A 41,423-nucleotide genomic window follows, 5' to 3' on the forward strand; every position below is an offset into this window, starting at 1 on the left:
GGGTTACTACGGCGCCCGTTCCCGTGTTTACCGCGTAGCGGTACAAGCGGTAACCAAAGCTGGTCAGTATGCCTACCGTGACCGTCGCCAGAAAAAGCGTCAATTCCGTCAGCTGTGGATTGCGCGTATCAACGCTGCTGCCCGTCAGAACGGTCTGTCTTACAGCCGTCTGATCAACGGTCTGAAGAAGGCTTCTATCGAGATCGATCGCAAGATCCTGTCCGATATCGCCGTTCACGACAAGCTGGCTTTCACCGCCCTGGTTGAAAAAGCTAAAGCAGCTCTGGTCTAATCCAGCTCTGTTATAAAAAATAAAGGAGGCTCAGGCCTCCTTTTTTGTATCTGTCATTCACGGTTTTACATCACGTTTTTCTTTCTCCCGTCCACGTTTTGTCCACTGTTTTACACGCGCTACAGTTTTCTCCATACAAAGTGACATGTGGGAGATCACTAGTTCTATAAATGGATTGTATGCCAACAAACTATGTCTTTATTCTACTATTTCAAGAGTGACGGTAAATCGATGAGACTCGCTTGATATAACAAAATGATTTGTAGGGAGAAAAGCCCACCTTAACTATGGTCAGCGAAGGGGCTTTTTTTGTATTATTCCCCTCTTGACCTTATTTAGCCTAAAGGCTCCTGTAACGGGAGTGGTGACGAGGAAGACATGCAACAGCTTGAAGAAGTAGTCGGCCAAGCCAGAGCCGAAATTGAGGGCGTGAGCGATATCGCGACCCTCGACGAAATCCGGGTCAAATATCTGGGTAAAAAGGGCTTTTTTACCGAGCAGATGAAGGGCCTGGGTGCCTTGTCTGCCGAAGAGCGTCCCGCCGCGGGCGCCGTGATCAACCAGGCCAAACAGCAGGTTCAGGATGTGCTGAACGAGCGTCGTGAAGCGCTCGAAGTCGCCGTGCTGAACCAGAAGCTGGCTGCCGAGACTATCGACGTCAGCCTGCCGGGTCGCCGCATCGAGAATGGCGGTCTGCACCCGGTAACCCGCACCATCGAGCGCATCGAGCGCCTGTTTGGCGAGATGGGCTTCAAGGTTGCCCGTGGTCCCGAGATTGAAGATGGCTTCCACAACTTCGATGCGCTGAATATTCCGGCTCATCACCCGGCGCGTACCGATCACGATACCTTCTACTTCAATCCTGATCTGATGCTGCGTACCCACACCTCCGGTGTGCAGATCCGCACCATGGAGCATCAGCAGCCGCCGATCCGCATCATTGCGCCGGGTCGCGTCTATCGTAACGACTACGACATGACCCACACCCCGATGTTCCATCAGGTTGAAGGTCTGCTGGTTGACGAGCATGCCAGCTTTACCGAGCTGAAGGGCATTCTGCACGACTTCCTGCGCAACTACTTCGAGGAAGATCTGACCATTCGCTTCCGTCCTTCCTATTTCCCGTTCACCGAGCCGAGCGCCGAAGTCGACGTGATGGGCAAGAACGGCAAGTGGCTGGAAGTGCTGGGCTGCGGCATGGTGCACCCGAACGTGCTGCGTTCGGTCGGCATCGATCCGGAAAAATACTCCGGCTTTGCCTTCGGCATGGGCGTTGAGCGCCTGACCATGCTGCGTTACGGGGTCAACGACCTGCGTGCCTTCTTCGAAAACGACCTGCGCTTCCTCAAGCAGTTCAAGTAAGGGCGAGAGAACATGAAATTCAGTAAATCCTGGGTGATGGAGTGGGTCCGCACCGAGTTGAGTGACAATGAACTGGCCGAGCAGATCACCATGGCCGGTCTGGAAGTGGACGCCGTGGAAGCGGTGGCTGGCCAGTTCAACAATGTGGTCGTGGGTGAAGTGGTCGAATGCGCCCAGCATCCTGACGCCGACAAGCTGCGGGTGACCAAGGTCAACGTGGGTGAAGCCGAGCTGCTGGACATCGTCTGCGGCGCGCCAAACTGCCGTCAGGGCCTGAAAGTGTGCGTAGCCAAAGTAGGGGCGACCCTGCCGGGTGATTTCACCATCAAGAAAGCCAAGCTGCGTGGCCAGCCTTCTCACGGCATGCTTTGCTCTTTCAGCGAGCTGGGTATCGACGTTGAAGCCGATGGCATCATCGAGCTGCCGGCTGATGCCCCCATCGGTACCGATATTCGCGACTACCTCAATCTGAACGACGTCTCCATCGACGTGGATCTGACTCCGAACCGTGCCGATTGCCTCGGTATCGCCGGTCTGGCCCGTGAAATTGGCGTGCTCAACAGCGTCGACGTGGTCGAGCCGACCTGGGCACCGGTTGTGGCCACCATTGATGCAACTTTCCCGATCCGGGTTGAAGCAACAGCCGATTGCCCCCGTTATCTGGGCCGCGTCATCAAGGGGCTGAACTTGCAGGCCCAGAGCCCGCTCTGGATGCAAGAGAAGCTGCGCCGTGGCGGCATTCGTTCCATCGACGCCATCGTCGACATCACCAACTACCTGCTGCTGGAATACGGTCAGCCGATGCACGCCTTCGATCTGGCTACCCTGGAAGGGGAACTGGTGGTGCGTCGTGCCCACGCCGATGAGCCGATGACCCTGCTCGATGGCAACGAAGTGAAGCTCAAAGAGACCACCTTGGTGATTGCTGATGCCAAAGGCCCTGCCTGCATGGCCGGGATCTTCGGCGGCAACCGCACCGGTGTATCCGAGACCACCACCGACATCCTGCTGGAGTGCGCCTTCTTCGCGCCGCTCTCCATCACCGGCCGTGCCCGTGCTTACGGTCTGCACACCGACTCTTCCCATCGCTTCGAGCGCGGGGTTGATCCGGAGCTGCAAGCCAAGGTGATGGACAGAGCTACCCGTCTGCTGCTGGATATCTGCGGCGGCGAAGCGGGTCCGGTCATCGAGGTCAAATCCGATGCCCATCTGCCGAAAGCGGCACCCATCAAGCTGCGTCGCAGCAAGCTTGACAAGGTGATCGGTATCAGCGTGGCTGACGCTCAGGTGGTCGAGATCCTGACTCGCCTTGGCATGCAGGTGACTGTGGATGCTGACGGTTGGACTGCGCTGGCACCCTCCTGGCGTTTCGATATCGCCATCGAGGAAGACCTCATCGAGGAAGTGGCTCGCATCTACGGCTACAACAACATCCCGAACCTGAAACCGGCCGCCTCTCTGGCGATGGTTGAGCAGGCAGAAGGGCAGGTGACCTTGAAGCGCGTGCGCGACCTGCTGGTTGATCGCGGTTTCCAGGAAGCGATCACCTACAGCTTCGTTGATCCCAAGACCCAGCAAACCCTGTTCCCGCAGAGCGATGCCATCGTGCTGCCCAACCCGATCTCGGTCGAGATGTCCGCCATGCGTGTCTCTCTGTTCCCGGGTCTGGTGCAAGCCGTTGTTTACAACCAGAACCGTCAGCAGCCGCGCGTGCGTCTGTTCGAACAGGGTCTGCGTTTCATCAAGGATGAAAGCGCCGAGAATGGCATCCGTCAGGAGCCGATGCTGGCCGGTATCATCACTGGCAACCAGAGCGACGAGCACTGGGATATCAAAACCCGCGCAGCAGACTTCTTTGATTTGAAAGGGGATCTGGAAGCGGTGCTCGACTTGACCGCCGAAGGGGCCACCTTTAGCTTCGAGCGCACCGAGCACAGCGCCCTGCACCCGGGCCAGAGCGCAGCCATCCTGCGCAATGGCGAGATCATCGGCCACATCGGCGTGATCCACCCGAGCCTCGAGAAGAAGCTGGGCCTCAAGAGCCGCGCGGTGATGTTTGAGCTGGAGCTGGACAAGCTGACCCCGGCCAAGGTGCCTGTGGCAGCCGAAGTTTCCAAGTTCCCGGCGAACCGTCGCGACATCGCCGTGGTGGTCGATCGTCAGGTTCTGGCAGGTGATGTGCTTGCGGTAATTAAAAAAGTTGGCGGAAATCAGGTAGTTGGAATAAACTTGTTTGACGTATACCAGGGTGCTGGTATGGCAGAGGACAAGAAGAGCCTGGCCATCAGTCTTGTATTGCAAGATACCCAGCGCACCCTGGAGGAGAAAGAGATTGCCGAGACCGTAGACAATGTCGTGCGGGCCCTTGGTGAAGAGTTGAATGCATCCTTGAGGGATTGATCTATGGCGCTTACCAAAGCCGACATTGCAGAGCACCTGTTCACCCAGCTCGGGATGAGCAAGCGTGAAGCCAAAGATATGGTGGAAGCCTTCTTTGAGGAAATCCGACAGGCGCTTGAGCGTGGTGAACAAGTCAAGATTTCAGGCTTCGGTAACTTTGACCTTCGTGAGAAGAATCAGCGTCCCGGACGTAACCCCAAGACGGGCGAGGATATTCCTATCAGCGCCCGCCGCGTGGTGACCTTCCGGCCTGGCCAGAAGCTCAAGGCCAGGGTAGAAAATGTTGAACCCAACGAGTGATAAAAAGCCAGGCAGATGCCTGGCTTTTGTTTTCAGATGACCAAATTCCCCGTTTTTCTTCTGGGTGCCGTACTGGCACTGCCATTGCACGCCAAGCCTTTGCAGACCACAGTGCTGCCGTTGGCGCCGGCGACCCAGGCTTATGTAAATTCACTGAGTCAGCTTTCGCTCTGCTATCCTGCGACGCTTCCTCCACCATACCTGATGGCCGAGGGGGGACTGCTCAAGGATCGTCTCGCCCGGTTGCAGGAGCTGTTCCCGATTCCGCTGGTGCTCAAAGAGTTGCCCGATTGGCAGACATTGCGCAATGGGCTCGCAGAGGGTGACTGCGACATCATTCCCTATGTCGGAACCCGCAAGAAGGCCGTGGAGGGCATGCGGTTAAGCCGTCCGATGATGGAGACCGATGCCGCCATCCTCTACAAGGGTGAAAATCTCAAACAGGCCCGCTTTCTGGTCTACTCGGTGGCAGACTCTGCCCGCCTGCTGCACGAGCTCTATCCCCAGGCACGCATTATTTCCCTAAAAAGCGGAGAGAAGGTCTACGACGCGCTGCAGAGTGGCAAGGGGGATGCCTATCTGGGGGACTATCTGCAACTGCGCTATCTGATGCGCGAGTTTCCGGCCGATGGGTTGCGCCTGCGCCGCCTGTTTGGTGAGGATCGGATCATCAGCTATCGCCTGATGATGCGCGATCAGCCGGAGTTGGCCAATCTGGTGGACACCCTGATCCGTCATATGCCCGCCGGTACTATCTATACCGATCTGGCTCGCTATCTCGATCAGGGGTCGCTATATGTCAACCAGCCCCACTTCAGCGATACCGAGCAGGCCTGGTTATCCGGCCGCGGTCGCACCATTCGCCTGGTGGTCAATCCCGAGTTGATGCCCTATAGCGGCGTCAATGATCTGGGGGAGGCGAAAGGGTGGAGCGCGGATGTGCTGCGCTGGGTCACCCAGGAGACCGGCCTGAAATACAAGCTGGTGCCTGCCGCCAGCAAGGCGGAGGCCGTAGAAAAGCTGCGCCGTGGTGAGGCGGATATGATGGCCGGCTTGCCGGAATCCCCGGCATTGACGGATCAGTTCATTTTCAGTCGGACGATCTCCACCAACCGGTTTGCCTTGATCAGCAAGCGCAAGCTGGCTGCCGATCGCATCACCCAACTCAAGCGGCAGCGTATTCTGGTGCCGGAATCCCTCTACGATCCCTCCTTGCTCGCCCTGCTCGGTGATCAGGAGTGGGTTCGCACCGACGGCCTCGAGCAGGGGCTTGCAGCGCTCAAACAGGGCAAGGCTGACGCCATGCTGAGCGAGCTTTATCAGCTGCAATATCCCCAGCGTACCAACTTGCTGGAAGGGCTCGATATCGAGGAGCTGGAAGATCGCTTCAGTCTTGGCTTTGCCATCAACAAGAGTCAGACCGAACTGGCCGGGGTGATGGATCGCAACCTGATGGCCCTGACCAGCACCCAGATCGACGAACTTAACCAGCGCTGGCGCCGCTTGCTCGTCGTGCAGCAGCCCGGCGTGAGCTACGCCGCCTGGTTTGGCTCCATCGCCATGGCACTGCTGATCAGCGGTATCGTCATCGGCGGGATCTGGCGTTCCCGCCAGCAACTGGCACGGGAAGTGGCCCAGCGTCACGCCGCCGAGAAGGCGCTGGCCATCGAGAGCGAGCTGCGGGAAACCATGTTTCAGGCGTTGCCGGTACCCGTCTATCTGCGCAACAGCCAGGGCAAGGTGATCAAATCCAATAAACAGGGGCGACGTCTGGCCCTGCGCTATTCACAACAATTGATGCTGCCGCCGGTGCAACCTCAGAAGAGTGAAGGGGAGTTGGTGCTGGGGGATCAGGTCTTCGCCTATGCCCAGCATCCGCTGCGGCTGGACAAGCAGGCTCCCGCCACCGATCTCATCGCCCTGTCGGATATCAGTGTGTTGCGTGAGCAGGCCCGTTTTCTGCGTCAGGCAGAGCGCCGCCTGCGCGCCCTGACCAACACCGTTCCCGGCGTGGTGCTGCAGTTTATGTTCGAGCGGGGACGGGTAGGGGGGATCGAGTTTATCAGCCGGGGCTGTTACGAGCTGCTGGGGCTGGCGAGCCAGCAGATCCGTCGTGAGCCCAAACGGGTGCTCATTATGCTGGAGCGCGAGGATCGCCGTCGGGTACGCCGTGAGATGTTCGCCATGTTGCAGGCGGGCAAACCCTTCGCGTTCACCATGCGCTATCACCATCCGACCAAGGGTCTGCGCTGGTTGCAGCTCTATGGCCGTGGCCGCAGTCAGCCGCATGGTTGGCGAATTTATGCGGTGATGCAGGATGCCACTGCCCGGGTCGAGCAGGATCAAGCATTGCAGCACTCCCATGAACAGGCGCAGCAGGCGGTGCAGGCCAAGGGCCGTTTCCTGGCGGCGATTAGCCACGAGATCCGTACACCGATGAACGCCATGCTCGGCTTGCTTGAGTGGCTGGCCAGCACCCCTTTGTCGAGAGAACAGGATTCGGCGCTGGCGCGGGTGCGTCAGGCGGGGGATGAGCTGCTCGGCCTGCTCAACGATGTACTCGACTTTAGTCGCAACGAAAACAGCAAACTCTCCCTCTCGCCCCAGCCCACCGATTTCGCCGAGCTGTGCGAGCACGTGGCGGCGGTGCACTGGAGCAAGGCCAGATCCAAACGGCTGCAATTACGATTGCGGCTTGACCCCGCCTTGCCAGCCTTGCTGACTCTCGATCCCCATCGGGTACGGCAAGTGCTCCACAATCTGCTCTCCAATGCCATCAAGTTCAGCCTGCGTGGGGAAGTGGTGCTGTGGGTCGAGGTAGTCGCATCGACCTTGCGCTTCGGGGTCGATGATGAAGGGCCGGGGATCACCGCCAAGATGCGTCCTACTCTCTTTATGCCATTCGAACAGTTTGCTGTTGAAGGGCAGTTGCGGGCGCCGGGCACCGGCCTTGGTCTGGCGATCTGCAAGCAGCTGCTCGAGCAGATGGGCGGGTTGATCGATGTCGAGGGACGCCCGGGCGGTGGTAGCCGCTTCTTCTGCGAGTTGCCGTTGCAACAGGTTCAGCAAGATATCGATTGGCAGCCAAGAGTACGCCAGTTATCCCTCTCACTGCCTCACGATGAGGTTTTGGGGGTCACGCCCTGGTTGTCCAGGCTCGGTATTCATGTTGCCAGTCGTGCGGTTGATCTGCTGCAGGCCGAGAGAGACGAGGATAGTCTGTATCACTGGTCATGGCAGGGGGAGTCCTGGGTGCCGGGCACCATGATCAGCCTGTTCCAGCCACGGATGACATCAGAGCAACCTGTGGGTGAGATGCAGCCCGGGCTTGGTATGCGGGTACTGCTTGTTGAGGATCACGATGTCAACCGGGAGCTGATCTGTATGCAACTGGGGCAACTCGGTGCAAGCGTAGTCAGTGCCGCCAATGGGCAGCTAGCGCTGGAGATGCTGGTGAAGCACCAGGTGGATCTTGTGTTGACAGACCTGCAGATGCCGGTGATGAACGGGGCCGAACTGTGCAGGCAATTGCGCAAATCCGCGCGTTGGGCCCGTCTTCCGGTCTATGTGATCACCGCAGATCTCAGTGAGCAAGCGGCAAGGGAGCTGCAATCCTGCGGTTGCGATGGTCATCTGGACAAGCCGGTCGCCCTCAAGGTGCTGGCGACCTTGCTGCGCCATATTGGCAAAGAGGGGAGCAATGCTGTCGCCCCGACGCCGGTTGCCTCGTTGCTGACCGATGAACTGGCTGCCCTTTATCTGAAGGCTACCCGTGATGATTTGGCCGAACTTGAACGCTGCAGCACAGAAGAAGATGAAGTTGGCGTGAATGCTGCTTTACACAAGCTGAAGGGGGCCGCCAGAATGGTAGGAGCCACGGCGCTGGTGACGGTGATTGACGAGTGGCAACAAGCCCCCCATCCAGCTCTCCAGAGCAGTTTGAACCGGGCGTTGGATGAGTTCAGCCAGCATTTCTCGAAAAGGACCCAAGATGATCATTACTGATGAAGAACTGCTGGCGTTGCTCGACTCGGAAGAGCACGAGGCGGCAGATTTTTGCCCTGTCTTGCTGTATGCGCTTGATCGGGCCTCCCATGAGCTGGCAAAGAGCACGACACTCCCCTCCTATGTCACTTTGCAGCGCACCCAACCGGACGCCTGCTGGCAGTGGGAAGGGTTGTTTGCGGCAGGAGCCATTGCCCTTTACGATCCTGCCGCTCACCAGCAGGCGGACTATTTCCCCGAGTTGCAGCATCATCAGGGAATTTATGCCATTGGTGAAGATTGGCTGGGAGGACTTGCCGCCAGTTACCGTGACTGGAACAACTGGCTGGCGGCCAAGCGGGTACTGCTGCTAGAAGATCACCCGTTTCAGGGGATGCAGTTACAGCAGGCTATCGCCGAACTGGGGCTCTCCTGCCAGTGGGTGCAGGATGAAACTGCCTGTCTTGCTGCGTTGGAGGCTGGCGACATCAGTCTGCTGGTGTGTGATCTCAGTCTGGTGGAGCAGGATGCCATCAGCCTGCTGATGAGCCAGCCGCAAATTCAGCGCAGCGGGTTGCCGATCATTCTCTTGTCGGCGCACGAGCAGACATTGATCGACGGTGCCCGCCGTCTGCTGCACGATGCCGGTTTCAATGTGTTGGCTGCACTGGCCAAGCCACTCGATGGCAACGAGTTGCTCAGGTTGCTGCGCGGACTCTATCTGGGGCCTCTGCGTCAGCGTCGGCTGAGTGGCCAACGTCGAACAATTCGTCGTTGGCAGGGGGAAGTGCAGGGGCAACTTGGGCTGCTCTCCAGCCCCGCGACTCCTCATCCGGTCTGGCTGGCGGTAACGGGTTTACCCAGCCGCTGGGAGGCACTTAAAGAGTGGTTGACGGATCAGTCACGTAGCCCCACAGAGCTGACATTATTGATCCATCGTCGGGATCACCTGTTGAGCAATGGAGAGCGGTTTGCGCTGGTACTGCAAGCGAGTCTGGCGGGGAGCAAGCTGGCGTTGCTGCTCGATAACAGCCAGCATTTGCCATTCGATCTGCTGGAGCGTTTGCCGTTGAGCGCTTTGCTGCTGGGGCAGGCGCTTTTACCCGAAATAGAGTCATTGGCCATGGACTCCCTGCTGGGACGCTTTATGGCCCGAGTCAGAGAGCTGGGGATCGCCGTCTATCTCGATGATCCTTACAATCTGCTCGACGCCGAGGTGTGGCGGGAGCAGGGTATTGCGGGGCGCTGGTAACCCGTGCCCCGTTATCTCTGCTGGCCCATCCATCGGGAGCGTCTCTGCAAGGGGCTGGCAGGCTGGCCCCATCCGGCTTCGCGGTCGGTACTGCCACTGACGATGCAGGTCGCCGACCAACCTTGTCTGCTACGAGAGCTGCAGGGGGTGGATCCTGACCGTATGCTGGCCGCCTATGATGCGCTCAGTGAGGAGAGCATCTACTTGCGTTTTATGCGCCCCAAACGGAGGCCACCGCCGGAGCAGGTGGCCCAGTTTCTCAATTACCATCCCGAACACCAGATCTCGCTGTTGCTGACCGATCTTGCCGGTGAGCCGCTGGCTCAGGCTCAGTCCATCCGGCGTCGACTCCATCCGGAGCGTGCCGAATTTTCCTGCATCGTGGCAGATCATTTCCAGCACAAGGGAGCGGGACGGCGCATTCTGCTGGCGCTGGCACTGCTGGCCCGAGCTGAGGGGATCTGTGAGTGGACCGCGGAGGTGCTGGCCCAGAATCGTCCCATGCTCACTTTGCTCAAGCGCCTTGGTCTGCCGCTGACCCTGGTAACCGGGCGGGAGATGGTTTTTGTCAGGCTCGATCTGACCGTGCTGGATGAGTGGTTGCCCGCACAGCCACGCCAAGCTTTTAAGACCAAGGGCGAATAGTGGCGCTTTTTTCCCTGTGCTAAGGTCACACTATTATGCGGGGATAGACGGAGCAGCTTATGGCGCAGTCATACAAACATATCGTGATCCTGACCGGAGCGGGGATCTCTGCCGAATCCGGCATCAAGACTTTTCGTGCCTGCGACGGTTTGTGGGAAGAGCACAAGGTCGAGGACGTGGCGACCCCCGAGGGTTATGCCCGTGATCCCGATCTGGTGCTGCGCTTTTACAACTCCCGCCGCAAACAGCTGCAACAGCCCCAGGTTCACCCCAATCCGGCCCACTATGCGTTGGCTCGTCTCGAGCGGCTTTTGCCCGGCACGGTCACCCTGGTGACCCAGAACATCGACAATCTGCACGAGAGTGCTGGCAGCAAGAACCTTATCCATATGCACGGCGAGCTGCTCAAGGCCCGCTGCCCCGAGTCCGGTCAGGTGATCGAGTGGCGCGGTGATCTCCATCAGGACGAGCTCTGCTCCTGTTGCCAGTTCCCCCAGCCGATGCGTCCTCATGTGGTCTGGTTTGGCGAAATGCCGCTCGGGCTGGATCGCATCTACAGCGCGCTTGCCCGGTGCGATCTCTTTATCTCCATCGGCACCTCTGGCGCCGTCTATCCGGCCGCCGGGTTTGTCCATGAGGCGGGCCTCAACGGGGCGCACACCATAGAGCTCAATCTCGAGCCGAGCGAGGTGGGTAGCCAGTTTGACGAAAAACGCTATGGCCCAGCCTCCCTGCTGGTGCCTGCCTATGTCGATGAGTTGCTGGAGGCGTGCGGCATTCATCAACCGAGGCAAGTCGAGGGGCACAACTGGATGGAGATGCGCGGTCCCTGAGCTAGTGTGCGACGGGACAGTTGCAATGGTTCGGTGAAATCGCCACACTGGCAACCATTTAAAAAATGGGACGCAGTTGGCGCAAATTACCATGACCGCAGTAAAGCAATGGATCGCTTTTTTTCTCCTGATGCTGGCCAGTGCCAGTGCATCGGCCTCCATCCCCCTGATGACCCTGGTACTGCCAGATGGCCAGCAGGTGACTCTCGATGAGTCGGCCCTCTCCGCCTTGCCACAGACCGAATTCACCACCACTACCCCCTGGACTCAGGGTGCCCACCACTATCGCGGACCGACCCTGTCAGCCGTGCTGGCGGCGCAAGGGATCCCGGATGCCCGCAAGATCGCCGTCTCGGCCCTCAACGGCTATCAGCAGGTGGTGGATCTGGCACTGTTCGACGGCGTGCCGCTGACCCTGGTGCGCCAGGAGGACGGCAAACCGCTGACCCGGCGCAACAAGGGGCCGCTCTGGCTGCTCATCCCGTTCACCACCTATCCCAAGCTGGACGTGCCTGCCATTCACAACTGCATGGTGTGGCAGGTGACCCGCATCGAGATCGTCGATTGATGGGGCTATCCCGCCAAAATCTGCTGTTGGTTGCGGTGTCGCTGCTGTTTCTGCTCTCGTCGGGCAGCAGCCTCTATCTGCAGTATCGGCAAGAGCAGCTGGTCGATACCTTCTACCGCAATGTCCACTGGAACATCAGCCAGGTGATGCTCGAATCCCAGCGTTTCCTCTACGACCTGCAGCTCTATCGGGCTGGCAGACTGTCGATGGAGACCCTGAGCCTCGATTACGATCTGCTGTGGAACCGGCTCGACATCTTCCTCATCAGCAGCGAGACCGCCGAGATGCGCCAGCGGCACGGACTCGGCAAGGTGCTGGCCACCCTGTTCGAGCAGATCAAGCAGCTCGAACCCCAGATGGAGGCTGGTGCGCTGCGCGAGGGGGCTGAGCTTGCCCGCTTGCAGGAGACGATCGTCAGCCAGACCCGTCTCATCGAACAGATAGGGGATCAGATCCTCTCCGGCCAGGAGCGGGAGCATTCGGTCAGCCAGATCCGCAACAGTCTGTTCTGGCTGCAGATCTGGCAACTGATCCTGCTGCTGACTGGCGGCGCTCTGGTCGCAGCCCTCATTCGCGCCAATCTGGCGAACCGCCGGCTTGCCCTGCTCGATCCCCTGACCCAGCTTGGCAACCGCCGTGCCCTGCAGGAGCAGCTCTCTCGCGCTCTGCATGCTGATGATGTGAGCGCTTTGGTGGTGCTCGATCTCAAGCGCTTCAAGCAGGTCAATGATCTGCTGGGTTATCAGGTCGGTGATCGGCTGTTGCAGATGGTGGCCAACAAGCTGCAACAGGCCCATGGCAGTCACGCTTACCGGCTTGGTGGTGACGAATTTGCCGTGGTGCTGACCAAGGCGAATGATGCGCTGGAAACCGCCATTCATGAGCTGGTGGATCTGCTCCATTTCGAGTTCGTGACCCGGGAGTGCAGCTTCGATCTGGCCTGTCGGCTCGGGGTCGCCAAGGCGCAGCAACAGGATGCCGCCCGGCTGCTGGATCAGGCCATCCTGGCCCTCAACCAGGCCAAGCGTAGCCAGGAGGGGGCGATCAGTTGGTTTGAGCCTGCCATGCTGCAGCAGCTGCAGTTGAGTCAGCAGCAGCTTCATCAGCTGCGAGAGTGGCTGGCGGGGCGCGAGCCTGCACCGCTGCAAGTGGCATTGCAGGCGCTGACGGACGGACAGGGCAACGAGATGTGGCAATTGGCGCTTGAGTGGGGTGAGCAGGGAGTGCCCTGCCACATGCGCTGGCTGCAGGAGTGCGGTGTGCTTGGGCCCGTGTTGGCCCGTGTGCTGCAAACACACGAGGCGCAGTATGCCGATGGTCGGGCACTGCTGGTCCCGCTCGACAACCAGGCCCAGCTTACTCATCTACTGGCCTATCTGCCGGAGGCTTCCCGTACGCCGCTGGTGTTGCTGGTACCGACGCTGCAGCCGGATGGTGCCTTGCTGGCGGGATTGCGCCAGCAGGGTTGCACTCTGGCGCTCAGAGAGATTGGCAGTACCACCTCGGCGCAGCTGGCAGCCGGCTGGCCTGTCCGCTACTGGCTGCCGCAGGGTGATGAAGATGGCGAGTTGCTGCAACCGCTGGCCCGACTATTGGGGCTGGTGCCACTGCAAGTGCTTGCGGCCAGGGAGACCAGGTCGCTGGCCTGAGGGCTAAAAGCGGTATTGCATCGGCAAGAGACAAAATGAAACAAGGCGACCTCGGGGTCGCCTTGTTCGTTTATTGCCCCTGAACGTCAGGGGCGAGGGGCGCAGGATTGTCTGATCACCAGGTCCGGGTCGACGGTGATCAGGGGGTTCTCCACCGCTTCGCCGTTGATGCGAGCCAACAGGCGGGTGACGGCGAGGCGCCCCAGCTCCTCTTTGGGCTGATTGACGGTGGTGAGCGGCGGCGACATAAATTCTGCCAGTGCCACATTGTCATAGCCAACGATGGAGATATCCCGCGGGATCACCAGCCCCGCCTGATGGGCGGCACTGATGGCCCCCATCGCCATCATGTCGTTGCAGACAAAGAGGGCGGTGGGACGCTCTGGCAATGCCAGCAGACGGGTCATCGCCTGATGGCCGCTGGCGCAGTCAAAATCCCCCTCCTGGATCCACTCTTGATTGAGCGTGAGACCTGCCTCCTGCAACGCCTGCTCGAAGCCAGCCTGGCGCTGGTTGGCGGGGGCGCGGCTGTGGGGGCCGGTGATGCAGCCGATGGCGGTATGGCCCAGCTCAATCAGATGGCGGGTTGCGAGATAACCGCCGTGAAAGGAGTTGTCGGCGATAAGGTCTACATCCTCACTGACCAGCCCCCAATCCATCACCACCACCGGCAGGCTCTTGAGCCAGTCGAGCTGATTGAACACCTCTTGTTGGCCTTCGCTACACATGATCAGCAGGCCATCGACCCGCTTGCGCAGCATCATCTTGAGGTAGGAGAGAGCGGTTTCTGCCTGCCCCTCGGTGTTGCCCAGCATCAGGTTGTAGCCCTGCTCGAAGCAGTAACGCTCCACCCCGCGCACCACCTCGGCAAAGAAGGGGTTGCTGGAGGTGGTGACCAGCATGCCGATACTGTTGGTCTCCTTCACCTTGAGGCTGCGGGCCACCAGACTCGGGGCATAGTTGAGATCGCGCATGGCGGCGAAGACCCGTGCGCGGGTCTCCTCAGCCACGAAACGGGTCTCGTTGATGACATGGGAAACGGTGGTGGTGGAGACCCCCGCCAGCGCCGCCACCTCCTTGATATTGGCCATCAGTGTCCCTGCGCAGTCTGCTCAAGCAGGAAGGAGTCGACCTCCTGTTTGCTCGGGATGGAGCTCTGGGCACCGAAGCGGGTGACGGAGAGCGCCGCCGCCCCGTGGGCAAAGCGCACCGCGCTGTGGAAATCAGCACCGGCCAGTTCCGCCGCCAACAGGGCGCCGTTGAAGGTATCGCCCGCGGCTGTGGTATCCACCGCCTTGACCCGAAAGCCCGGGATCAGCTGTTGCTGCTGTGCGTTGCTGCAATAGACCCCCTGCGACCCCAGGGTGATCATCACATCCGCAATCCCCATCTGGTGGAAGCGGGCTGCCGCCTCGCGGGCACTCGCTTCATCGGTGACTTTCACGCCGGTCAACAGCTCGGCCTCGGTCTGGTTGGGGGTGATAAGATCCACCAGCGCCAGCAGTTCGCTCGAGAGCGGACGGGCAGGGGCGGGGTTGAGCACCACCCGGGTGCCGTGGGCGCGGGCCAGCCGTGCAGCTTCATGGACGCTCTCGAGCGGCACTTCCAGCTGCAACAGCAGGGTGTGGGCGTCGGCGATCATGGCTTCGTGGTTTTTCACCACGGCAGGGGTGATAGCACCGTTGGCTTCGGCGGAGATACCGATGCTGTTCTCCCCCTCATCGCTCACATAGATGATGGCGATACCGGTCGGGAGCTCGGGATCGAGCTCGACGGCACTGACGTCGATGCCATCTTTGGCAAAACCGCTCTTCATCTGCTGGCCGATGGCGTCATCACCGATGCGGGCGATAAAGGAGACGGGGGCGCCAAGGCGTGCGGCAGCAACCGCCTGATTAGCCCCCTTGCCACCGGGTACCACCTGATAGCTGTGACCGGTCAGGGTTTCACCCGGGCGAGGAAAGTGGGGAACGCGCAGCACATGGTCTGCATTGACACTGCCCAGAACGACGAGACGATTCATGTTGACTACTCCTGATGCATCTTGGCTTGAACACTGTGATGGCGTGAGCTCAAGCCGGGAGGCACCTAAACGAGAGGGAAAAGGGGAGGCGAGCCTCCCCCTTGTGATTTATTTGCTGACCACTTGCAGCGGTACCGGAATGGATTTCTCGACCGGCTGACCTTTCAGCACCTTGTCGGCAGTCTCGACACCGATGGCACCGATCAGGGCAGGCTGCTGGGCCACGGTGGCGGCCAGTTTACCCTTGGCTACGGCGGCTTTGCCATCGTCAGTGCCGTCGAAGCCGACGATCATCACCTCTTTACCGGCAGCCTGCACGGCGCGGATGGCACCCAGCGCCATCTCGTCGTTCTGGGCGAACACAGCTTGAACGGTCGGGTGGGCCGCCAGCAGGTTTTCCATGACGTTCAGACCCTTGGTGCGGTCAAAGTCGGCAGGCTGGGAAGCCAGCACCTGCAGCTTGTTGGCCGCCACGGCCAGGGCAAAACCTTCGCCACGGTCGCGGGCGGCGGAGGTACCGGCAATCCCTTCCAGCTGGATCACCTTGGCACCGGTGCCCAGTTTCTCGGTGATAAAGTCACCGGCCAGCTTGCCGCCCGCCACGTTGTCGGAGGCAATGTGGGCCTTGACCTCACCCTGCGCAGCGCCGCGGTCCAGGGTCAGCACCGGAATGCTGGCGCGGTTGGCCAGACGGATAGCGTTGCCGACCGCTTCAGAGTCGGTGGGGTTGATCAGGATGGCGCCGACCTTGCGCACGGTGAGATCTTCCATGTTGGAGAGCTCTTTGGCCGGGTCATTCTGGGAGTCCAGTACCACCAGCTCGTAGCCAAGCTCTTTGGCTTTGGCTTCGGCACCCTCTTTCATGGTGACGAAGAAGGGGTTGTTGAGGGTGGAGACCACCATGGCCAGGGTTTGATCGGCGGCCTGGGCGGTGCCCAGCACGGACATGATGGCGGCAGCGAGCAGGGTATTGAGCTTTTTCATCATTTCATTCCTTGTGTGTGGCTTGTCTTATCAACGATTGCTTTTGTTATCGATCATCACGGCAAGCAAGATCACGCTGGCCTTGGCGATCATCTGGTAATAGGAGGATACGTCGAGCAGGTTGAGGGCGTTATTCAGGAAGCCGATGATCAGCGCACCTATCAGGGTGCCCATGATGCGGCCCTTGCCGCCCATCAGGCTGGTACCACCCAGCACCACAGCGGCGATGGCATCCAGCTCGTAACCCATGCCGGCGGTCGGCTGGGCAGAGGAGAGACGGGAGGTGACGATAAGCCCTGCCAGTGCCGAGAGCGCGCCGCACAGACCATACACCGCCAGCTTCACCCGATCCACATTGATGCCGGAGAGGCGGGTAGCCGATTCGTTGCCGCCCAGGGCGTAGATGTAGCGACCGAGACGGGTGTGGTTGAGCATGAACCAGGCGAGCAGGAAGACGATGGCCATCAGCCAGATGGGCACCGGCAGACCGAACAGGTAACCGGTACCAAGCCAGGCGAAGTGATCGGCGCCGTCACTGAAACCGGTGGAGATGGGACGACCCTCGGTATAGACCATGGTGATGCCGCGCAGAGCGGTCATGGTGACCAGGGTGGCGATAAATGCCTGTACTTTGCCCTTGGCAATGATGAGGCCGCTGACGCCGCCCAGCAGGGCACCGGCACCCAGGGTGAGGGGCACCACCAGCCAGATCGGTAGCTCCATGGCGACCATGGTCGCGGCCAGCGCACCGCACAGGGCCAGCACAGAGCCGACCGACAGATCGATACCGGCGGTAAGGATAACCAGCGTCATACCGACCGCCATGATGGCGTTGACCGAGGTCTGGCGCAGGATGTTGAGCAGGTTGTCGGCGGTGAAGAAGTTGGGGCTCAGAAAGGAGACCACACCAATCAGAACCAGCAGCGCGACCAGGGATTTGTTCTCGATCCACCACGCCTTGCTCATGACGCCACGGCGGGAAAGGGTTTGGGTTGTCATTGGGATGCCTCTTGCTCTGCTTGCCACTGTTTACCGACTGCCGCCGCCATCAGCTTCTCCTGATTGGCATCGCGGGTGTTGAATTCTGCGCTGATGCGCCCTTCGTGCATCACCATGATGCGATCACTCATGCCGAGCACTTCCGGCATCTCTGAGGAGACCAGAATGATGCTCATCCCCTCCTTCTTGAACTGGTTGATCAGCTGATAAATTTCCTTTTTCGCCCCCACATCGACGCCGCGAGTCGGCTCGTCGAGGATCAGTACCTTGGGCCGGGTCAGCAGCCCTTTGGCGATGGCCACCTTCTGCTGGTTGCCGCCGGAGAGCAGCTTTATCAGCTGATCCTGACTCGGGGTCTTGATGTTGAACAGACGCACATAGTCGCTCACCGCCTGCCGCTCGGCCTTGCCGTCGATCTTGCCGTTGCTGATGAACTCGTCGAGGGCGCACAGACTCATGTTTTCGCGCACCGACAGCTCCAGCACCAGCCCATCCCCCTTGCGATCTTCGGAGATATAGGCGATGCCTGCGGTCAGCCCATCGGCCGGGCTTTTGGGCACCAGAGCATGACCGTCCACTGCCACTTCACCGGCGCTGATGGGGCTGGCGCCATAGATCAGCTTCATCAGCTCGGTACGACCGGAACCCATCAGGCCGCTAAAACCCAGAATTTCCCCCTGACGCAGGGAGAAACTCACCCCGCGCACGCCGGGACCGGCCAGATCTTTTACCTGCAGGCTGACGGGGCCAAGCTCGCGCTCAAGACGCGGGTACTGCTCTTCCAGTCGGCGGCCCACCATCATCTCGATGATCTTGTCTTCATCCAGATCGCTCACCGCCTTCTCGCCGATCCACTTGCCATCGCGCAGCACGGTGACCCGATCGCAGATCTCGAAGATCTCCTTGAGGCGGTGGGAGATATAGACAATGCCGCAACCCTGCTCACGCAGCTCGCGGATAACCTTGAACAGCTGATCGGTCTCGGTATCGGTCAGCGCATCGGTGGGTTCATCCATGATGATGACGCTGGCATCGAACGACAGCGCCTTGGCGATCTCCACCATCTGCTGTTCGCCGATGGAGAGATCCCCGAGTCGGGTATCCGGCCCGTGTTTGACGCCAAGTCGTGCCAGCAGGCCGCTTGCCCGCTCGCGCAGTTGTTTGTGGTCGATGCTGCCAAAACGGGTACGGGGTTCACGACCGAGGAAGATGTTGGCGGCAATCGACAACTCCGGCAGCAGGTTCAGCTCCTGATGGATGATGCTGATCCCCTGATCCTGAGAGTCGCGGGGGCCCTTGAAGTGGACCGGCTGGCCGCGATAGCTGACGCTGCCCGCATCGGCCTGATAGATACCGGTCAGCACCTTCATCAGGGTGGATTTGCCGGCGCCATTTTCACCGAGCAGGGCCATCACCTGGCCCGGATAGACCCGCAGACCCGCTTCGTCGAGGGCGCGTACACCGGGGAAGGTCTTGACGATCCCAGTCAGCTCCAGAATGGGTGAGAGGGGGGAGGTTGTGCTCATTTGCAGCTTCCTTGAAGAGGCCTTCTTTGAAGAATGTCAGAACGCCACACCGGCGCAGAGGATCAGGTTGGCGTAGGGAGTCACCTCGCCGCTGCGCACGATTGCCTTGCTCTGGCGGGAGCGGGTTTTGAACTCCTCGTGCAGGCAGTATTCGATGGCGATGGGTTTGCCCTGGGCGGCTGCGTGCGCTTCAAGCTGATCGACCAGTGCCTGATGGGCGGCGGGGCTGATCTGCTTGATCTCGCTTGCCATGATCACCTTCTCCACCACCAGATCGGTGAGCAGGGCGGTCAGTACGGTTTCAAGGCTGGGTGTGCCCGCCATCAGCGCCAGATCGATCCGCTCCGGACCTGCCGGAATGGGCAAGCCTGCATCGCAGACGGTGATCTCGTCGGTGTGGCCCATCTGTGCCACCAGAGCACTCAGGGGAGCATTGAGCAGTACGCCTCGTTTCATACAGCACCTCATCAGGCCTTGGCCCGTCAATCTGTGAACCGCTAGGCAACCGGTTACGCAACCGGTTGCGTCATGGCGCAAAGATAGGCTTTTTACTAAGGAAGGGCCACGGCAAAACCACGGAAATGTGAAAACGATCTCAAAGGCGGGAGAAGAAGTACAGGGGAGGAGGCAGGAAGGGTGTCAGCAGAGCCCTGACACCCTTGTTATTTATCGAGCTATTGATTTTATGGTTAGTTGGCCAGTGCCTTGGCGACCGCCGGACGGCTCAGCATGCGTTGATAATGATCGGCCACTTTGGGGAATTCACTGATCTCGACCCCATCGCTTTTCAGCCAGCCCGCGACCACGAACAGATAGATGTCCGCCACGCTGAACTGCTCGCCGAGTACCCAGGGACCGGCGAGATAGTGCTGCTCAATCTGGGCAAAGCCATCGCGCATATTGCTGGCGACTTTCTGCTGCATGGCGGCAATGGCTTGCTCGTCATCGGCCCAGCGGCTGCCACGGCGACCGTGGGCATGGGAGACATGCACAGTGGAGGCGAGGAAGCTGTTGACCTCCTGCATGCGGGCCAGCAGGAACGGGTTGTCCAGCGGCGCCAGTTTGGCATCGGGGAAGCGCTGTGCCACATAGTACAGCAGGGCCGGGGTCTCGGTCAGGGTGCCCTGCTCGGTGACAAGGGCAGGCACCCGCCCTTTGGGGTTGATGGCAAGATACGAAGGATCACGCTGCTCCCCTGCGGCGAGGTTGACGAGACGGGGTTGAAACAGGGCATTCGCTTCCAGCAGGGCAATCTGCACGGCCATGGCACAAGTGCCGGGAGCGAAATAGAGGGTCAGATCGGACATGAATACTCCTGATTGGCTCAGGCCACCCGCGATATCGGCGAAAAGCGTGTTTTCCGTGATATCTCGAGGGGTCATGAAAAAAGAGAGGGGGCAACGTTTGCCCCCAACCAATCTACACCCCTAAGGGGCGATGAAAAAGCGCAGAATTAATCGGTTTGTTTGCCCATTTCATAAATTCCTCGGCTAAGGGCGCAAATCAGATGGTGTTGAACTTGATGGGATAGTTGATACCTGAGGATGGGTGGTTGGTACTGAAAGGACTGGGGCACAGTAGCGTCCTTGGTTGTTCTCCCGCTCTTGCACGATCTGATCGTCATCAGATATTCTAATTTTTGGGTCGTTACAATGAATCCTATCTAACAAGATTGATCTTCATTTAGATCATCAAACAGAAAACGACCTTTTTAGATAACTTTTTGATGACTGCAATCGTTTGCGTTTGATACCATGTTCTTCTACAAACTTTCCACTGCTGTCATGGTAGCTGTAATGTTTTATCATGCTTTAATCCGGTTATAAAATAGCATGTAGGGAGTTGAAAATATATATGCAGTAGCCATGTTGTTTACTAAGAGAAGGGGAGTGAAACTCAGCGAAATTGAGAGTTTTAAGGAAAGGTAGGAAGTAGGTTAAGGAAAATAAAGAGGTGATCAATGGATGATGACAAGGGAAAGTCAAGCAATATCAAAAATAAAACCAAACTGATATCGGGTTTTGTAGCTTTGGCAGTGATATGCGGAGGGTGGTACTGGTGGCTTAAAGAGCCCTATATTGAGCCAGAGATTAATCCCACCCCAACAGAATTGTTTACTATTCAGGGCGAGTTTCCTTTTGATAAGGGGTATCAATTAGCTGTTAATAGTACTTTCATTGCATCTAATAAAACTGACTCTACTTGCAGCAAAACTTTTTATGCGTTCGGAGTTATACCTGCAAATACTAGACTCAGGGGATGGCAAATAGATAACCCCATTAAGAAATATCAATCAAACAGATTCAGTGTAAAAGTGTCAAAAGACTATTTATTGCCTGGCCGATGTAATTGGGTGTTAGATTCTGTTGGCTATTTTATAGTGAAGGCAGGTTCCGAGTTGGAGGCTAATTTGAAAGCTAACCCTTCAGATCAACATAATCGTCAAGGGTATTTTTTATCTTCAGCATACAGCAATTGGAGTGAGTTAAAACTGGGGAGTGTAAATATTTCATGCCGACCAGATGTTGGTCTTAACAAATCAAAAGGTGGTGTTGTTTGTAAGCGACTGAATCAAAGTGAAGTAAACACATATAGACGTAACTATAAAGTTCATAATAAACCGCTACCATCGATAGTTAATTTTAAATTCGTTATGGAGGAAAAAATGTCAAGCTATAAACAAAATACTGTTTTAGAGAGTGCATATGGCGATCCACTAAATAATAATTTGTCCTATGAAAAGGGGGTATAAAGACTGTTAGTTAGATTAGCGAATCGTAATCGGACGTTAGCTGTTTCGATAAAATTGCACAGTTATTCCCCATAAACACATCCATTTTGCCTATATCTCCACAGTGGGGTCGCTATGAGTTCCTCCCTTCTAAATGGAGAAATACATCGCCCCCCTCATATTTCCCTACAAATTTGATCTGAAGCCGGCTGCAGTGGAGCACTTACAAAAATTGTGGTCTGTCTGGCTTAAAGATGACTATCTATATATTTTGCTGTTAATCGATGCGCGCCTGTGCCTCTCTGTGTCTATGACTGTCGTGCTTAAAAATTGAGCTGGTGGTTAAAAAGAGAAGGGGGCAAATATTGCCCCCTTTATCCATTAAGCCCGTGAGGGCCGATTAACCGCCGATTTAACCGGCCTTGGCCACCATGGCTTTCAGCTGCAGGAAGTACTGCTCGTAGAGGCGGGAGACATCACCCACATCGGACTGGAATTCGCCCTTGCGCTTGATCTCGTCGCTCGGGAAGACCATGGGGTTATTGCGAAACGCCGGGGTGAGCAGTGGAATAGCATCCTTGACCGGGGTGGGGTAGCCAATCGCCTCGGCCACCTTGGCGGCCACATCGGGGCGCATCAGGAAGTTGATCAGGGCGTGGGCCTCTTTCACATGTTTGGCTTTGGCCGGGATGGCGAGGTTGTCCATCCAGAGCACGGCGCCTTCTTCGGGGTAGGTCATCTGGATGGAGGGGTATTCGCGCTGGGCGCCGTAGGCCGAGCCGTTCCACAGCATGCCGATATTGACCTCACCGGCGATAAAGGGGTCGGCCGGGTTGTCGGAGTTGAACGCCTTGACGTTGGGCATCAGCTTTTTCAGGTATTCGAAGGCTTCAGAAATTTGCGCCTTGTCTTGAGTGTTGGGGCTGTAACCCAGCTGCACCAGCGCGATATGGAACACCTCGCGGGCATCGTCCATCAGCAGCAGGCTCTCTTTCCACTCCGGTGCCCAGAGCTGTTTCCAGCTGGTGACCGGCTGCTCGATGATGTCAGTGTTGGTGCCGATGCCGGTTGCGCCCCAGATATAGGGGATGGAGTAGCTGTTGTCCGGGTCGTACTCATGGTTGAGCAGGGTAGGGTCGAGGTGCTTGAAGTTGGGCAGCTGGGCGCGATCCAGCGGCTGCAGCATCCCCTCTTTGGCCATTTTCGAGATGAAATAGGTGCTGGGCACCACCACGTCATAGCCGTCGCCATGGGTTTTCAGCTTGGCGTAGAGGGTCTCGTTGGATTCGTAGGTGGAGTAGATCACCTTGATACCGGTCTCTTGCTGGAACTGCTCCAGCAGGCCGTCCGGCACATATTCCGACCAGTTGTAGAAGTAGACCACCTTGTCGTCGGCCGCGTGAGCGCTCTGGCTCAGCAGCGGGGTGGTGAGGGTGAGGGCGGCTGCCAGCAGGGCGCCGGCCTTGTGTTGGATTGTCATCAACAACTCCTTGGGGTTATGGGGCCTTGCGGCCCACCGTGACAGAGTTCGCCAAAGATGGCGGGGACGAAACGGGCAGGGTCAACCCTGCCGTTTACGCAGTAACAGTTGCGCCAGCAGCACCATCCCGAGGGAGGCGACCAGCATCAGGGTGGCCAGGGCGTTGACCTCGGGGGAGACCCCCACCTTGACCATGGAGTAGATCTTGAGCGGCAGGATCTCGTAGGCCGGGCCGGTCACAAAGGAGCTCACCACCACGTCGTCCAGCGACAGGGTAAAGGAGAGCAGCCAGCCCGCCATCACCGCCGGCAGGGCCAGCGGCAGTATGATGCGGCGCAGGATGATCCACTCGCCAGCCCCCAGATCTCGCGCTGCCTCCAGCATCCGCACATCAAAACCGCACAGCCGCGAGTAGACGGTGATCACCACGAACGGCAGGCAGAAGGTGATGTGGGCGATCAGCAGCGACCAGAAGCCCAGCGCAATGCCGGTGACCACAAACAGGGTCAGGAGCGAAATTGCCATGACGATATCGGGGGACATCATCACCACGAACAGCATGCCGCTCACGTACTGCTTGCCGCGAAAGCGGTAGCGAAACAGCGCCACGGCGGTGAGGGTGCCGATCAGGGTGGCGGCGGTGGCGGTGAGGGCGGCGATGGTCAGGGAGTGTTGGGCCGCCTGCATCAGGCTGGCGCTGGCAAACAGCTTCTCATACCAGCTCAGGGTAAAGCCGCGCCAGTCGATGCCATATTTCGACAGATTGAAGGAGTTGGCGATCAGCACCCCGATGGGCACATAGAGATAGCCAAACACCAGCAGCAGGAACAGAGCTTTCAGTGCGCGCATCATGCCAGCTCCCCCTTCTTGCTGAGTAGCTTGCCCGCCCGCCAGTAGCAGTAGACCAAGAGCGCCATCAGCACCGTCAGCATCACGCTGATGGCGGCGCCAAAGGGCCAGTCACGGCTGTTGAGGAACTGGGTCTTGATCAGGTTGCCGATCAGCAGGTGCTTGGCGCCACCCAGCAAGTCGGAGACGTAGAACATTCCCATGGCGGGCAGGAACACCAGCAGACAACCGGCGATGATGCCGGGCAGGGTGAGGGGCAGAATGATCCGCACCAGCCGCTGCCAGCCGTTGGCGCCAAGATCTCGCGCCGCCTCCAGCAAACGGCCATCCAGCTTCTCGATGCTGGAGTAGAGCGGCAGCACCATAAAGGGGAGCAGCACATAGACCAGCCCGATGATGACGGCCACCTCGGTATACATCATCTGCAGCGGCCGCTCGATAAGCCCCAGATCCAGCAGCCAGCCGTTGATCAGCCCCCGGGTGCCAAGCAGCACTTTCAGCGCATAGGTGCGGATCAGGGAGTTGGTCCAGAACGGCACCACCACCAGAAACAGCAGCAGCGGGCGGATACGCGCTGGCAGATGGGCCAGCAGCCAGGCAAAGGGGTAACCCACCAGCAAGCAGATGGCGGTGGCGAGCAGCGCCAGCCAGAGGGAGTGGAGCAGCACCTCGAAATAGAGCGGGTCCAACAGGCGGCCATAGTTGCTCAGGGTAAAGAGCGGCGCGATAAGCTCGGACTCGTCACGGCTCAGGAAGCTCACGCCGATGATCATCAGGTTGGGCAGGAAGACGAACAGCGTCAGCCAGCCCAGGATCAGCGCGATGGCCGTATTGCGAAAGCCGTTGTGGGCAACGCTGTGCGCTACCCGCAGATTAGTGAGGCTCATAGGGCAGCACCACCTCCCAGCTGTCAACCCAGTGGATCGCCACCTCCTGACCCAGACGGTAGTCAAAGTCAGGGTCATCCTCATCAAAGAACTCGGAGATAAGCAGCTGTTTGCCACTTTCGAGTTCGATCACCGAATCCAGCGTCGCCCCCTTGTAGTTGCGCTCGCGGATGTTGCCCCGCAGCGCGCCGCTCTGATCGTCATCCTGATCGAGAATGCGCAGATCTTCCGGGCGCAGCAGCACCAGTACCTTGTCGTCTGGCTGGAACGGCAAGGTAGTATGGAGCAGGCATTCGCGCCCCTCTACCTCGGCCTGCCAGATACCGGGCTCGCGCTGGCTGATCAGCCTGCCATCCATCACGTTGATCTCACCGATAAAGCGGGCCACGAACAGATTGGCTGGCGATTCGTAGATATCGCGCGGGGTGCCGCGCTGGATGATCTTGCCGCCCTCCATCACCAGGATGCGATCAGACATGGTGAGCGCCTCTTCCTGATCATGGGTAACGAAGACAAAGGTGATGCCAAGGCGACGCTGCAGCGCCTTGAGCTCGCTCTGCATCTGTTTGCGCAGCTTGTAGTCGAGCGCCGAGAGGGATTCATCGAGCAGCAGCAGGCGCGGCTTGTTGACCACGGCGCGGGCGATGGCGACCCGTTGTTGCTGGCCGCCGGAGAGCTGATCCGGGCGGCGGTTGGCCAGCTCGGTGAGCTGCACCATGGCGAGTGTCTCCTCGACCCGCTGGCGGATCTCGCTGGCCGGTACTTTCTGCATCTGGAGGCTAAAGGCGACGTTTTCAAACACCGTCATATGGGGGAAGAGCGCATAGCTCTGGAACACGGTGTTGATGTGCCTGTGTTCGGCGGGGATATGGGTGATCTCGTCACCGGCCAGATGGATGGTGCCACCATCGACCGATTCGAGCCCGGCCAGCAGGCGCAGCAGGGTGGTCTTGCCACAGCCGGAAGGGCCCAGCAGGGTAAGAAATTCACCGTCATAGATTTCAAGGTCAAGGTCACTCAGGATCACCTTGCCATCGTATTTTTTGCTGATCTTGTTCAGCGCGACAATTACCTGTGGATTGTTCATCATCCGCCAGTCTCACCCCAGCCAGTGGCCATCGTGTTGAAAGAGGGCCGCATTCTATGCAGCCGACACATGAAATTAAAGGCTTTTTGGCCCGAATTAGCCGCAAGTGCGCAGGAAAAACGGCTACGAATAGCAGACCAAATCGCTATAATGTGCCACCTGATTTGGTCGTTTTCGATATTGGATAGTCAATTGAGTAATAAAATGCGTATTGGCGGCTCCCTTGAGCAGTCTCTGAACCAGGGCTACCGCCTTGATCTGAAAGGGGTCATCCAGGAGGGATGGCAACAGACCCGCCGTACCGGATTTGGCCTGCTGCTGGCGATTGTCGGGGTGACGGCGATCTGGATCCTGCTCAGCAATGTGCTGCTGTTGCCCTATCTGGGGGATGACAGCCAGATGAATGTGGCCATGGTGCTGAGCCTGCTGATGACGGTGGTGATGGCCCCCATGACCAGCTCCCTCGATATGCTGGGGTTGCAGCAGTCGGTCGGGGTGCGCGCCCGTGCCAACCAGGTGTTCGACTTCTTCCGCCACTTTGTGCGCCTCGGCATGTTGAGCCTGCTTGGCAGCCTGCTCACCAGCCTGTTTGGCCCGCTATTCGATCTGCTGGGCTTGCCCGCCGTGCTCTCTTTCATTCCCTCGGCCCTGATCGGCATGGGGCTGCTTTTTACCGTCCCGTTGGTGCTGGAGCGTGGCCTGACGCCGCCCCAGGCCATTCTGGTTTCTCTCAAGCTCTTTGTGCGCGGCTGGCCCAGCATTGTGCTGTTCCACGGCGTGATGACCGCGCTCTTCTTCCTGGCTCTGATCCCCATGGGGTTGGGGCTTATCTGGGTGGCACCGCTCTATTTCAACTGCAAGGGGATCCTCTATCGGGATCTCTGCGGGGTGGGGGTAGAGGTTAACGAGGTGACAGAAGGCCCCAACCATTTCAATGCATGATGCAAAAGGACGTTGAATGACCCGTCGATATGGAGTGACCAAGGCTGTGCGCCAGAGTCTGCTGGCCACGCTCTTGCTGCCTGGGCTGGCGCTGGCTGAGCCGGTGCTGGATCTGCAATACAGCACCTTCTACAGCCAGATGAAGACCTTTGCCAAAGGGGAGTTTGGTCACGCCAGACTGGGGTTTTATCTGACCGATCCGCAAAATGGTCAGCGCTGCGGCCTCACCTTTGCCCGGGTTGCAACTGACAGCAAGGAAGTGGCGGGCGAGGTAACGGTCGATAGCGAACTGCGCCTGCCTTTTGACGAGGATCTCAACCTCGACAAGGGGAACGTGACCGTCGGCCTGAAAGAAGAGCACGCCACTTGCGATATGACGGTACAGGTGATGGCCGACGCACCGAATGGCCCCGAACTGCCGCTGGCCGAGCTGGCGGCCCGTCAGCAGCAGATGCAGTCGTTGCTCGACAAGATGGCGGGCATGGTCGGCAAGCACTTCCTGCCGAAGATGGAAGGGGTACGCATTACCCTGGTGCAGCAGAGCGGAACAGCTTATCTGATTGATGGCGCCCGTCAGGAAGCGCTGCCCTGGGTGGAAGGCCATCTGTTGCTTAGCAATGAGCAACTGGCCGCGTTCGCTGCCGGGCAACTGCGCCTGCAGGGTGACGTGCTGCGACTGACCCCCTGGTTGCACAAGGGTTGATGCCGATGGTGTTGTCACGTTGGTAACAGGCAGATAAAGAAAGCAAAAAAGGAGCGATGATCGCTCCTTTTTTATTGTTTGGCGTTTACTACTGTGAGCGCGGCTTAGCGCACTTCAATCACATCCAGCATGTCCATCTCGTCGATGTCCAGCAGCGGCGCCTTTGGCATCTCGGGCGGATCAAACGCCTTGTCACCGCCATCTATGATGCCGGAGTCGCGATTGATGCTCTTGAAGTCAAACAGCTTGTGGTCGAGCAGGTGGCTCGGGATCACGTCCTGAATGGCGGTGAACATGGTCTCGATACGACCGGGGAAGCGGCGATCCCAATCCTGCATCATCTGCTTGATGGCCTGACGCTGCAGGTTTTCCTGCGAGCCGCACAGGTTGCACGGAATGATGGGGAAGGCTTTGACGTCGGCGTAGCGGATCAGATCCTTCTCTTTGCAGTAGGCCAGCGGGCGGATCACCACGTTCTTGCCATCGTCGCTCACCAGCTTGGGCGGCATGGACTTGAGCTTGCCACCGTAGAACATGTTGAGGAACAGGGTCTCGAGGATGTCGTCGCGGTGGTGGCCAAGGGCAATCTTGGTGCAACCCAGCTCCTGGGCGGTGCGGTAGAGAATACCGCGGCGCAGCCGTGAGCAGAGGGAGCAGGTGGTTTTGCCTTCCGGTACCTTCTCTTTGACGATGGAGTAGGTATCTTCCTCGACGATCTTGTACTCGATGCCGAGGGAATCCAGATACTCGGGCAGCACATGCTCGGGGAAGCCGGGCTGCTTCTGATCCAGGTTGACGGCAACCAGATCGAAATGGATGGGGGCACTGGCTTTGAGGCTCATCAGTATGTCGAGCATACCGAAGCTGTCCTTGCCGCCGGAGAGGCAGACCATGACCTTGTCGCCCTCTTCAATCATGTTGAAGTCGGCAATGGCCTGACCTACGTTGCGCCGCAGGCGCTTTTGCAGTTTGTTGAAACTGTATTTTTCTTTGGCGTTCAGCTCTTCTAGCATGCTCGTAAAACCCGGGACACAAATAAGCGCGTTATTATAGCCATGTCCCGGGGGAGGGCAAGGTGCCAGGCACCTTATGATTGATTGCGACGACTGTCGACCGGGCAGCTGTAGTCCGCCGGTTTGAGGATCAGGATGTCGCAGGAGAGGCGGTCAATCACATGTTCGGCAGTATTGCCGAGCAAAGCTGCAGAAAGACCGGTACGCCCGACGCAGCCCATGATCATCAAGGTCGCCTTGAGCTCTTCGGCCATATCCGGCAACACCTCTTCCGGTAGCCCCTCTGCTACCCGGGTCCAGAGATGACCGATCCCGAACTTGTCGGCATGGCTGAGCAGCAGGCTTTCGTGGTGTTTGCGGATCGCCTCGTTGTAGGCGTTGGGATCAAACTCCGGCAGCTCGATGGCCACGTTGACCGGGGTGCCCGGGTAGGTGTTGACCAGATAGAGATTGGAGCCCAGCAGCTCGGCGATGTCGCTTCCCTCCTGGGTGATCCGTTCGTTGAGCAGTTTCTGATCCGGATCGTCGCTTGAGCAGTTGATGGCGGCGATGATGTTGCCGCCCCGTTGCCAGTGACCCTCCTTGACCAGCAGCACCGGACAGGGGCATTTGCGCAGCAGGTGCCAGTCGGTGGGGGTAAAGATGAAGGTTTGCAGGAAGCTGTGATGATGAGTGGCTTTGACCACCAGATCGTGGCGCTGCTCCAGCACTTCCTGAATGACGCACTCGAAGGGACGATTGTGCCAGACTACTTTCACTTCGCACTCGATCCCCTGTGCCCGATAAGGGGTCAGGATCTCGTCCAGCCACTCACGTCGCTGTGAAATGACGCCGTCGCGCATCTCTTGCCGCTCGTCCACCGAGAGCATGGCGGTCATTTCATACGAGAAGTCATAGATGGTGAGCAGCAGGGTCAGATGGGCGTTTTCGTCCAGCTCGGCGACTTTGACTGCCCGTTCGAGGGCGATTTGACGCTCCTCTTCTGGATTGATAACCACCAGAATATTCTGATATTTGACCATCTTCTCCTCCTTGGAAAAGTCCAATGACAGCAGAATCTTAGCCATTACAGCTTAGCGCAGGAGGAGGGTATGGGGAACGTACCGGATCACATTCCAGAGGAAAGGATCCGGCAGGGAAAGCAGGAGAAAAGCGGGAGGGTAAGCGGAAAAATCAGCCGCAGGGCGGGCGAGTGGCACCGGCCATCATGCCCAGTGCGACCTGATCCAGCACGGTAATGTATTTGCCTTTGACGCTTATGAGACCGGACTTCTGGAAACGGCCGAGCAGACGACTGATGGTCTCGACAGTCAATCCCAGATAGTTGCCAATGTCACCACGGGTCATGGAGAGACGGAACTCCTTGGCGGAGAAACCGCGCTCGGAGAAGCGTACCGACAGATTGTGCAGGAAGGCGGCGAGGCGCTCTTCGGCATTCTTCTTGGAGAGCAACAGGATCATCTCCTGATCGCCCATGATTTCGTTGCTCATCAGACGCATGATCTGCTGGCGCAGCTTGGGCATCTTGCCGGAGAGATCATCCAGCACTTCAAAGGGGATCTCGCACACCATGGCGGTTTCCAGCGCCTGGGCGAAGGAGGGGTGTGCTTGTTTGTGGATGGCATCAAAACCGACCAGATCGCCAGCGAGGTGGAACGCGGTGATCTGCTCATCCCCTTGCTCGGTGATGGTGTAAGACTTGATGGTCCCGGAACGGATGGCATAGAGCGATTTGAACTCATCGCCAGCCTTGAACAGCTCTTCACCCTTCTGGATCGGCTTCTTGCGCTCGATGATGCTGTCCAGCTGATCAAGCTCGTTGTCGTTCAGAGTGAAGGGAATACAGAGCTGACTGATGCTGCAATCCTGGCAATGAATTGCACAGCCACCGCTCTGGATACGTCTGCCAGGTTTCTTTTCCGGGATCATAGGCTCATACGAATAATTGATTTATATCAAACAAGTTTACCATCAACTCATCCGTTTTGGATAGGGTTTCAAAAGGAAGCAATGCCAATCCAGAAGGTATGCACCCCGAACAAAATGAGCAGCAGGGCACCGCCAAGGCGCAAACTGCGCAGGGTGAGCCAGTATCTCAGGCGATCGGCGAGCCCGCCCAACGCAAACAGGGTGGGCAGGGTGCCGAGGCCAAAAAATAGCATGATGAGCGCCCCGCCACTGGCCGAACCCGCCGCCGCGCTCCAGGTCAGCATGGAGTAGACCAGCCCGCAGGGCAGCCAACCCCACACCATGCCAAAGGGCAGTGCCTGCACAGGTGAGGTGAAGGGGAGAAACTTGCCCGCCAGCGGTTTGATACGTGTCCAAAGTCTTGCGCCGAGCCGCTCCAGCAGCAAGATCCCTTGCCACCAGCCCGCCAGATAGAGACCAAGCGCAATCATCAATAGCGCTGCCACGAGACGCAAGCCGGCAATAGCGTGTTTGCCAGCGCCCAGCTCACTGGTGGTGGCGAGCAGGCCGCCCACCAGGGCACCTGCAATCACATAGCTCAGGATCCGGCCGAGGTTGTAGTTGAGCAGATAGGCGAGCCGCCCCCAGAAGTGCTGCTTGTTGGCGGGGATCGCCATGGAGAGCGCGGCGGAGACGCCACCGCACATGCCGATACAGTGGGCAGAGCCTGCCAGTCCGACCAGCAGGGCGCCGGCCAGATCAAGATTGTGGGTCATGGTCAGCAGGCTTTACGGGTTTGTGGGCAGGTTGCTCTTCGTCAAACAGGATGTTGGAACCCTGCCGGTCGAGATCTTCAAACTGCTCGGAGCGAATGGCCCAGAAGAAGACGACCCCGGCGATGATCACAAACAGGATGGCGATGGGGATCAGGACAAAAATTATATTCATGAGAGGTACCTTGGCGTTCATCCTTGGCAAGCGTCCCCTATGGTAACCCTGTTCGGGCAGGGGGCCAGCCGCTATCAATTAGAAATGTGGCCTGCATCGGAGGCAGGCCACATTTTCAGCTATTTTCCGCCACCAGCCTCATCGGTTGAGGCGCATGGAGTTGGTTACCACGATGAGTGAGCTAAGCGACATGCCCGCTGCCGCCAGATAGGGGGGCAGCCAGCCGCAGGCCGCCAGCGGCAGCACCAGCAGGTTGTAACCGATGGACCAGGCGAAGTTCTCGATGATGATCTTGCGGGTACGCATTGCCAGCACTCTGGCCTCGAGCAGTCGGCTCAGGTCATCGGCCAGCAGGATGGCATCGGCACTGTTTTTCGCCAGATCGGTGCCACCAGCCATGGCAAACGAGGCGTGAGCGCCAGCCAGTACCGGCGCGTCGTTGATGCCATCGCCCACCATGATGCTGATATCCCCTTGGGCTTCCCGGGCCTTGAGGTAGGCCAGCTTGCCATCGGGCGAGACCCCCTTGACCAGCTCATCCACGCCCAGCTCGCGGGCAATCTCGTCTGCCTGCAAAGAGCTGTCGCCAGTCAGCACGGTAGTTTGCAGACCGGCTGCCTTGAATGCCGCGATCAGCGCCCTGGCATCGGGGCGCAGGGTATCTTCCAGATTGAAGCGGGCCAAGACCTGCTGCTCGTTGGCCAGATAGATAGCCAGACCGCGGCCGCGTTCTTGCGCCGGATCCAGCCCAAGCCAGCGGGCACTGCCGATACGGTAGCGTACGCCATCCACCAGAGCTGTTATGCCGTGACCGATGACCGGGGTGATCTCGCGGGCGGATGGCAACACGGCGATGCTGTCGGCGGGCAGTCGGAAGGCGCGGGCAATGGGATGTTCGGATTGCGCCTCCATGGCCCGGGCGATGGCGAGGCAGTGGGCCACGTCAAGGTCGGCCAACGCTTGAGTCTGCGTCAGACTGATCTCGCCAGTAGTCAGGGTACCGGTCTTGTCCATCACGATCCGGTTGGCCTTGGTCAGCACGTCCAGCACATGACCACGGCGCAGCAGAATGCCGTTACGGGTCAGATTGGCGGTGGCCGAGGTCAGTGCCGTCGGGGTGGCCAGCGACAGGGCACAGGGGCAGGTGGCAACCAGCACGGCGAGGGTGACCCAGAACGCCTGATCCGGTTGATGGAAGTGCCAGAAGGTCCAGACCGCGGCGGCAATGATCAGCAGCACCAGAATAAAGTGGCGCGACAGCTGATCCGCCATCTGGGCGATGGCCGGTTTGTCGTCGAGGGCGTGATCCTGCAGCCGCATGATCTGGGCGATCCGCGACTCTTCGATACGGTGGCTGACCCGGATCTGCAGCGGGGCATCGGTGTTGATGGTACCGGCATAGACCTGCTCACCGGGCTGTTTGAGCAGGGGCAGCTGTTCACCGGTCAGCATGGATTCGTTGAGGCTGGCTTGCCCTTCGACAATGATGCCGTCCGCCGGCAAGGTTGCTCCGGCCAGCACCCGTACCCGATCGCCGACCTGCAAGGTCTTGGCCGCTACCTCATGCTCCCCTTCATCATCGATGCGGGTCGCCATGATGGGCACCAGTCGTGCCAGGTTGGAGCTCGATTCCGACGCCTTGCGCCGGGCCCGCAACTCGAGAAAGCGCCCCAGCAGCAGGAAGAAGACGAACATGGTGATGGAGTCGTAATAGACCTCACCGGTATTGAACACGGTGGCCCACATAGAGGCGATAAAAGCCCCGATCAGCGCCAGCGACACCGACACATCCATCGACAGGTGGCCCTGTTTCAGGCTGCGCCAGGCACCCACGTAAAAGGGTTGGGCTGAATAGATCATGATGGGGGTGGAGAGCAACAGGCTTATCCACTTGAAGTAGACCATGAACTCATCTTCAACGCTGATGAAGAGATCCATGTAGAGGGCCACGGCGCACATCATCACCTGCATTGAGCCCAGCCCCGCCAGAGCCAGCCGGAACATATAGCTGCGCACCTCTTTGGCGTAGAGGGCTTCCTGTTGATGGGGCTGGAACGGATAGGCGCGATAGCCGATCTGGGCAAATCCCTTGAGGATGTCACTCAGGGAGAGCTGGTCTGGATCCCACTTGATACGGGCCCGGTGGGTGGTGGTGTTGACGTTGATGTAGCGCAGGCCACCAAGGGTCATCAGGTGGCGTTCGATAAGCCAGGCACAGGCGGCGCAGGTTAGCCCTTCTACTGTCAGCTGGATTTCGCGAAGGGTACCGTTGTCGGTGACAAACTCCTGTTGCACTTCTGCCAGATCGTAGTGGGTGAGGGCGGCCAGCTCCTCGGGTACCAGATCCCCCTTGGTACCGGGGGCGGTGCGGTGATCGTAGTAACTGGAGAGGCCGCACTCCATGATGGTTTCCGCCACCGCCTGACAACCGGGGCAGCACATGGGGCGAACAATCCCCTTTATCTCGAGGGAATAGCCACTATTGGCGGGTACCGGCTCGCCACAGTGAAAACAGGGGGTCATGCTATATGTCCCCCTGAATGCAGAATGCAAGCAGCAGGGGCGCTGGCGAGAACCGGCTCGCCACAGTGAGAACAGCCGGTCATGGCTTAGCGTCCTTTCGGGTCGAGTTCGACAGGGGCCAGGGTCGGCAGCTGGACGGTCTCTTGCAATCGCCACTCGTGGTCAAAGGCATCGACCCGAATGTGCCACTTGCCGACCAGCGGCTTGTCGAAATGGAGGCGATAGGTGCCGCTCGCATCGGCGGTGATCATGTGTTCGCTGTCCTGACCGGCCAAGGTCGGGTGGAACAATGAGAGATAGAGAGCTTGCCCGGCAGGAATGTCACCGCTGATGGGTTTGAGGGTCAGCTCGTTGCCGTCAACTTCCAGCCCAAAGCGGATATTGAGGGCTTCGGAGCGGTCAAACTTGCTCAAGTCCTGATTGATCTCTTTCCCTTGTTTGTAATAGTCCTCGGCCACCAGATTGACCCCATCCTTGCTGGCGATGATGGCGGTGGCGATGCTGCCGACAACGGCGGCAGTGGGGAGGGCGATGATAAACCAGGGCCAGAATTGGCGATACCACGGTTTGGATAGAGGTTGGGTCATGATTGCTACTGCCATGAAACGAATGATTAACGTGGAAGATGGTTTTTACGCAACACAAGATAACAAAAAGCCTCGAGGAGTCGAGGCTTTTTGCTGTGTAATCACGTGTTTATCACATGTTACAACGTTACGGGCGAACCTTATTTGGCAGACTGTTGATGAGACAGGCTGTAAACGTAGGAGGCCAGCAGGTGAACCTTGTCCTCACCCAGAATATCTTTCCAGGCTGGCATCACGCCGTGACGACCGTGGGTGATGGTTTGTACCACCACTTCGCGGGAGCCACCGTAGAGCCAGGTGTTGTTGGTCAGATCTGGCGCACCGACGGCAACACCGCCCTTGGCATCGGCCCCGTGGCAGGCAGCGCAGATGGCAAAGCGTGCTTCACCTTTCTTCGCTTCCACCAGGTCGACCTTGCGACCGGAGAGGCTCAGCACATAGGAGGCCACTTCCTGAACGCCATCTTTGCCGAGGATTTCACCCCATGCAGCCATGATCCCCTGACGACCGCCCATGATGGTGGTCTTGATTTGATCAGGCTGGCCGCCCCATTGCCATTCGCTGTCGGTCAGGTTCGGGAAGCCGCGGCCACCACGGGCATCGGAGCCGTGGCACTGGGAGCAGTTCTGCAGGAACAGACGCTGACCCACTTTCAGGGCTTCCGGATCCTTGGCGATCTCGGTGATGGCTCGATAGGTTTTGCCATCCGCTTCGTAGGTGAGTTCACGGAACTTGGCGCCGTAGATCTCGTCAGCCTTGGCGACCTCACGGTCATACTCCACCGCACGACCTTCGGCCTTGGCCGATTCGGTTGCAGCCTTGGATTCGGCCAACGAGCGCACGTCCTGGTTGGAACTTTGCCAGCCCAGCAGGCCTTTGAAGTTGCCAAGCCCCGGGAAGGCGATCAGATAGACCAGACCGGTGACGATGAAGAAGAGGAACATGTAAGTCCACCACTTCGGCAGCGGGTTGTTGATCTCCTCGATGCCATCGAAGGAGTGACCCATCGATTTGCCTTCTTCAACACCCATCTTGTCCTTGCGGCACCACATCAGCAGCAAGAAGCAGCCGAGGATGGTTCCCAGACTGATGACAGTCACAAAAATGCTAAACAGAGTGCTCATTATTGTTTCGCTCCTGCGTTCTTTTTATCAGCACCGGGTTGCTCATCATCGGCAAAAACCAGATTGGCAGCCTCGTCGAAAGAGGCCTTGCGGCGTTTGCTGTAGGCCCAGACGATGATGCCAATCATGATGGCCATCAACAGCAGGGTATACAGACCGCGAAATGTGCCGTAGTCCATCTTCGCCTCCTTATTTCAGGGCATGACCCAGTGATTGCAGATAGGCCACCAGCGCATCCAGCTCGGTTTTGCCCTTGACGGCTTCGCCCGCACCCTGAATATCGGCGTCGGTATAGGGCACACCGAAGTGATCGCGGAACAGCGCCAGTTTTTTGCCGGTCATCTCGCCAGTCAGCACATTGGTATCAAGCCAGGGGTAGGCGGGCATGTTGGATTCCGGTACCACATCGCGCGGGTTGATCAGGTGAACCTTGTGCCACTCGTCGGAGTAGCGGCCACCAACACGGGCCAGATCCGGACCTGTACGCTTGGAGCCCCACAGGAAGGGGTGCTCCCAGACGCTCTCACCGGCGACCGAGTAGTGACCGTAACGCTCGGTTTCGGCACGGAACGGACGGATCATCTGGCTGTGGCAGTTGGTGCAGCCTTCGCGAATGAAGATGTCGCGTCCTTCCATCTGCAGAGCGGTGTAGGGCTTGAGGCCCTCCACCGGCTCGGTGGTTTGCTTTTGGAAGAACAGCGGGGTGATTTCAACCAGGCCCCCCAGACTGATGGCGAAGATGATGCCGACCACCAGCATGGGAACGCTTTTTTCAAATATTTCGTGACGGTTATTGTTGCTCATGGGTTGACCTCTTCAATCATGCTGGCTGGGCGACAGGTTCCAGAGAACCTTTGGGCGCAGTGATGGTGCGATAGGCGTTGTAAGCCATCAGCAACATGCCGGTGACGAAGAAGCAGCCACCCAGGAAGCGCACGAAATAGAAGGGATAGGATGCCTGCAGCGCTTCAACGAAGCTGTAGGTCAGAGTGCCGTCTTCGTTGACTGCACGCCACATCAGGCCCTGCATCACGCCGGAAATCCACATGGCAACGATGTAGAGCACGGTGCCCACGGTCGCCAGCCAGAAGTGGACGTTGATCAGCTTGACGCTGTACATCCGGCCCTGGCCGAACAGGTTCGGGATCAGGTGATAGACCGCACCGATGGAGACCATGGCAACCCAGCCCAGCGCACCGGAGTGAACGTGACCGACGGTCCAGTCGGTGTAGTGGGAGAGGGCGTTGACGGTTTTGATCGCCATCATCGGGCCTTCGAAGGTCGACATGCCGTAGAAAGAGAGGGAGACGATCAGGAAGCGCAGGATGGGGTCATAACGCAGTTTGTGCCAGGCACCGGAGAGGGTCATGATGCCGTTGATCATGCCGCCCCAGGATGGCACGAACAGGATCAGGGACATTACCATCCCGAGGGACTGAGCCCAGTCAGGCAGTGCGGTGTAGTGCAGGTGGTGCGGACCGGCCCAGATATAGAGGGAGATCAGCGCCCAGAAGTGCACGATGGAGAGGCGATAGGAGTAAACCGGACGACCGGCCTGCTTGGGCACGAAGTAGTACATCATCCCCAGGAAGCCGGCGGTCAGCAGGAAGCCCACCGCGTTATGGCCATACCACCACTGCACCATGGCGTCCATGGCGCCGGAGTACATGGAGTAGGACTTCATGCCGGAGAGCGGTACTTCCATGTTGTTGACGATGTGCAGCACCGCAACGGTGATGATGAAGGCGCCGAAGAACCAGTTTGCCACATAGATGTGGGAGGTGGTGCGCTTCATCAGGGTGCCGAAGAAGACGATGGCATAGGCGACCCATACCACAGTGATGGCGATATCAATCGGCCACTCCAGCTCGGCATACTCTTTGGCGGAGGTGAAACCCAGCGGCAGAGAGATGGCGGCAGAGAGGATAATTGCTTGCCAACCCCAGAAGACGAAGGTTGCCAGCGGGCCACCAAACAGTCTGGTTTGACAGGTGCGCTGCACCACGTAAAACGAGGTGGCCATCAGTGCACTGACGCCGAAGGCGAAGATCACTGCGTTGGTATGGAGGGGCCGCAGACGACTGTAAGTCAGCCACGGGGTCTCGAAGTTGAGGGCAGGCCAGATCAACTGGGCTGCGATCAGTACGCCAACCGACATGCCGACAATTCCCCAGACAATCGTCATGACGGTAAACTGGCGAACAACGGTGTAGTTGTACTCAGGATGGTTAGTTGTATGGCTCATCGTTATATTCCGCTTCCGATGCTGCTGTTGTTTGGTTTTGTATCCGGAGGACCGGACTGGCTTCATCAGCCACCGCCGACCAGTTGTTAACATCTGTTAACGAAAGGAAAAGCAAAAGATGGCTAAATGAAAACTGCATGGGAATGATACTGAACTGACAGGTAAAATAACAGTATAAACAGTGATATATTTGGCTCCGTCCGGTCTCGATATGGCAGTTTTTTACCTTGTTCGAGATCACAAAAAACTATTTTAATTGCATCTTAATCGGGCTGTTTTTGATGAAAGAGAGACTTACCGCACGTAAAGTTTTGCACCTCGTACTGGTATTGGCGCTGTTATTGGCGCTGATGGCCTATCGCACCTGGTTTTCGGCCGATAACAGCGTCTCTGCTGACCAGAAAAAAGATCAGATTTGTGATCTTTCCCACACCCCTTGCAGCGCGCTGATTGGTGACAAGCCGCTGACGGTCGCCATCAAGGAATTACCGCTGCGCGCCGAACATGACTTTGCCATCGCTATTACCGGCGGCGATCCGGCCATCAAACCGGTGAAAGCGACACTCGAAGGCAAAGATATGTTTATGGGCACCATTCCGGTGAACTTTGAACAAATAGACGGACTGTGGCAGGGGGTGACCCAGGTGGGGAGCTGTACATCACCCGTCATGATCTGGTTGTTAAATATCGAGTGGAGTAATGGTCAACGCCAGCAATTGGCGCTTTCCGTTGCCCGGGAATAACGGCGCAAGGGGCGGGGAGTGGAAAAAATATTTGAAATTTCCCGGCCAGGCGTTACCTTCCCCAAACCATCAGGGAGTGAAGTTCATTTAATCATGATTGAAAAACAACCGTTTTATCGCACCCTCAACCAGCAGGCCAAGGCGCTGCTGGAGGGGGAAACCGATCTTATTGCCAATCTTGCCAACCTCTCCGCGCTGCTGAATCAGGAGCTGGAGCAGATCAACTGGGTCGGTTTTTATCTGCTGCAGGGTGAGACTCTGGTATTGGGGCCATTTCAGGGCAAACCGGCCTGCGTGCGGATCCCGGTCGGCCGCGGGGTGTGTGGTACGGCAGTGGCAGAGGGGAGAACCCAGCTTATTGACGATGTCCACCAGTTCGACGGTCACATCGCTTGTGATGGCGCGAGCAACTCGGAAATCGTGATCCCGGTGCGCCGTGGTGGCGAGATCATCGGGGTGCTCGATATCGACAGTCCGATTTTTAACCGTTTCGACCAGCAAGACCGGATTGGCCTCGAAGAAACGGTGCAAATTTTGGAAAGCATGCTCTAAGTCATTGCTAGATGGTTCGCAAAAGGCCCCAAGCTCTCTATAATGGGGCCTTTGTTGTGCTCGGGACGTGCCCGTGCGTTTATATGAAAGCCAAGGTTATACATGGAAAACACTGAGAAGCTGAAGAACAGTAAAGAGATCGTTGCCTACCTGGTCGAGAAATTCCCGGCCTGCTTCGTTGCTGAAGGAGAGGCCAAGCCGCTCAAGATTGGCATCTTCCAGGATTTGGCCGAGCGTCTTGCTGACGATGCCAGAGTCTCCAAGACCATGCTGCGTTCCGCACTGCGTCAATACACCTCCAGCTGGCGCTACCTGCACGGTCTCAAAGCTGGCCAGGCTCGCGTTGATCTGGATGGCAACCCGGGCGAGCTGCTGACCGAAGAGCACATCGAGCACGCCAAGCAAGCTCTGAAAGAGAGCAAAGAGCGCGTATTCGCCAGCCGTCGTACCAATACCAAAGAGAAGGATGAGAAGGCCAAGAAGCCCCGTCGTCCTGCTGTGCGCAAAACCGAGAAAGCTGATGTAGCTGCCAAGCCGAAAGCTACCGCCAAGGCACCGGTCGCTGACGCTCCGCTGGTTAAAGTGGATGCCGCTACGCTGAAAGTGGGCCAGGATGTGCGCGTCGTTATGGGTAAATTCCCGGTTCCGGCAACCATCAAGGAAGTAACCAAGGACGATGTACAGGTCCAACTGCAGACCGGCATGATGGTGCGGGTCAAATCAGAGCACTTGGTTCTCTAAGGAGACAAATGTTGAAGCATGGCGTAATTCGTTTTTCCCTCGTTGCCTGTAGCCTGGCGCTTGCCGGGCTTGCACAGGCCATCGAGCCGGTGCTCAAGGAGAGTGATTTGCCTGTGTTGGCTCAAGAGAGCCAACATGCTACGGCCAGCAAGCGAATTACCAATCTGTTTACCCGCTCGCACTACAAACAGTTCAAGCTGGACGATGCCTTTTCCTCCGTGATTTTCGATAAATATCTGGAGAATCTGGACTACAGCCGCAACCTGTTTTTGGCCTCTGATATCAGCCGTTTTGAAAAGTACCGTAACGGTTTTGACACCGACCTCGAAAGAGGCCGTCTGGCTCCCGCCTACGAGATGTTCAACCTGAGTCAGCAGCGGCGTTATGAGCGGTTCGAATACGCCCTCAAACTGCTTGATACTCCTTTCGATTTTACCCAGACCGACAACTATGTGTTTGATCGGGAAGGGGCGGCTTGGCCCAAAGATGAAGCAGAGCTCAACGAGCTGTGGCGTCAGCGGGTCAAGTTCGATGCCCTGAGCCTCAAGCTCAGTGGCAAGGAGTGGCCCGAGATCAAGGAGTTGCTTGGCAAGCGTTACAACAACGCCATCAAGCGGATGTCCCAGACCGAGAGCGAGGATGTCTTCCAGCTCTTCATGAACTCCTTCGCTCGCGCCATCGAACCGCACACCAGTTACCTCTCACCGCGCAGTGCCGATCGTTTCAACACCGAGATGAACCTCTCGCTGGAGGGGATTGGTGCCGTGTTGCAGGCGGAAGATGACTTTACCGTCATCCGTTCTCTGGTGCCCGGTGGCCCGGCTGCCAAATCCAACCACCTCAAACCCGATGACAAGATCACCGGGGTAGGGCAGGAAGATGGTAAGATTGTCGATGTGATCGGCTGGCGTCTCGATGACGTGGTCGAGCTCATCAAGGGGCCCAAGGGGAGCAAGGTCAAGCTTGAAATTCAGCGCGGCAAGGGCGCAACCGCCAAGACCGAGCAGATCGAGCTGACCCGCGACAAGGTGCGCCTTGAAGACAGAGCCGCCAAGTCCAAGGTGATTAACGCCGAAGGCAAGAAGATTGGTGTCATCGAGATCCCGAGTTTCTACGTCAATCTGCATGACGACGTGATCAAGGAGCTCTCCAGCCTCAACAAGCAGAAGATCGATGGTCTTATCATCGATCTGCGCGGTAACGGCGGTGGCGCCCTGACTGAAGCCTCTGCCCTGAGTGGTCTCTTCTTTGGCAGCGGTCCTGTGGTTCAGATCCGTGATCATATGGGCCGTATCACGGTCAACGGTGACGACGATGGCAACGTCTATTACGGCGGTCCCATGTCGGTGCTGATCGACAGATACAGTGCCTCGGCCTCCGAGATCTTTGCTGCCGCCATGCAGGATTATGGGCGAGCCCTGATCCTTGGGGAAAACTCCTTCGGCAAGGGGACAGTGCAGCAGCATCGCAGCCTCGCCAAGGTCTATGACTTCTACGAGCAGCCGCTGGGTCACGTGCAGTACACCATCGCCAAGTTCTACCG

General features: G+C 58.2%; 39 protein-coding genes (1 of these 39 only partly in view). 17 read left to right on the forward strand and 22 right to left on the reverse strand.

Annotated features, from left to right (window positions below):
* The 10 genes from rplT to G5253_RS12055 all read left to right on the forward strand — a co-directional run.
* On the forward strand, positions 1-292 hold the 3' portion of the coding sequence (gene rplT / locus G5253_RS12010) for a 50S ribosomal protein L20 (protein WP_005300683.1). 65 nt of this gene lie to the left of the window's left edge; 292 of the gene's 357 nt are visible here — the last part of the coding sequence; its start codon lies beyond the left edge, outside the window; its stop codon occupies positions 290-292.
* A 378-nt stretch (positions 293-670) separates the two neighbouring features.
* Entirely contained in the window at positions 671-1,654 is a 984-nt protein-coding gene (gene pheS / locus G5253_RS12015; RefSeq protein WP_042053694.1) for a phenylalanine--tRNA ligase subunit alpha, read from the forward strand.
* Positions 1,655-1,666: 12 nt separating this feature from the next.
* The gene (gene pheT, locus G5253_RS12020) at positions 1,667-4,054 is read left to right on the forward strand and encodes a phenylalanine--tRNA ligase subunit beta (protein WP_266134621.1); all 2,388 of its coding nucleotides are present in this window, start codon (positions 1,667-1,669) and stop codon (positions 4,052-4,054) included.
* A 3-nt stretch (positions 4,055-4,057) separates the two neighbouring features.
* Positions 4,058-4,354, forward strand: a complete 297-nt coding sequence (ihfA, locus tag G5253_RS12025; RefSeq protein ID WP_005300715.1) for an integration host factor subunit alpha — start codon at positions 4,058-4,060, stop codon at positions 4,352-4,354.
* Positions 4,355-4,369: 15 nt separating this feature from the next.
* Positions 4,370-8,359, forward strand: coding sequence for an ATP-binding protein (locus tag G5253_RS12030; protein ID WP_266134622.1), 3,990 nt, complete (start codon positions 4,370-4,372; stop codon positions 8,357-8,359).
* Positions 8,346-9,590 (forward strand): response regulator, encoded by a 1,245-nt coding sequence (locus G5253_RS12035; protein ID WP_266134623.1) that lies wholly within the window; start codon positions 8,346-8,348, stop codon positions 9,588-9,590. Before G5253_RS12030 ends, G5253_RS12035 begins: the two co-directional genes overlap by 14 nt.
* Positions 9,591-9,593: 3 nt before the next feature.
* A complete protein-coding gene (locus G5253_RS12040; protein ID WP_216978765.1) occupies positions 9,594-10,235 on the forward strand; it encodes a GNAT family N-acetyltransferase in 642 nt (213 codons plus the stop codon).
* A 59-nt stretch (positions 10,236-10,294) separates the two neighbouring features.
* A complete protein-coding gene (gene cobB, locus G5253_RS12045; RefSeq protein WP_266134624.1) occupies positions 10,295-11,068 on the forward strand; it encodes a Sir2 family NAD+-dependent deacetylase in 774 nt (257 codons plus the stop codon).
* Between the two features lie 91 nt (positions 11,069-11,159).
* Entirely contained in the window at positions 11,160-11,636 is a 477-nt protein-coding gene (locus tag G5253_RS12050; protein WP_149152901.1) for a hypothetical protein, read from the forward strand.
* Positions 11,636-13,285 (forward strand): GGDEF domain-containing protein, encoded by a 1,650-nt coding sequence (locus G5253_RS12055; protein WP_266134625.1) that lies wholly within the window; start codon positions 11,636-11,638, stop codon positions 13,283-13,285. The genes G5253_RS12050 and G5253_RS12055 overlap by 1 nt, the downstream gene beginning before the upstream one ends.
* 86 nt (positions 13,286-13,371) lie before the next feature.
* Here G5253_RS12055 and G5253_RS12060 read toward each other — a convergent pair whose 3' ends face one another.
* From G5253_RS12060 to G5253_RS12090, 7 genes are all read right to left on the reverse strand, one after another.
* Complete coding sequence (locus G5253_RS12060; RefSeq protein ID WP_266134626.1) at positions 13,372-14,376, reverse strand: substrate-binding domain-containing protein; 1,005 nt, start codon at positions 14,374-14,376, stop codon at positions 13,372-13,374.
* A complete protein-coding gene (rbsK, locus tag G5253_RS12065; protein ID WP_266134627.1) occupies positions 14,376-15,308 on the reverse strand; it encodes a ribokinase in 933 nt (310 codons plus the stop codon). Before rbsK ends, G5253_RS12060 begins: the two co-directional genes overlap by 1 nt.
* 108 nt (positions 15,309-15,416) lie before the next feature.
* Complete coding sequence (gene rbsB / locus G5253_RS12070) at positions 15,417-16,292, reverse strand: ribose ABC transporter substrate-binding protein RbsB (protein ID WP_005360585.1); 876 nt, start codon at positions 16,290-16,292, stop codon at positions 15,417-15,419.
* A gap of 30 nt (positions 16,293-16,322) precedes the next feature.
* Positions 16,323-17,291, reverse strand: coding sequence for a ribose ABC transporter permease (gene rbsC, locus G5253_RS12075; RefSeq protein WP_005336670.1), 969 nt, complete (start codon positions 17,289-17,291; stop codon positions 16,323-16,325).
* The gene (gene rbsA, locus G5253_RS12080; RefSeq protein WP_216953559.1) at positions 17,288-18,817 is read right to left on the reverse strand and encodes a ribose ABC transporter ATP-binding protein RbsA; all 1,530 of its coding nucleotides are present in this window, start codon (positions 18,815-18,817) and stop codon (positions 17,288-17,290) included. Before rbsA ends, rbsC begins: the two co-directional genes overlap by 4 nt.
* Positions 18,818-18,853: 36 nt before the next feature.
* Entirely contained in the window at positions 18,854-19,273 is a 420-nt protein-coding gene (rbsD, locus tag G5253_RS12085; protein WP_058052594.1) for a D-ribose pyranase, read from the reverse strand.
* A 233-nt stretch (positions 19,274-19,506) separates the two neighbouring features.
* Positions 19,507-20,124, reverse strand: coding sequence for a glutathione S-transferase family protein (locus tag G5253_RS12090; RefSeq protein WP_266134628.1), 618 nt, complete (start codon positions 20,122-20,124; stop codon positions 19,507-19,509).
* Positions 20,125-20,777: 653 nt separating this feature from the next.
* Between G5253_RS12090 and G5253_RS12095 the strand changes: the two genes are divergently transcribed.
* Positions 20,778-21,569, forward strand: a complete 792-nt coding sequence (locus G5253_RS12095) for a hypothetical protein (protein WP_266134629.1) — start codon at positions 20,778-20,780, stop codon at positions 21,567-21,569.
* A 391-nt stretch (positions 21,570-21,960) separates the two neighbouring features.
* On the opposite strand, the gene G5253_RS12100 is transcribed toward G5253_RS12095, so the two are convergent.
* From G5253_RS12100 to potA, 4 genes are all read right to left on the reverse strand, one after another.
* Positions 21,961-23,028 (reverse strand): extracellular solute-binding protein, encoded by a 1,068-nt coding sequence (locus tag G5253_RS12100; RefSeq protein ID WP_266134630.1) that lies wholly within the window; start codon positions 23,026-23,028, stop codon positions 21,961-21,963.
* An 81-nt stretch (positions 23,029-23,109) separates the two neighbouring features.
* Entirely contained in the window at positions 23,110-23,880 is a 771-nt protein-coding gene (gene potC / locus G5253_RS12105; protein WP_058057688.1) for a spermidine/putrescine ABC transporter permease PotC, read from the reverse strand.
* Entirely contained in the window at positions 23,877-24,764 is an 888-nt protein-coding gene (potB, locus tag G5253_RS12110) for a spermidine/putrescine ABC transporter permease PotB (protein ID WP_266134631.1), read from the reverse strand. The genes potC and potB overlap by 4 nt, the downstream gene beginning before the upstream one ends.
* The gene (potA, locus tag G5253_RS12115; protein ID WP_266134632.1) at positions 24,751-25,854 is read right to left on the reverse strand and encodes a spermidine/putrescine ABC transporter ATP-binding protein PotA; all 1,104 of its coding nucleotides are present in this window, start codon (positions 25,852-25,854) and stop codon (positions 24,751-24,753) included. Before potA ends, potB begins: the two co-directional genes overlap by 14 nt.
* 201 nt (positions 25,855-26,055) lie before the next feature.
* Between potA and G5253_RS12120 the strand changes: the two genes are divergently transcribed.
* Together G5253_RS12120 and G5253_RS12125 are read left to right on the forward strand one after the other, a co-directional pair.
* Entirely contained in the window at positions 26,056-26,793 is a 738-nt protein-coding gene (locus tag G5253_RS12120) for a hypothetical protein (RefSeq protein ID WP_266134708.1), read from the forward strand.
* Between the two features lie 16 nt (positions 26,794-26,809).
* A complete protein-coding gene (locus G5253_RS12125; protein WP_266134633.1) occupies positions 26,810-27,496 on the forward strand; it encodes a DUF2987 domain-containing protein in 687 nt (228 codons plus the stop codon).
* A 104-nt stretch (positions 27,497-27,600) separates the two neighbouring features.
* On the opposite strand, the gene ttcA is transcribed toward G5253_RS12125, so the two are convergent.
* From ttcA to ccoN, 11 genes are all read right to left on the reverse strand, one after another.
* Positions 27,601-28,509, reverse strand: coding sequence for a tRNA 2-thiocytidine(32) synthetase TtcA (gene ttcA / locus G5253_RS12130; protein ID WP_005336634.1), 909 nt, complete (start codon positions 28,507-28,509; stop codon positions 27,601-27,603).
* Between the two features lie 74 nt (positions 28,510-28,583).
* Positions 28,584-29,531: a universal stress protein UspE gene (gene uspE / locus G5253_RS12135; RefSeq protein WP_005345417.1), complete on the reverse strand. Its 948-nt coding sequence runs from the start codon at positions 29,529-29,531 to the stop codon at positions 28,584-28,586.
* 151 nt (positions 29,532-29,682) lie between these two features.
* Complete coding sequence (locus G5253_RS12140) at positions 29,683-30,438, reverse strand: FNR family transcription factor (protein ID WP_005336632.1); 756 nt, start codon at positions 30,436-30,438, stop codon at positions 29,683-29,685.
* A 68-nt stretch (positions 30,439-30,506) separates the two neighbouring features.
* Positions 30,507-31,193, reverse strand: a complete 687-nt coding sequence (locus G5253_RS12145) for a sulfite exporter TauE/SafE family protein (RefSeq protein ID WP_216953565.1) — start codon at positions 31,191-31,193, stop codon at positions 30,507-30,509.
* On the reverse strand, positions 31,177-31,365 hold the full coding sequence (ccoS, locus tag G5253_RS12150; protein WP_266134634.1) for a cbb3-type cytochrome oxidase assembly protein CcoS: 189 nt from the start codon (positions 31,363-31,365) through the stop codon (positions 31,177-31,179). The genes G5253_RS12145 and ccoS overlap by 17 nt, the downstream gene beginning before the upstream one ends.
* Before the next feature lie 138 nt (positions 31,366-31,503).
* Positions 31,504-33,888: a heavy metal translocating P-type ATPase gene (locus tag G5253_RS12155; protein WP_266134635.1), complete on the reverse strand. Its 2,385-nt coding sequence runs from the start codon at positions 33,886-33,888 to the stop codon at positions 31,504-31,506.
* Positions 33,889-33,974: 86 nt separating this feature from the next.
* Positions 33,975-34,475, reverse strand: a complete 501-nt coding sequence (locus tag G5253_RS12160) for a FixH family protein (RefSeq protein WP_043820362.1) — start codon at positions 34,473-34,475, stop codon at positions 33,975-33,977.
* Between the two features lie 140 nt (positions 34,476-34,615).
* Positions 34,616-35,599, reverse strand: a complete 984-nt coding sequence (gene ccoP / locus G5253_RS12165; protein WP_019446377.1) for a cytochrome-c oxidase, cbb3-type subunit III — start codon at positions 35,597-35,599, stop codon at positions 34,616-34,618.
* Positions 35,599-35,778 (reverse strand): cbb3-type cytochrome oxidase subunit 3, encoded by a 180-nt coding sequence (locus G5253_RS12170; protein ID WP_266134636.1) that lies wholly within the window; start codon positions 35,776-35,778, stop codon positions 35,599-35,601. Before G5253_RS12170 ends, ccoP begins: the two co-directional genes overlap by 1 nt.
* Before the next feature lie 10 nt (positions 35,779-35,788).
* Entirely contained in the window at positions 35,789-36,403 is a 615-nt protein-coding gene (gene ccoO / locus G5253_RS12175) for a cytochrome-c oxidase, cbb3-type subunit II (protein ID WP_021230095.1), read from the reverse strand.
* A 16-nt stretch (positions 36,404-36,419) separates the two neighbouring features.
* The gene (gene ccoN, locus G5253_RS12180) at positions 36,420-37,844 is read right to left on the reverse strand and encodes a cytochrome-c oxidase, cbb3-type subunit I (RefSeq protein ID WP_005360548.1); all 1,425 of its coding nucleotides are present in this window, start codon (positions 37,842-37,844) and stop codon (positions 36,420-36,422) included.
* Positions 37,845-38,125: 281 nt separating this feature from the next.
* On the opposite strand from ccoN, the gene G5253_RS12185 reads away from it, so the two are divergent.
* The 4 genes from G5253_RS12185 to G5253_RS12200 form a co-directional block, all read left to right on the forward strand.
* Positions 38,126-38,587 (forward strand): hypothetical protein, encoded by a 462-nt coding sequence (locus G5253_RS12185; protein WP_201932250.1) that lies wholly within the window; start codon positions 38,126-38,128, stop codon positions 38,585-38,587.
* A 93-nt stretch (positions 38,588-38,680) separates the two neighbouring features.
* The gene (locus tag G5253_RS12190; protein ID WP_266134637.1) at positions 38,681-39,139 is read left to right on the forward strand and encodes a GAF domain-containing protein; all 459 of its coding nucleotides are present in this window, start codon (positions 38,681-38,683) and stop codon (positions 39,137-39,139) included.
* Between the two features lie 102 nt (positions 39,140-39,241).
* Positions 39,242-39,880, forward strand: a complete 639-nt coding sequence (gene proQ / locus G5253_RS12195) for an RNA chaperone ProQ (RefSeq protein ID WP_201979259.1) — start codon at positions 39,242-39,244, stop codon at positions 39,878-39,880.
* Positions 39,881-39,888: 8 nt separating this feature from the next.
* A partial coding sequence (locus G5253_RS12200) for a S41 family peptidase (RefSeq protein WP_421203399.1) occupies positions 39,889-41,423 on the forward strand: 1,535 nt, incomplete at its 3' end.

Source organism: Aeromonas sp. 602658, assembly GCF_049173005.1.
GTDB lineage: Bacteria > Pseudomonadota > Gammaproteobacteria > Enterobacterales > Aeromonadaceae > Aeromonas > Aeromonas veronii_A.

Coding starts and splice junctions, on each gene's coding strand:
- ttcA (WP_005336634.1), bottom strand. CDS start 28,509: ATGCTAGAAGAGCTGAACGCCAAAGAAAAATACAGTTTCAACAAACTG.
- G5253_RS12155 (WP_266134635.1), bottom strand. CDS start 33,888: ATGACCCCCTGTTTTCACTGTGGCGAGCCGGTACCCGCCAATAGTGGC.
- G5253_RS12190 (WP_266134637.1), top strand. CDS start 38,681: ATGATTGAAAAACAACCGTTTTATCGCACCCTCAACCAGCAGGCCAAG.
- G5253_RS12125 (WP_266134633.1), top strand. CDS start 26,810: ATGACCCGTCGATATGGAGTGACCAAGGCTGTGCGCCAGAGTCTGCTG.
- rbsA (WP_216953559.1), bottom strand. CDS start 18,817: ATGAGCACAACCTCCCCCCTCTCACCCATTCTGGAGCTGACTGGGATC.
- ccoS (WP_266134634.1), bottom strand. CDS start 31,365: ATGAATATAATTTTTGTCCTGATCCCCATCGCCATCCTGTTTGTGATC.
- G5253_RS12095 (WP_266134629.1), top strand. CDS start 20,778: ATGGATGATGACAAGGGAAAGTCAAGCAATATCAAAAATAAAACCAAA.
- G5253_RS12145 (WP_216953565.1), bottom strand. CDS start 31,193: ATGACCCACAATCTTGATCTGGCCGGCGCCCTGCTGGTCGGACTGGCA.
- G5253_RS12055 (WP_266134625.1), top strand. CDS start 11,636: ATGGGGCTATCCCGCCAAAATCTGCTGTTGGTTGCGGTGTCGCTGCTG.
- potC (WP_058057688.1), bottom strand. CDS start 23,880: ATGATGCGCGCACTGAAAGCTCTGTTCCTGCTGCTGGTGTTTGGCTAT.
- ccoN (WP_005360548.1), bottom strand. CDS start 37,844: ATGAGCCATACAACTAACCATCCTGAGTACAACTACACCGTTGTTCGC.
- cobB (WP_266134624.1), top strand. CDS start 10,295: ATGGCGCAGTCATACAAACATATCGTGATCCTGACCGGAGCGGGGATC.
- rbsB (WP_005360585.1), bottom strand. CDS start 16,292: ATGAAAAAGCTCAATACCCTGCTCGCTGCCGCCATCATGTCCGTGCTG.
- potB (WP_266134631.1), bottom strand. CDS start 24,764: ATGAGCCTCACTAATCTGCGGGTAGCGCACAGCGTTGCCCACAACGGC.
- G5253_RS12170 (WP_266134636.1), bottom strand. CDS start 35,778: ATGGACTACGGCACATTTCGCGGTCTGTATACCCTGCTGTTGATGGCC.
- ihfA (WP_005300715.1), top strand. CDS start 4,058: ATGGCGCTTACCAAAGCCGACATTGCAGAGCACCTGTTCACCCAGCTC.
- rbsD (WP_058052594.1), bottom strand. CDS start 19,273: ATGAAACGAGGCGTACTGCTCAATGCTCCCCTGAGTGCTCTGGTGGCA.
- G5253_RS12050 (WP_149152901.1), top strand. CDS start 11,160: ATGACCGCAGTAAAGCAATGGATCGCTTTTTTTCTCCTGATGCTGGCC.
- ccoP (WP_019446377.1), bottom strand. CDS start 35,599: ATGAGCACTCTGTTTAGCATTTTTGTGACTGTCATCAGTCTGGGAACC.
- G5253_RS12140 (WP_005336632.1), bottom strand. CDS start 30,438: ATGATCCCGGAAAAGAAACCTGGCAGACGTATCCAGAGCGGTGGCTGT.
- pheT (WP_266134621.1), top strand. CDS start 1,667: ATGAAATTCAGTAAATCCTGGGTGATGGAGTGGGTCCGCACCGAGTTG.
- pheS (WP_042053694.1), top strand. CDS start 671: ATGCAACAGCTTGAAGAAGTAGTCGGCCAAGCCAGAGCCGAAATTGAG.
- G5253_RS12160 (WP_043820362.1), bottom strand. CDS start 34,475: ATGACCCAACCTCTATCCAAACCGTGGTATCGCCAATTCTGGCCCTGG.
- proQ (WP_201979259.1), top strand. CDS start 39,242: ATGGAAAACACTGAGAAGCTGAAGAACAGTAAAGAGATCGTTGCCTAC.
- G5253_RS12100 (WP_266134630.1), bottom strand. CDS start 23,028: ATGACAATCCAACACAAGGCCGGCGCCCTGCTGGCAGCCGCCCTCACC.
- G5253_RS12120 (WP_266134708.1), top strand. CDS start 26,056: ATGCGTATTGGCGGCTCCCTTGAGCAGTCTCTGAACCAGGGCTACCGC.
- ccoO (WP_021230095.1), bottom strand. CDS start 36,403: ATGAGCAACAATAACCGTCACGAAATATTTGAAAAAAGCGTTCCCATG.
- rbsK (WP_266134627.1), bottom strand. CDS start 15,308: ATGAATCGTCTCGTCGTTCTGGGCAGTGTCAATGCAGACCATGTGCTG.
- G5253_RS12090 (WP_266134628.1), bottom strand. CDS start 20,124: ATGTCCGATCTGACCCTCTATTTCGCTCCCGGCACTTGTGCCATGGCC.
- G5253_RS12060 (WP_266134626.1), bottom strand. CDS start 14,376: ATGGCCAATATCAAGGAGGTGGCGGCGCTGGCGGGGGTCTCCACCACC.
- rbsC (WP_005336670.1), bottom strand. CDS start 17,291: ATGACAACCCAAACCCTTTCCCGCCGTGGCGTCATGAGCAAGGCGTGG.
- potA (WP_266134632.1), bottom strand. CDS start 25,854: ATGATGAACAATCCACAGGTAATTGTCGCGCTGAACAAGATCAGCAAA.
- G5253_RS12185 (WP_201932250.1), top strand. CDS start 38,126: ATGAAAGAGAGACTTACCGCACGTAAAGTTTTGCACCTCGTACTGGTA.
- G5253_RS12030 (WP_266134622.1), top strand. CDS start 4,370: ATGCCTGGCTTTTGTTTTCAGATGACCAAATTCCCCGTTTTTCTTCTG.
- uspE (WP_005345417.1), bottom strand. CDS start 29,531: ATGGTCAAATATCAGAATATTCTGGTGGTTATCAATCCAGAAGAGGAG.
- G5253_RS12035 (WP_266134623.1), top strand. CDS start 8,346: ATGATCATTACTGATGAAGAACTGCTGGCGTTGCTCGACTCGGAAGAG.